This is a genomic window from Nostoc sp. DSM 114161 (genome assembly GCF_052692665.1).
On sequence record NZ_CP195141.1, the window covers coordinates 6,090,585 to 6,148,255 of the forward strand.

At 42.2% G+C, this 57,671-nt stretch carries 44 protein-coding genes (1 of these 44 only partly in view); 18 read left to right on the top strand and 26 right to left on the bottom strand.

The annotated features are described in order from the left end of the window. Positions 1–114 precede the first annotated feature (114 nt). Positions 115–2,472, bottom strand: a complete 2,358-nt coding sequence (locus NSTC745_RS25800; protein WP_445633524.1) for a filamentous hemagglutinin N-terminal domain-containing protein — start codon at positions 2,470–2,472, stop codon at positions 115–117. A 579-nt stretch (positions 2,473–3,051) separates the two neighbouring features. Beyond that, complete coding sequence (locus tag NSTC745_RS25805) at positions 3,052–4,158, bottom strand: calcium-binding protein (RefSeq protein WP_445633525.1); 1,107 nt, start codon at positions 4,156–4,158, stop codon at positions 3,052–3,054. 466 nt (positions 4,159–4,624) lie between these two features. Between NSTC745_RS25805 and NSTC745_RS25810 the strand changes: the two genes are divergently transcribed. The 3 genes from NSTC745_RS25810 (at position 4,625) to NSTC745_RS25820 (ending at position 9,815) form a co-directional block, all read left to right on the top strand. After that, complete coding sequence (locus NSTC745_RS25810) at positions 4,625–5,851, top strand: sigma-70 family RNA polymerase sigma factor (protein WP_445633526.1); 1,227 nt, start codon at positions 4,625–4,627, stop codon at positions 5,849–5,851. A gap of 90 nt (positions 5,852–5,941) precedes the next feature. Continuing rightward, positions 5,942–7,093 (top strand): DUF1822 family protein, encoded by a 1,152-nt coding sequence (locus NSTC745_RS25815; protein WP_445633527.1) that lies wholly within the window; start codon positions 5,942–5,944, stop codon positions 7,091–7,093. After that, positions 7,068–9,815, top strand: coding sequence for a CHAT domain-containing protein (locus tag NSTC745_RS25820; protein WP_445633528.1), 2,748 nt, complete (start codon positions 7,068–7,070; stop codon positions 9,813–9,815). Before NSTC745_RS25815 ends, NSTC745_RS25820 begins: the two co-directional genes overlap by 26 nt. Before the next feature lie 103 nt (positions 9,816–9,918). On the opposite strand, the gene NSTC745_RS25825 is transcribed toward NSTC745_RS25820, so the two are convergent. Genes NSTC745_RS25825 through NSTC745_RS25835 form a run of 3 tightly spaced genes read right to left on the bottom strand, consistent with a single transcriptional unit; the run spans position 9,919 to position 11,323 of the window. Continuing rightward, positions 9,919–10,377, bottom strand: a complete 459-nt coding sequence (locus NSTC745_RS25825; protein ID WP_445633529.1) for a GNAT family N-acetyltransferase — start codon at positions 10,375–10,377, stop codon at positions 9,919–9,921. After that, positions 10,367–11,035: a glutathione S-transferase family protein gene (locus tag NSTC745_RS25830; protein ID WP_445633530.1), complete on the bottom strand. Its 669-nt coding sequence runs from the start codon at positions 11,033–11,035 to the stop codon at positions 10,367–10,369. Before NSTC745_RS25830 ends, NSTC745_RS25825 begins: the two co-directional genes overlap by 11 nt. Before the next feature lie 3 nt (positions 11,036–11,038). Next, positions 11,039–11,323, bottom strand: a complete 285-nt coding sequence (locus NSTC745_RS25835; RefSeq protein WP_445633531.1) for a hypothetical protein — start codon at positions 11,321–11,323, stop codon at positions 11,039–11,041. Positions 11,324–11,499: 176 nt separating this feature from the next. On the opposite strand from NSTC745_RS25835, the gene NSTC745_RS25840 reads away from it, so the two are divergent. After that, positions 11,500–12,393: a LysR family transcriptional regulator gene (locus NSTC745_RS25840; protein ID WP_445633532.1), complete on the top strand. Its 894-nt coding sequence runs from the start codon at positions 11,500–11,502 to the stop codon at positions 12,391–12,393. A 48-nt stretch (positions 12,394–12,441) separates the two neighbouring features. Here NSTC745_RS25840 and hisS read toward each other — a convergent pair whose 3' ends face one another. The 5 genes from hisS to aroA form a co-directional block, all read right to left on the bottom strand. After that, entirely contained in the window at positions 12,442–13,830 is a 1,389-nt protein-coding gene (gene hisS / locus NSTC745_RS25845; RefSeq protein WP_445633533.1) for a histidine--tRNA ligase, read from the bottom strand. 147 nt (positions 13,831–13,977) lie between these two features. Continuing rightward, a complete protein-coding gene (locus tag NSTC745_RS25850) occupies positions 13,978–14,340 on the bottom strand; it encodes an aspartyl protease (RefSeq protein ID WP_445633534.1) in 363 nt (120 codons plus the stop codon). Continuing rightward, positions 14,337–14,657, bottom strand: a complete 321-nt coding sequence (locus NSTC745_RS25855; RefSeq protein WP_445633535.1) for a hypothetical protein — start codon at positions 14,655–14,657, stop codon at positions 14,337–14,339. Before NSTC745_RS25855 ends, NSTC745_RS25850 begins: the two co-directional genes overlap by 4 nt. Positions 14,658–14,802: 145 nt before the next feature. Next, positions 14,803–15,249, bottom strand: a complete 447-nt coding sequence (locus NSTC745_RS25860) for a DUF3598 family protein (protein WP_445633536.1) — start codon at positions 15,247–15,249, stop codon at positions 14,803–14,805. 13 nt (positions 15,250–15,262) lie between these two features. Further along, complete coding sequence (aroA, locus tag NSTC745_RS25865) at positions 15,263–16,543, bottom strand: 3-phosphoshikimate 1-carboxyvinyltransferase (protein ID WP_445633537.1); 1,281 nt, start codon at positions 16,541–16,543, stop codon at positions 15,263–15,265. Between the two features lie 191 nt (positions 16,544–16,734). On the opposite strand from aroA, the gene NSTC745_RS25870 reads away from it, so the two are divergent. After that, complete coding sequence (locus NSTC745_RS25870; protein ID WP_445633538.1) at positions 16,735–16,881, top strand: hypothetical protein; 147 nt, start codon at positions 16,735–16,737, stop codon at positions 16,879–16,881. Positions 16,882–17,003: 122 nt separating this feature from the next. Further along, the gene (locus tag NSTC745_RS25875) at positions 17,004–17,600 is read left to right on the top strand and encodes a Uma2 family endonuclease (protein WP_445633539.1); all 597 of its coding nucleotides are present in this window, start codon (positions 17,004–17,006) and stop codon (positions 17,598–17,600) included. A gap of 75 nt (positions 17,601–17,675) precedes the next feature. Here NSTC745_RS25875 and NSTC745_RS25880 read toward each other — a convergent pair whose 3' ends face one another. From NSTC745_RS25880 to NSTC745_RS25890, 3 genes are all read right to left on the bottom strand, one after another. Next, positions 17,676–19,103 carry an aldehyde dehydrogenase family protein gene (locus NSTC745_RS25880; RefSeq protein ID WP_445633540.1) on the bottom strand — a complete coding sequence of 476 codons (1,428 nt, stop codon included), beginning with the start codon at positions 19,101–19,103 and terminating at the stop codon, positions 17,676–17,678. 190 nt (positions 19,104–19,293) lie between these two features. Beyond that, positions 19,294–20,325 carry a nitrilase-related carbon-nitrogen hydrolase gene (locus tag NSTC745_RS25885; RefSeq protein ID WP_445633541.1) on the bottom strand — a complete coding sequence of 344 codons (1,032 nt, stop codon included), beginning with the start codon at positions 20,323–20,325 and terminating at the stop codon, positions 19,294–19,296. Between the two features lie 104 nt (positions 20,326–20,429). After that, positions 20,430–21,206, bottom strand: coding sequence for a red chlorophyll catabolite reductase (locus tag NSTC745_RS25890; RefSeq protein WP_445633542.1), 777 nt, complete (start codon positions 21,204–21,206; stop codon positions 20,430–20,432). Between the two features lie 103 nt (positions 21,207–21,309). Here NSTC745_RS25890 and NSTC745_RS25895 point away from each other — a divergent pair, with 103 nt between their 5' ends. Then, a complete protein-coding gene (locus tag NSTC745_RS25895) occupies positions 21,310–22,170 on the top strand; it encodes an isocitrate lyase/PEP mutase family protein (RefSeq protein WP_445633543.1) in 861 nt (286 codons plus the stop codon). A 29-nt stretch (positions 22,171–22,199) separates the two neighbouring features. On the opposite strand, the gene pbpC is transcribed toward NSTC745_RS25895, so the two are convergent. Then, a complete protein-coding gene (pbpC, locus tag NSTC745_RS25900) occupies positions 22,200–24,533 on the bottom strand; it encodes a penicillin-binding protein 1C (RefSeq protein WP_445633544.1) in 2,334 nt (777 codons plus the stop codon). 232 nt (positions 24,534–24,765) lie between these two features. Between pbpC and NSTC745_RS25905 the strand changes: the two genes are divergently transcribed. Continuing rightward, positions 24,766–30,483 carry an alpha-2-macroglobulin family protein gene (locus tag NSTC745_RS25905; RefSeq protein ID WP_445633545.1) on the top strand — a complete coding sequence of 1,906 codons (5,718 nt, stop codon included), beginning with the start codon at positions 24,766–24,768 and terminating at the stop codon, positions 30,481–30,483. Positions 30,484–30,502: 19 nt separating this feature from the next. Here the strand turns inward: NSTC745_RS25905 and NSTC745_RS25910 are convergent, their stop codons facing one another. The 3 genes from NSTC745_RS25910 to NSTC745_RS25920 all read right to left on the bottom strand — a co-directional run bounded on the left by NSTC745_RS25910 (position 30,503) and on the right by NSTC745_RS25920 (position 32,071). Continuing rightward, a complete protein-coding gene (locus NSTC745_RS25910) occupies positions 30,503–30,730 on the bottom strand; it encodes a type II toxin-antitoxin system HicA family toxin (protein WP_445633546.1) in 228 nt (75 codons plus the stop codon). Beyond that, a complete protein-coding gene (locus NSTC745_RS25915; protein WP_193914219.1) occupies positions 30,727–30,930 on the bottom strand; it encodes a type II toxin-antitoxin system HicB family antitoxin in 204 nt (67 codons plus the stop codon). The genes NSTC745_RS25910 and NSTC745_RS25915 overlap by 4 nt, the downstream gene beginning before the upstream one ends. Positions 30,931–31,153: 223 nt before the next feature. After that, positions 31,154–32,071 (bottom strand): hypothetical protein, encoded by a 918-nt coding sequence (locus NSTC745_RS25920; RefSeq protein WP_445633547.1) that lies wholly within the window; start codon positions 32,069–32,071, stop codon positions 31,154–31,156. Positions 32,072–32,190: 119 nt separating this feature from the next. On the opposite strand from NSTC745_RS25920, the gene NSTC745_RS25925 reads away from it, so the two are divergent. The 3 genes from NSTC745_RS25925 to NSTC745_RS25935 are packed head-to-tail and all read left to right on the top strand — an operon-like array spanning position 32,191 to position 36,159. Further along, complete coding sequence (locus tag NSTC745_RS25925; protein ID WP_445633548.1) at positions 32,191–33,666, top strand: sensor histidine kinase; 1,476 nt, start codon at positions 32,191–32,193, stop codon at positions 33,664–33,666. Further along, on the top strand, positions 33,644–34,813 hold the full coding sequence (locus NSTC745_RS25930) for a sigma-54-dependent transcriptional regulator (RefSeq protein WP_445633549.1): 1,170 nt from the start codon (positions 33,644–33,646) through the stop codon (positions 34,811–34,813). Before NSTC745_RS25925 ends, NSTC745_RS25930 begins: the two co-directional genes overlap by 23 nt. Positions 34,814–34,815: 2 nt before the next feature. Next, positions 34,816–36,159: an RNA polymerase factor sigma-54 gene (locus tag NSTC745_RS25935; protein WP_445633550.1), complete on the top strand. Its 1,344-nt coding sequence runs from the start codon at positions 34,816–34,818 to the stop codon at positions 36,157–36,159. Here the strand turns inward: NSTC745_RS25935 and NSTC745_RS25940 are convergent. From NSTC745_RS25940 to NSTC745_RS25960, 5 genes are all read right to left on the bottom strand, one after another. Further along, entirely contained in the window at positions 36,137–37,324 is a 1,188-nt protein-coding gene (locus NSTC745_RS25940; RefSeq protein ID WP_445633551.1) for an anion transporter, read from the bottom strand. The genes NSTC745_RS25935 and NSTC745_RS25940 overlap by 23 nt on opposite strands. A 3-nt stretch (positions 37,325–37,327) precedes the next feature. Beyond that, a complete protein-coding gene (locus NSTC745_RS25945; RefSeq protein ID WP_445633552.1) occupies positions 37,328–38,578 on the bottom strand; it encodes an MFS transporter in 1,251 nt (416 codons plus the stop codon). Positions 38,579–39,036: 458 nt separating this feature from the next. After that, positions 39,037–39,528, bottom strand: a complete 492-nt coding sequence (gene infC / locus NSTC745_RS25950; protein ID WP_445638683.1) for a translation initiation factor IF-3 — start codon at positions 39,526–39,528, stop codon at positions 39,037–39,039. A 471-nt stretch (positions 39,529–39,999) separates the two neighbouring features. Further along, positions 40,000–40,638: a histidine phosphatase family protein gene (locus NSTC745_RS25955; protein ID WP_445638684.1), complete on the bottom strand. Its 639-nt coding sequence runs from the start codon at positions 40,636–40,638 to the stop codon at positions 40,000–40,002. 200 nt (positions 40,639–40,838) lie between these two features. Beyond that, the gene (locus NSTC745_RS25960) at positions 40,839–43,298 is read right to left on the bottom strand and encodes an ATP-binding protein (protein ID WP_445633553.1); all 2,460 of its coding nucleotides are present in this window, start codon (positions 43,296–43,298) and stop codon (positions 40,839–40,841) included. 340 nt (positions 43,299–43,638) lie between these two features. Here NSTC745_RS25960 and NSTC745_RS25965 point away from each other — a divergent pair, with 340 nt between their 5' ends. The 5 genes from NSTC745_RS25965 (at position 43,639) to NSTC745_RS25985 (ending at position 49,862) form a co-directional block, all read left to right on the top strand. After that, complete coding sequence (locus tag NSTC745_RS25965) at positions 43,639–45,015, top strand: ABC transporter substrate-binding protein (protein ID WP_445633554.1); 1,377 nt, start codon at positions 43,639–43,641, stop codon at positions 45,013–45,015. 332 nt (positions 45,016–45,347) lie between these two features. Then, complete coding sequence (locus NSTC745_RS25970) at positions 45,348–46,181, top strand: response regulator (RefSeq protein ID WP_445633555.1); 834 nt, start codon at positions 45,348–45,350, stop codon at positions 46,179–46,181. Between the two features lie 186 nt (positions 46,182–46,367). Further along, the gene (locus NSTC745_RS25975) at positions 46,368–47,834 is read left to right on the top strand and encodes an AAA-like domain-containing protein (protein WP_445633556.1); all 1,467 of its coding nucleotides are present in this window, start codon (positions 46,368–46,370) and stop codon (positions 47,832–47,834) included. A 4-nt stretch (positions 47,835–47,838) separates the two neighbouring features. Beyond that, the gene (locus NSTC745_RS25980) at positions 47,839–49,413 is read left to right on the top strand and encodes an AAA-like domain-containing protein (protein ID WP_445633557.1); all 1,575 of its coding nucleotides are present in this window, start codon (positions 47,839–47,841) and stop codon (positions 49,411–49,413) included. A gap of 71 nt (positions 49,414–49,484) precedes the next feature. Further along, positions 49,485–49,862, top strand: a complete 378-nt coding sequence (locus NSTC745_RS25985) for a four helix bundle protein (protein WP_445633558.1) — start codon at positions 49,485–49,487, stop codon at positions 49,860–49,862. Between the two features lie 106 nt (positions 49,863–49,968). Here the strand turns inward: NSTC745_RS25985 and NSTC745_RS25990 are convergent, their stop codons facing one another. After that, positions 49,969–50,976, bottom strand: a complete 1,008-nt coding sequence (locus tag NSTC745_RS25990) for an aldo/keto reductase (RefSeq protein ID WP_445633559.1) — start codon at positions 50,974–50,976, stop codon at positions 49,969–49,971. 27 nt (positions 50,977–51,003) lie between these two features. Next, positions 51,004–52,062 carry an NAD(P)-dependent alcohol dehydrogenase gene (locus NSTC745_RS25995; RefSeq protein WP_445633560.1) on the bottom strand — a complete coding sequence of 353 codons (1,059 nt, stop codon included), beginning with the start codon at positions 52,060–52,062 and terminating at the stop codon, positions 51,004–51,006. 555 nt (positions 52,063–52,617) lie between these two features. Between NSTC745_RS25995 and NSTC745_RS26000 the strand changes: the two genes are divergently transcribed. After that, positions 52,618–53,568, top strand: a complete 951-nt coding sequence (locus NSTC745_RS26000; RefSeq protein WP_445638685.1) for an AraC family transcriptional regulator — start codon at positions 52,618–52,620, stop codon at positions 53,566–53,568. A gap of 128 nt (positions 53,569–53,696) precedes the next feature. Here NSTC745_RS26000 and NSTC745_RS26005 read toward each other — a convergent pair whose 3' ends face one another. Then, on the bottom strand, positions 53,697–53,891 hold the full coding sequence (locus tag NSTC745_RS26005) for a hypothetical protein (RefSeq protein WP_445633561.1): 195 nt from the start codon (positions 53,889–53,891) through the stop codon (positions 53,697–53,699). Between the two features lie 289 nt (positions 53,892–54,180). On the opposite strand from NSTC745_RS26005, the gene NSTC745_RS26010 reads away from it, so the two are divergent. Beyond that, complete coding sequence (locus NSTC745_RS26010) at positions 54,181–54,648, top strand: pentapeptide repeat-containing protein (protein ID WP_445633562.1); 468 nt, start codon at positions 54,181–54,183, stop codon at positions 54,646–54,648. A gap of 383 nt (positions 54,649–55,031) precedes the next feature. On the opposite strand, the gene NSTC745_RS26015 is transcribed toward NSTC745_RS26010, so the two are convergent. Further along, positions 55,032–57,671, bottom strand: the 3' portion of a protein-coding gene (locus tag NSTC745_RS26015) for a PAS domain S-box protein (RefSeq protein WP_445633563.1). It continues 921 nt past the right edge of the window; only the last 2,640 of its 3,561 coding nucleotides appear in the window; its start codon lies beyond the right edge, outside the window — the gene reads right to left on this strand; its stop codon occupies positions 55,032–55,034.

The window sequence follows — 57,671 nt, forward strand, 5'->3', positions numbered from 1 at the left end:
TAGGGAATAGGTTTGAAAAGCTTTTAGTATGTATGATGATAGTCTTTGTTCTAACTGATTCGGCAAGTACAGTACATCTAACTGTCGGAATCATGCTTGAAATTAATATGATATTTATCTACAAACAGGGATTTTGTTATTCTCCCAACCCTGTTCCCCGTTCCCTATTCCCTGGCTTTGAGCCACAAGCATGAGATCGCCGCGATCGCTTTTTATCCATCCTTGAGCTTCTACAATCGGTTGGGGTTCTGGTATTTGCTCGGTAATTTTATTTGTTGTAGTTACTGGCAAATTTACCCAATTTGTAATGACTGCCCGCCCCCGCAATGGTTCATCGGGACTTAAGGGTAATCCACCCCGTCCTGTGGCGATAAAACGACCGGCTGTTTGTCCTCTGGTAGAACAGCTTTGGGTAATTTTTTGAGAAGCATCAACTAAGTTCGCAGGTAACTCTACTAAGCCACGGCTAGGATCTACATCTGGTGTATTAATAGTTACAAATCCTTGAATACCAAATCGCGAACTGGCAGTGATATCGCTTAGTAATGTTGTGCTTTGTTGAGGTAGAATCCCAAAAACACCGTTAGCTGTAATGTCCACTCTGCCACCGTTACCAGTAAAGGCATTGGCACTAATATCACTATCTTCTTGAAGAACAGCAGCAATAAATGGACTGTTGATAATAATGTTACCGCCATCGCCACCAAAGCGATCGTTACCTGCATTAGTGGAAATTCGACTTTTCTGGCGTAGTAATAATAATTCTTGCAACTCTAATCTAATATCCCCACCCTGCCCGGAGAAGCTAGCTGCGCTAATTTGTCCCTCGTTATCGAGAAAGATATTTCGGGCTATAACATCTAACTCACCTGCACCTTGGGCGCTGGGAGATTCACTTCTACTAGTAACGGTGACTGTTGCACCATTTGTGACACTCAGCTGCCCAGTGGTGATTTTCAGATTTCCCCCTTTCCCTGTGGGCACTATAGACTCACCATTACGACTGATTTCTCTAGAATTGGCGCCGACTTCAGCTACTATTCTGCTAACCAACTCACCATTTGTACTTCTACCAATTACTTGCACTCCATTTAAAGCATTGATTTCAATTTCTCCGCCATCACCAGCCCCAAAGGTAGAAGCAGATAACTCGGCTCCATCTTGGATAGTCAAATTTTGAGTATTAATTGTCAATTTGCCTGCATTTCCTCTGCCTCTAGTTTGCACAGATAATCCACTAGAACGTAGCCCTCCCATTGCGGTGAAAGTGCCAATTAATTCTACATCAGAGGCGTTGACAGTAATATTTCCTCCCACCCCATTAATAGAACTAGCTGATATTCGTCCGCCATCGCGGACAATTAATCGCTGAGTATTAATTGTGAGTTCTCCAGGTATATTTCCTGTTGCTCGATTGTCAGTAGCAAAAGAAGTGGGATTTCGACGGTTATCTTGAGGATTATCTGCTGTGGTGCCACTTAATTCCACCAATTCGGAAGCTGTGACTGTCAACTTTCCCCCTGGTGCAGTATTCAAGCTAGTGGTTTCAATTTGAGAGCCACCCTGTAGGGTTATCCGTTTTCCTCTGATTTGAATTTCACCACCACTCAAGCCACTTGCATCTATGGTTGTCGCTTTTAATAGCTGAATATCTTGAAAGTTGCTAATACCTTCATAACCCAAGGAAAAGCCTTTAGCTACGGGATTCAAGCTAACTGTACCAGCTGCAACGCTACCTACTTCAATTCTGCCGCCAGCTGTCTTAAGTGTCCCACCCTCAAAGGTGACATCGCCGCCAACCAAGGCCAAGGTTTGATTAATTGGTACGCGCAAAGCTTCATTAGTATCAATTACAGGGGAGTCTTGATTTCTTATACCCCTACCATTTCCTTGCACTAAAATTTTGCCTGGAGAATCTGCTAATTGCAATCCAATTGGTGCAGTAATAGTTAATAGCGGTACGGTGTTAGATGCATTTGTAGCGAAGCGAGTATTATCAGCAAAAATGACGCTGTTAGCAGTACTAGCAACAAACGATCCTGCAATATCTAATCTGGCGTTTCGCCCAAAAATTATGCCATTGGGATTGAGAAAAAAGAGATTTGCTGGGCCGTCAACTCCTAAAGTACCCAAAATTTGAGAAATGTTATTGCCTGTAACTCTCGTAAAAATATTAGTAATTCCTGCGGGATTGGCAAAATAAACTCGCCCAGATTCCTTGACATTGAATTCTTGGAAACTGTGAAATAAATTAGCATTGCGAATTGTGCCGCCATCAATGCGGTCTGCGGGGAGTCCTTTAATATTGACATTGGGAGTGATGCTTGAAGAGGATTCGCCTAATGTGCGATCGGGGATAATCTGAGCAGATGCATGATTTCCACAATAAAATATGGCAGGGGCAAACACTCCAGCAAAGCTGAAAACACCTACGAACCTTAAAAATTTAATTTTATCTCCTTTAATTTTCATATCAACGCCAACCTCATCAGTTATTGATTTACACGCCCAGCAGTATTGCAACAGCTGAATTGAACTTGATATCTGGTTAATTGGCAGCAGATTTCAGGAGTTAGAAATAGAATAGGTTCTAGGACTAAGTACCAGACTAACTTGGAATCTGCTGTAATTTCCTCACAGATGCTATCTAAATAGAAGTTAAATTTTATAATCTTAAAACAATTGCCATGTTTTCTATGCTAAGAACTGTTAAATAAAAATTTAAATATTGGTCGTTATGTAAAAATCCGATTTCATCAGTAAAAAATTAAGACAACTGTAGTTCAGATAATTGCAAACGCCATTACTTTTACGACCCGAAAACTAGCTTTTGCGATTTGAAAACTAACTTCCCTGCTACTACAGTGCAATAGTGTAGCTTGGGTTGAGGAACGAAACCCAACTCTTCAACAGATGTTGGGTAACGCGAAAGCTCAACCCAACCTACAAAATCTAATACTCGTAAAGAAAGGTGCGTTAGCGTTTCGCGTAACGCACCCTACAAAGACTTAATGGGTTCCAAAATCAAACTGGATTATTAGAAGTCCTCTTTTAAACCAAATTGATGTCAAGACTAGGAATAAATCCGATTCCTAAGTTGGGTTGGAGAGTGGCAAATTGCACCGCTCCGATGCCATCATACGGAGATACGTCAAAAGACAAAGCACCTGTGCTGTTGTTATAACTAAACTGATTGGTAGAAGTAGCACCAAACCCAACTTTAGAAATCTGAATTTTATCTCCTTCAAAGTACTTAAAGTCTGCAACGTAATCAAGTCCATCATACAAAGTGTCGAAGACAAATGTATCGGCTCCAGTTCCTCCTAAAAGGTAATCGTAATCTTTACGACCATTTAAAATATCATTGCCATCTCCTCCATAAAGAGCGTCATTTCCCTCGCCGCCATTGAGCAAATCATTGCCACTATCGCCGAAAAGAATATCGTTATCACCCTGACCGAAGAGATAATCATTGTCACTACCACCGTAGATGGTATCTCTACCGGTGCCTCCCAATAGAGAGTCATTGCCACTGCCGCCATTTAGATAGTCATCTAAAGCTCCTGCATTCAAGGTATCATTACCACCATTACCGTATAGAGTATCAGTGGTGTTGTTGAAGACAAAATTATCGACGCTGTTACTGCCTTTGAAGGAAACTTTTTCGATATTAGTGTAGGAAAAGCTGTAGGCGCCGGTGACGTTGGAGTAGTCGGCTACGAGTAAATCGACCCCGTTACCGCCATCTATATAATCATTAACTCCAGACCCAGGATTGAGGGTATCGTTGCCATCTCCTCCGTAGAGAACGTCGCTACCACTACCACCGTTGAGATAGTCATCCAAAGAGCCTGCATTTAAGGTATCATTGCCACCATTACCGTATAAGGTATCATAAGTGTTGTTTAAGCTAACACTATCGGCGCTGTTGCTGCCTTTGAACAAAACTTGTTCGATATTAGCGATGGAAAAGCTGTAGGGAGTGCTGACATTGGTGTAGTCAGCTACAAGTAAGTCGAATCCTGCACCGCCATCTATATAATCATTAAGTCCAGACCCAGGATTTAGGGTATCGTTTCCTGCTAGTCCATAGATACTATCAGTATAAGGAGTACCAATAATGTTGTCATTCCAGTTAGTTCCAGTAAACTTAGCCATTTGAATTATTCCTTTGAGTAAAAGTTAAAGATTGTGTTGTTTGGTTTTAGCAAGTTATATCTGGCGTAATATTTCATCAGATAAAGACCAATTAGAAGTCTGCTTTTAGACTTGAGCTAAGTGCCTCTCTCTTCCCTGCTGAGCGTATGTACGATGAGTTTTGTTTTTTATGCACGCCAAGCAGAAATTTTTTTATTGGAAATTGGGAGTGTTGATTGTTGACTGATGAGTTAGGAGTTAGGAGTTAGGAGTCAGGAGTTAGGAGTTAGGAGTGAGGAGTCAGGAGTTAGGAGTCAGGAATTATTCCCCTTGTCCCCCTTGTCCCCCTTGTCCCCCTTGTCCCCTTGTCCCCTTGTCCCCTTGTCCCCTTGTCCCCCTTGTCCTCTTCCGAGGGTCGATCGCCTGAACGTAAAAATCACTTATGCTTAGATAGGTAGTTTTAACGCTCAACAGCAGCACGTATTCCATGCAACCGCGTCAGGGCATTGTTGAAATTTTTTCTACGTTTGTGCAATTTGATGTAGAGCAATTTAGTGGTTGGGTAACAGATGCTAAACTGCGCCGCAGTATTAAAAATTGCCTGGAAGAATCTTCAAAACAAGAATCAGATAAGTTTTGGGCAATTTATTGGTATAATACTTGGCGCGATCGACCCAGTTCTCTAGCTGTGGCACATCTTTGTGCTTATCTACAAGAGGTGTGTTACTGGGTTGCGAGAAAATTAGCCCTTAATTTTACGACGCAGTTATCTATAAGTGACTGCTTTCAGGTGGCGATCGCTAATGTGCCAAAAATCTTGAAAAGTTTCAATCCCGAATATAGTTCGCATTTAAAGAACTATGCACAATTAGCTTTTGAGCGGGTTCTCAAGGATGTAATTCGTTTGCGCCATGAAGCAGATATCTGCTCGGACTGGGCACTGTTGCATAAACTCAGTCGCAAACGACTAGTAAATTCATTACAAAATTCCGGCTTTAATGCTCAAAACATCGAGAGTCATGTTTTAGCTTGGGAATGTCTTAAGGAGCTTCATACTGCTGGTAACACAAAAGTTCGCCAGCTTAACCAACCAAATGCTGTAACTTGGCAAGCAATTACTAACCTTTACAATGCCGAACGTTTGAAGCAATTGAGTTCGCCCACTCCCGCAGTCAACGAGCAAACTATTGAAAAATGGCTATTATCTTCTGCCAAAGCTGCCCGCGCCTTCCTTTACCCCAAGATGGTTTCCGCAGACGCTCCTTTCAAGGACTCAGAAGATAGTAATTTGTTAGATATATTATCTAAGGATGAGCAAACAACTGGACTTACAGAACTTCTGGAACAGGAAGAAGCGGCAAATGTACGATCGCAGCAAATTCAATTAAACCAAGTTTTACAGCAAGCGATCGCTGCACTGGATACTCAATCACAAAAATTACTCGCAGGTTACTACATTCAGCAACTCACGCAACAAGAAATTGCCACACAGCTAAATATCAAACAATACAACGTCTCCCGGAAATTGAGCAGTATTAAAAAATCATTACTGCTGACTCTTACCCAGTGGAGTCAAAATACTTTGCATATTTCCCTGAAATCTGACGTAATGGATGCCATAAATACAGGCTTGGAGGAGTGGCTCAAAGTTGAGTGGGGCGGAGGGGCAGAGGGGCAGGGGAGCAGAGGAGCAGGGGGAGCAGAGGAAGAATAACTAATGCCCAATGCCCCATGCCCAATGCCCCATGCCCAATGCCCCATGCCCCATACCCCATGCCTAAAGGTTCTTGATTAATTACCCATTATGTTCTACGCACCTGATTCATTGACCATTGACTCACACCAGTTGTACTTAGAAATTCCCGAATCTTCACAGGTACAAGAGCAGCTGTACTCGACGGCTGGTGGTTGCGATCGCGCTAGAATTAATCAACTTTGTCTACAAGCATTTTTACCTTGGTTTTGCGAAGAAATCGCACCCCAAGCAAAAATTTATCCTAACTCTGCTGCATTACCCAGTTTTTGGGAGGTAGTTAATGGGAGTGCGATCGCTTTTGCTGGTTTGCGTCTTGTATTGATTCCTACTTTAGCGATGGATGATGATGAGTTGCGGGTGCAGCAAGAATGGGTAGATATTCCGGAGTGGGTTGCTGACTACTACGTAGGAATACAGGTAAATCCTGATGATGGTTGGATAAAAGTTGTTGGCTACACCACTCATCAGAATTTGAAAACCAAAGGAGTGTATGATACTGCTGACCGGACTTACAGCCTGGATGGGGAAGATTTAATTGCCGATTTGAATGTGCTGTGGGTTAGTCGGCAAGTGAATTGTGACGAAGTTTTACGCTCAGAGATTACACCTCTTGCATCTATTCCCACAACTCAAGCAGAAAACTTATTAGAACGGTTAGGCAATCCTGAGGTGAAATTTCCTCGTTTAGCTGTGCCATTTTCAGTTTGGGGTGCATTTTTGGCAAATGGCGGCTGGCGACAAAGATTATGCGATCGCCGTCAAGGTTTACCGGAACAACAATCAATTCCCCAATGGTTCCAAACCCAAGTAGCAAATTTAGCTCAACAAATGGGATGGGTGAAAAAGGAATTTATTTTAGCAGCAGCAGGAATGAGGAGTGGAACAGAAGTTATTGGCTTGTCTCGGCAACTAAGTATTGCTGGGAATACATACGAGTTATGTATTTTACCGCAAGGAGCGTCTGAAGATAGGATTTGGCGCTTTGAATTACGCAGTACAATTCCTGGTGGGCAAATTCCCGCTGGTTTGGCACTGCGACTGCTAACCGAAGACTTACAAAATTTTGAAAATAATGAAGATCGGGCGACAAATCCTGTAGATGTATTGTATATAGAAGTAATTTTGGAACCTGGAGAAGGATTGATTTGGGAAACACAACCTTTAGCTGAAGATTATGACCGAGAAATTTTACGGTTTTAAACGCAGCAAAATGTATCGGGGGCGATTCGGTTTTACAGTAGACCTCTTTTTTGTATCACGCAGAGGCGCAGAGAGAAGTCAGAGCGGCGGCTTCCGCCGATCTGAACTTCGGTGGGCGCAGAGAGGAGAACGCAAAGTAAGGACTTTTGCAAGAGGTCTAGTATCTGGCTGGATTTTTATTTTGCTGGTGTTGGTGACAGCATTTGTCTGTGTTATTGGTAGTCCCGTTGCTGCCAAAATGCCGATGCTAGAGTCTGCCAAATCTGAGAATGTCCAAAGGGTTGATTTGCTTGAACAAGGCAAAATGCTCTATGATGCTGGGCGGTTTGCGGAATCTGTGGAGATATTGCAACAAGCAGCGATCGCTTTTCGCAACCAAGGCGATGGACTTGGGCAAGCTGTGGCATTAAGTAATTTGGCGTTGGCATTTCAACAATTGGGTAAGTTGAAACCAGCACAGCAGGTAATTACTGAGAGTATGAAAGTGCTGGAAAGAAGTCCAGAAAATGCAAATAAGGTTTTAGCACCGATTTTAGATGTTCAAGGAAGTATTCAATTAGACTTAGGGCAAACTCAACAGGCATTGCAAACTTGGCAACGTGCCGAAGGAATTTATCAGCAATTAGGCGATCGCAATGGTATTATCCAGACTCGCATCAACCAAGCACAAGCATGGCAAGTTTTGGGGTTTTATCGTCGCAGTTTAACATTATCGACACAATTGCAAGAGGAGTTACGATCGCAACCAGACTCGATTACTAAAGTTGTAGAATTGCGATCGCTTGGAGATGCATTGCAATTAGCTGGAAATTTACAACAATCTCGTCAGGTATTGCAGCAAAGTCTAGAAATTGCTCAAAAATTAAAGTCTCCAGAAAATGTCAGTGCTGCTTTGTTCAGTTTAGGCAATGGAGCGCGAGTACAGCAAGATTTAGCAAGCGCGATCGCTTTTTATCAACAAGCTGCTACTGTAGCACCTAACCCGATTATTAAAATTCAAGCTCAAATTAATCAGTTAAGTTTGCTTGTTAACAAAGCACAAATCACAACTGCACAACAATTATTTCCGCAGATTCAAACTCAACTTGCCAATTTACCACCGTCGAGTGCAACTATTTATGCCCGGATTTATCTAGTTCAAAGCTTGCTGAAATTAAAAGAACCTACTCCCTTAGTAATTGCTGAAATTTCCGCCGCTGCTGTACAACAAGCTAGAGATATCGGAGATGAGCGAGCTTTGAGTTTTGCCTTGGGTACTTTGGGCAGTGTTTACGAACAAACTCAGCAATGGTCAACTGCTCAAGAACTTACCCAACAAGCACTCGATATAGCTCAAGCTATCGATGCACCAGATATTGCTTATCGTTGGCATTGGCAGATAGGACGCTTATTAAAACAGCAAGGAAATATAATAAGTGCCATCGCTGCTTACGATCTCGCAGTTGATGAGTTGCAAACTCTCCGCAGCGACTTGGTAGCTGTAAATCGTGATGTGCAATTCTCGTTTAAAGAAAGTGTCGAACCTGTTTATCGACAGTCAGTAGAATTATTATTGCAGTCCTACAAAACTAATAAAAGCGAACAAAATTTAGACAAAGCTAGGCAGAGAATGGAAGCACTACAACTAGCAGAATTAGATGACTTCTTTAGAGAAGCTTGTCTGCAAGCAAAAACAGTTTTGCTTGATACAGTTGTAGACCAAGAAAATCCCACAACAGCGATTATTTATCCTATTATTCTGCCCCAGCAACTACACGTAATTGTTAAAATTCCCAAACAACCCCTGCACCATTATGCAATTGAGAAATCACAAGCTGAAGTAGAAGATATTCTCAAGCAAATCCGGGAGTATATCCTCGAACCTGACAGAACCGATGAAGTAGATTTGCTGTCTCAACAAGTATATAACTGGTTAATTAAACCAGTTGAGTCTGATTTAAAAAATAGTAAAGTCGATACTTTAGTATTTGTATTGGATGGAGCATTACGGAATGTACCAATAGCTGCTCTCTATGATGGTCAACAATATTTAGTGGAAAAGTACGCAGTTGCTCTCAATTTGGGATTGCAATTGATTGAATCGAAACCTTTAACCCAAACAAAACTTAACGTCCTAGCTGCTGGTTTAGTAGAACCGCCACCAAACTTTCAACAGCAATTTCCCCCACTGCCAGAAATTAAGTCGGAATTCAATTTTATTTCTCAAGCAGGAGTGACTACCACCGAATTATTAGACCGACAATTTAATAGTAAGAATCTAGAAACTAAGGTAAATGCCACGCCGTTTAACATATTACATCTGGCAACTCACGGTCAATTTAGTTCTCGTCCAGAAGATACTTTTATACTTGCTGCTGATGGGCCGATTAATGTTACCCAGTTTGATAGTTTGTTGCGCCGTCGAGATGAAACTCAAACACAAAGCTTAGAAATGTTGGTATTGAGTGCTTGTCAAACTGCTGTTGGTGATAATCGCGCTACGCTAGGGCTGGCAGGTGCATCCGTGAAGGCGGGAGCGCGTAGTACTTTAGCTTCGCTGTGGCATATTAATGATAAATCCACCGCTATTTTAATTGGTGAGTTCTACCGTGAGTTAGCTAAAGCTAAAGTAACGAAAGCAGAAGCTTTGCGTCGCGCTCAGGTGGCTTTGTTGAAAAATTATCCTAATTACAATCGTCCAATTTTTTGGGCACCTTATGTATTAATTGGACAGTGGCGTTGATTTAGCAAGAAAGGCAGAGGGCAGGCGGCAGAAGGTAATTTTGATTCCTGTCCTCTGCTCTTTGCATAGCTGCCTTCTTCACGACAATCTATTAGATTCACGACTAAATTAAACGACATAATCTGACTTTATCTCTAATTTTTGCACCTAATCTTTGATAAAATTTAATTCCGCGATCGTTGGATATTGCTACAGTCCAATCAATTCTGGCACAACCTTTTTCTTGTGCTATCTGGCGCAAGCGTAGTACCAGCGCCTCACCAATTTTGTGATTTCGATGTTCGGCTTTCACATATAAGTCATCAAGCCAAATTCCAGGTTTGGCTAAAAAAGTTGAATAAATAAAATGATAAGTTGCCAACCCAATTGCTTCGCCATCAACCTCAGCTAAAAGCACAAAAGCAAGAGGCTTTTCTCCAAATAAATCAACTTCTAACTTTTTAGGAGTTGCTTCTACAGATTCAGGACAACCATCAAATTCGGCTTTCAAATAAATTAATTCCATGATGGTAGGAATATCTTGTTGGTTCGCATGGCGAATTAAAATATTTTTACCTGCCATTCCCTGAATACTCGTATTGGGGAAGAATTTCTGTTTCATTTTTTGCTGCATTTATCCATTCTTGCATTGCGTTTAGTGCTAAAATTGCCTCTACGTAACCTCTAGAATCTGCGTCTAGCTGCACATCATAAGCTACGAAACGTAAAACAACTGGAGCAAAAAACGCATCAGCAATTGTGAAATTGCCAAATAAAAAATTGCCATCAGCCCCAAATTTTTGACGTGATTCTTTCCAGATACTAGTAATGCGGTCAATATCTTGTTGTACGCCAAGCGCTAAACCTTTACCAGGGTATTTAGTCCGGCAATTCATCGGCATATTTTGACGCAAATTTTGAAAACCTGAGTGCATTTCCGCAGTAATAGAACGAGCATAAGCTCTTGCCGTTTTATCTTCTGGCCACCATTGCAAAGTCGGAAATGTTTCAGCTAGGTATTCACAAATAGCAAGAGAATCCCATACAGTTAGTGTATCGTGTAATAGTGCTGGTACTTTTCCTGATGGCGAGTATTGCCGAGTTTTTGATGCAGAATCTGAACCGTAAAGCGGAATCCGAATTTCATCGAATTCCAAGCCAAATTGCTTCATCGCTAACCAAGGACGCAGCGACCAAGATGAATAATTTTTATTGCCAATTACCAAAGTTAGTTGTGCCATGTTTTAGTATCTGTAAAGCTGTTCAATCCACATAGAAAGTTCAACTTCCGAACCCGAAGCAAAAGATTTGCCAGTTACAGGGTCGTAAGCTTGCCAATAAATATTACCGTAGCGATCGACTTTTTGTGTAACTTGTAATTCGTTAGGATCTGCTAGAAGTTGTTTGATAAATTTTTCCCAAATATTATGCAGAGATTTCCAAAAGTTAAAATTAAATTTTTCCTGGAATGAAGAGTTAGAAGTTATGTCTATTCTTTTTGCTTCTAGACATTTTTTATGATTACTCATAAAATTATTCCTGACAATTGCTCTATAAATAAACACTAGCAACGCCGTAGCGAACAATCAAATCATGGCTTGCATAGCTTCTATAAATATGATTTATAGATACGAGAAATCATTAATACAAGCTTTTTGTCACAATTAAGTCAGGATGCGTATACTCTTGTTCTCATAAATTGACCATGAAACTCTCCCAACTTCGAGCCATAGTTGCAGTAGCAGAACGTGGTAACTTTAGTGAAGCAGCCTCAGAATTGCAGCTTTCTCAGCCTGCAATCAGTCATGCGATCGCCACTTTAGAAGAAGAATTAGGTGTGCCTTTATTTGCCAGAGGTCGTCACGGTGCAGTATTAACACCTGCTGGCGAACGTATACTATATCACGCGCGTCAGGCAATGCAACATCTAGAGATGATGCAACACGAAGCAAATCTACACAAAGGTTTACATGGCGGTCATGTGAGAATTGCGGCTTTTCGCAGTGTGGCTACTCATTTATTACCAAAAGCGATCGCTCAGTTTCACGACCAGTTTCCAGAAGTTGCTGTCACCATTATAGAGTGTGCTGCTTTCACCGATGTAGAACAATGTTTGCGCGACGGACGTGCCGATATTGGTATTACGTGTCTCCCAACTAGTGATGAGTTTGAGACTTGGGAAATTTTTCGCGATGAATATCTAGCTTTGCTACCACCACAAGCCAAAATTCACAGCAAAGCAATTACTTGGGAAGACATCGCAGCCTATCCGCCAGTTATGCTTCCTTGTACTCCCTGCGGACGCATTCTTCACAACCACCTCAAAAATTTAGCAATTCCCATAACTACTGCTACCGATATTCAAGAAGATTCCACAGTTGTGAGTATGGTAAACCAAGGACTTAGGGCTGCTATTATGCCCCTTTTAGCAGCCGTACCTATTCCGCCAAAGGTGCAGGTATACAGTTTACCCGCACCTCTTGAAAGAGTAATTGCAACAGCAATTTTATCCAATGGTTTGCAAGTACCTGCAGTATTTACATTTTTGGAAATGTTGCAAAAATTTGATTTTTATACTTTAGCTAAATCAGCTTATTAATATAGGAGTAAAGACGCGATTTATCGCGTCTAATGCCCTAATTAAATTTTAAGTCAGTCTGCGTTTAACTTCCTCTGCCAAATTTTCCAATAACACTTCTACTTGTTCGCCTGTTTTCAAATTTTTCAGAGAAGATTTATTGGCTGCTGCTTCCTCAGAACCAATAATTACGCAAAATTGAATTCCTTGTTTATCTGCTAACTGAAATTGTTTACCCAGAGGACGCTTATCAAAGTTAGTGATAACATTAATTCCCGCTTGACGCAGTTGTTGAGAAACTTTTAAATAAGTCGGCATTAAATCATCTTGCATATTGACTACCATCACCTGTGCTGGTGTAGCAGCTAAGGTACTCAAAATACCTGCTTTGAGCAATCGACTAATTAAGCGAGTTAAGCCAATAGAAATGCCAACACCAGGCATCTTTTCGCCTAAAAATACTCCGACTAATTCTTCATATCTACCGCCAGAACAAATACTACCTAAAGCTTCATGTCCTAATAAAGTTGTTTCGTAAACTGTACCAGTATAGTAATCAAGCCCACGAGCAATAGATAAATCAATACAGAAACGATTTTCGGCAACGCCAAGATTACGCACGCCTGTAATTACCGTTTCTAATTCGGTAACGCCCAAGCTTAATTGTTCGGTTTCTGGAAGATTGTTTGCTAGGTGTTTGAGCTTATCTAATACTTCATCAACTGAGCCATCTATTTTAATAAACTCAATGATTTTTTCAGCTTGCTCAGCAGAAATTCCCTCTTTTTCTAAATCCTGTTTTACTTTATTTTGTCCAACTTTTTCTAGGGTATCAACAACACTGATGCAAGATTTAATTTGGTTTTCGGCAATTCCTACTGATTTAAAGAAACCTGTAAGAACTTTGCGGTTATTGATGCGGATGATAAAATTGCCGATATTAATTGCTTCAAATATTTCAGCGATAATTGCAGGCATTTGAGCGTCATACAGTAAACTCAGTTCCCGACGAGCAACTACATCAATATCGCATTGGCGAAACTGACGAAAACGCCCATCTTTTGCCCGTTCTCCGCGAAAAACTACATCCATTTGGTAGCGGGCAAAAGGAAAGGTTAATTCATTGAGGTGACGAGCAATGTAAGCTGCTAATGGCACTGTTTGGTCAAACTTTAATGCCCTTGCTTCGGAACCAGTTTCGCCTGATTTATCTTTTTCGGCTTGGCGATTTGGTGGCAAGATGGGATCAATTCCATAAATGATATTGTCGCCTTGGTTTCCTTTAGCTTGTAGGACTTCTAAACGTTCTACTGCTGGGGTTTCAATGGGCGTAAATCCATAGCTTTCAAAAACTCTACGGATGGTATCTAATAAATATAATTCTAGGCGCTTTTCGCTAGGCAGAAATTCTGGGAAACCGCTAGGAGTAGAAAAGTTTATTTTGTCACCTTTTGCCATGCGTATACCTTAGGAAGTTGAGATTTGAGATAGTTAAATAATTGATAGGTAATAAATAATAATCCGAATGATTACTAATTAGCAACGCTATTTAAAATTACTAATTGATATAACCAACAAATGTAAAATACCATATTATAACTTTGATTATCCAAGTGTTAACACTCCTGACATCATATCTACTACTAAACGCTGATTTTTCAACCATTGACGACCAAGTAAAACTTCTGTTAGAAATTCACCAACATGTACAGGAATCTCAAATTCTTGTTCATCTATTCTTACCTTACCAAGATAAATATCAAAATCTGATTCCCCCTGTGCAGTTCGTAGTAAACGTGTCTGCACATAAATCCAATCAAGCCCTTGTAAATCTTGCTCGTTGATAGCTAACCACCCAGAAAAGCCTGTATCTAAGAGGACATTAACTGTTAGGTCTAATCCATTAACAGCAATCAAATCAATTTCAAAAAATAGTTCATCATCATCGCCAAACCAACCCTGAATCATATTGTTCCAGAAATCCCTGTCTCATTAATTCTGAAAAGAAATAACGGTATATTACCAGGGTGTTTCTGATGCGCCATCTGCATAGCTACTTCTTCGTTGCTATCAATGAAATAGTCACCGCTATCTGGCTCAACTACCATATACCAGTTGTAGTAATTTTTGATTAACTCTGGTTGAACTCGGTCAAAAATCTCTTTGCAACGCTGGTGAAATTTATTTCGTTCGGCTTGACGTTGGGCTTTCTGTTCTGGCGACCACTCAAACTCAGGAAAGATTCTTCCCCTATTTAATGGGCGTGTAGGTTTTACGTCAGTCATTGTTGTTTCTCGCTTTTAATTTACAACAGCTAAAGTTTTATGTTAGTAGGGTGTGTTACTGCTGAGGGTACGGCATCATTTGAGATTTTCGGTGTGTTAGGAGTTACGTCCATAACGCACCCTACAAAATTAAAACTCGATCGCTTTATTTTAACCGTTGTTCTTGAATGAGGGTGCGTTGAAATATTTGACCGTTTTTAAACCAATGCCAAGTACGGGCGCGATTGTTATTGTCTGGACTAATGTAAATCATTTCATATAAACTCATTTCTGGGTTTGTTTTATAAGCAAACCACAAAATCACAATAGAATCGTCAGCTTCCCAGGCTTTGCCGTCAATGCGCTCGGTGTCAAACCAAAGTTTATTATCTTTATAGATTCCGGGAAATTCATATTCTTCTTTTTTTCCGTTAGCCCATGTGTAGCGGTTGATTTGGTAGTAAGGATGAGGGCCGTTTTCAGGAAATTGACAAGTTAAGTGAGATTCGTAGCTGTCAATGATTTTTCCGGCTGTATCAACTAATGTATAAGTGCCTACCCAATCTCCTTCATGACGGGCAAGCACGGGCATTCCTTCTTTGATATTAGACATGGTTATTCACCTTTTATTGTTCTAACATTTTGAAAAATCGGGTAAAGTAATCTGGAAAAGTTTTTGCCGTACAACCTGGGTCTTTAATTACAATGCCTGGAACTTTTAAGCCTGTAACAGCAAATGCCATTGCCATGCGATGATCGTGATAGGTTTCAATTGCTGCCGGAGTAATCGCGCCTGGTTCAATCTTTAGTCTATCGGGGAATTCTTCAACCTGAACTCCCAGGCGACGCAATTCGGTAACTACGGCGTGAATGCGGTCGGTTTCTTTGTAGCGAATATGTTCGACATTGCGAATGGTAACAGCTGAGGTGGCAAAGGGAGCGATCGCTCCTAATGTTTGCACCAAATCTGAGATATCATTCATGTCAATATCGATACCCTGTAATTGCTCTGGCCCTCTAACTTCGATGTAATCATCGCCTTCACGAATTTGGCAACCCATCTGTTCTAAGACGTTGAGCCAAAGAATATCACCTTGACAAGATTGTTTGGTCAAATACTTAACCCGCACTCGTCCACCAGTGACGGCGGCGGCGGCAAAAAAGTAAGAAGCATTCGACGCATCTGGTTCTATTGTGTAATGTCGAGGCTGGTAACGCTGACCTGCTTTTATTTGGAATTGATTTTCGCTGATTTGATTTACTTCTACGCCAAAATCCGCCATCAACTTACAAGTCATTTTCACGTAAGATTGCGAAACCAACGTCCCCTCAACCTCGATAATTGTGTCTTGTTGAGCATAAGGCGCAATCATTAATAATGCCGAAAGTTGCTGACTTGTTTGGTTAGCTTTTAAGCGAAAATGCCCCCCAGTAAATTGCCCACCGTAGATGGTGTAGGGCATAAAATCAGGATTTCCCTGGAAGTTAACGGTTATGCCGCTACTTTGCAGCACCTTTAGCAAGTCGCCCATCGGTCGTTCTCGCATCCGGGGAACGCCATCTAGACGATATTCGCCATTGCCTAGTGCTACCAGTGCCGAGATAAACCTTGCTGCCGTACCTGCTAAACCAACAAATAAATCTGCTTGTTTTGCGGGAATTTCGCCTCCCTTCCCTGAGATTTGAATTTGAGCCAGGTCAGGATTTAGGGTAATAGGGATGCCTAATTGCTCTAAACATTTAGCAAAATAATTGCTGTCTTCACTAAATAAGGCATTTTCTAAAATAGAGTCACCTTGCGCTAAGGCTGCGACAAGTAATGCCCGATTAGTAATACTTTTAGAACCAGGAATCTCTACCGTGGCGTCTATTGGGCGATTCAGAGCAGGGATGGCAATGGTATCCACTTTAAACCTCAGTGCAGGCGATCGGCTACAACTTAATTATGTTCGCATATTATTGGGGATTGGGGACTGGGAAATCAGATACAGCAGATTGCTGTTTGGTGAGGTACAGGTTATTGTAAGGGCACAACATTGTTGTGCCCCTACCCGTCTACCTCATTTAGCTGAAAAATGCTGTAAGTTAATTTTTGCAAGTGGATGCAATCGCATTGCGACTCGATGCAACTCAATTGCGGCTCGATGCAACTCAATTGCGACTCGATGCAACTCAATTGCGACTCGATGCAACTCAATTGCGGCTCGATGCAACTCAATTGCGGCTCGATGCAACTCAATTGTGACTCGATGCAACTCAATTGCGAGTCGATGCAACTCAATTGCGAGTCGATGCAACTCAATTGCAGAGCAATATAAGCAGAAAAAATAATAAATGCCACAATAATAGAAGCCACGCAGAAGTATTATGACTACAGCCCAACGATTGACGTTTGAGCAATATTTAGAAATAGATGATGGGACGAAAAAGCGTTATGAACTTGTTGATGGGAGGCTAATAGAATTGCCACCAGAGTCAGAACTAAATACGTCCATTGCAAATTACCTGTTCTTGCTATTAGTTAATGCTGAAATGCCTTTTCGACGGGTACAGCCTCATGTTTGCGAACTTCAGGTACCAGTCCTTGAGGCTGGCGATCCTGCAAATCGCTACCCTGATTTGGTAATTCTTCGGGAGGAACACTTAGAGCTAACCCGGAAGCGGTTGACTATTACTTTTGACGTTCTTCCACCGCACTTGGTAGTCGAAGTGGTGTCCCCAGGTGAGAGTAATCCGGATAGAGACTATGTGCGGAAGCAGAAACAATATGCAGCACGTGGTGTTCCTGAATACTGGCTGATTGACCCACAGGAGTTGGCGATCGCTATTCTACAATTGTCAGAAGGTAGTTATCGTCAAGCTGGCAGATTTACCGGGAGTACGCAGATTAAATCTCCAGAACTGGAACGCTTGGGTATTCACCTACAAATAACAGCCGAACAAATTTTTGATGTCGTTAAGTAGTTTAGTGCGAATAATCGCAACCAATATCACTCCCCATTCCCCATGCCCAATGCCCAATGCCCCATGCCCAATGCCCTATTCCCCATTCCCAAACCACCAAGGGTCATTACTGGCATTGGTTTTAATCAAAAAAGCTTTTTTCCGCGTGAACCGCTTTATTGCTGCTGCACCCATGCGCGAACCTCCGAGTCCGGAGAATTTGAAGGCGTTTTTCTCTCCTTCGTGCATAATGGCGGTGAGTGCGGCATCGTTAATACTGATGGCACCTGCTTCTATATGCTGGGCGACTTCCAAGGCTTCTGCTTCTGACTCAGCAAATACAGCCGCACTCAGTCCATAAATCGAGTCGTTTGCTAGAGATATTGCTTGCTCAACTGTACTAAAAGGCATAATTGGCATAAGGGGGCCAAAAGTTTCTTCGGTCATTAATTTCATGGAATGGTTGACCTGAGTCAGCACTGTGGGACGACACCACCAACCTCCACCTAAGTCTTCAATGACGCCGCCACAGTGAATTACTGCTCCTTTTTCTACTGCGTCTAAAAGATGGTCGCTAATAATTGCTGCTTGTCTTTCGGCAATGATGGGGCCAATTTCTCCACTTTCAAGGGTGGGATAAGCTAATTCAAGGCGAGAAGCTCTGGCTATTAGTAAATGGTAAAACTTTTCAAATATGGATTCGGCAACGTAAATTCGCTCGATTGATAAGCATGACTGTCCGGTGTTGACGACGGAACCCCACAATATAGCTGAGGTCGCTAAGTCTAAGTTGGCTGATTCTAAAACGATCGCTGGATCTTTTCCACCTAATTCCAAAAAAGCTGGAATAAATTGTTTAGCAGCTGCCTGGGCTACTTTTCTTCCTGTGGCAACGCTACCTGTAAAGCATACTAAATCTACATTTTCAATTAAAGTAGCTCCGGTTTCTCCTGCTCCTTCAACAAAAGTTAATACGTCGCGCAATTTCGGCACGGCGTTGAGTGCTGTAACCAGCGGTGCTACGAAGCGGGGAGCAATTTCGCTGGGTTTGACAATTACAGCACAACCCGCCAGTAATGCGGGAATGGTATCAATGGTAGACAGTAATAGCGGAAAGTTCCACGGACTAATGATACCAACTAGAGGATAAGGTACTGATGCTTGTTGCAAAGCAATGAAGGGAATTGCTGTGTTTTTGGAAGTTTCTTGTAGCAATTCCGGTGCTAACCTGCACCAACGGTCGATGCTAGAAAGAAAAGAATCGATTTCTAATACTGAAGTTGATAATCTGCCTGTATCATTTACCAAAGCTTCCGTTAAGCGATCGCGTGTAGATAATATCGCTTCCTTCCACTGTTGTAAAGCTTCGATTCTCCCTTCTATACCTATTTTTTGCCAATGAACCTGCGCCCGACGCATACGCCTACATTGCTGTACCAGCAACCTGGGAGGCGGCGGGATAATTACATAGTCATATTTACCAGTTCGGGGGTTACGGACTTCTATTGGTTTTGTATTAGTCATTAGTCAAGACCCTTCGGTAAGGGAAAAGGGTAAAGGTTAAAGGGAAAAGGGAAGAATTTTGTTTAATTCCTTACTTTTCACCAACAGAAAAGGCAAAAGCTTAGAGGGAAAGGGGAAGAACTTTGTTTAATTCCTTTTCCCTTTGCCCTTTTCCCCTTCCCCTTGGCGAAGCCATTTCCCCGTACCCAATTCAAATTATTCCTAATTGTGCTAACCGTTCAATGGTGGCTTGCTGGGTTTGCAGGAAGTGTTTGCGGTCTACTTCTTTATTCAGCATAGTATTAGCGGGGTAAAAGTGTGACATTTGATAACTTTCGGCGTAGAGTTCAAATCGTTGGCGTGCAAGTAAATTATTTAACCCTGGTCGGCGGCGATCGCGGCGTAATGCTGCTAAATCAATTTCGCCAAATGCTGCCATACTTTCGCCTGCGCCTGTTTCAGCTATGACTATTCCGCGATGATCGATGATTTTTGAACCGCCATCAGCGGAAGCTATGGGGATAGCAATATTAGCGATACCTGCGGTATTAGCTGATACTACATAAGCTGAATTTTCTACGGCGCGAGTAATTTTTGCCGCGTCTTTGGGCGTGAGGTTTTTGTTATACACTTCGGAAGTAGAATGCACAAAAATCTCTGCTCCTCGCATCGCTAGACAACGCGCTACTTCTGGATACAAAATTTCTTCTGATGCTAAAGCTGCTAAATTACCGATGTCAGTTTTGGCTACGGGGAAAACTCCCTCTAAACCATAGCAGTCGAGATATTTATCCCAAACGTCATGGGGAGTAGGAGCAAATAAAGAATTTAGTCGCCGATAGCGTAAAATAATTGAGCCAGAAGGGTCAAGTATAAAGCAGGTTTGAAAGTATAATCCGGGAAAGTTGGGGTCAACTTCGTAGGCGTTACCAGCCAAAAAGATTTTATGCTTTTGGGCAATTTTCCCCAGTGCTTCGTACTCAGCACCAGCCATTTCTATACAAGCTTTTTCTGCCCATCCGGCGAGAGTATCTCCCATTGGAAAACCTGTAAGAAAATATTCCGGCAGCACAATTAAACGACAATCAAAACCAATGAAAGCGATACTAGCTGCAATTTGTTGCGCTAGGCGATCGATCGAGTTTAGCATGAGCGATCGCGCTTCGTGGCGATCGGTTGCTTGATTCACTGCATGACAGGTAACTTGCAGTGCTAAGGCACGGTATGAATCAGAATTGGGCATGGGGAGATGGGGAGCAGGGGAGGCAGGGGGAGCAGGGGAAGAAAAAAACTAATCACTAATGACCAATGACTAATGACCAATGACTAATGACCAATGACTAATGACTAATGACTAATTTTGCGATCGCCACCCCAGAGCGACCTTACTAGTTTATCTGTTAATTGGGTGCCAAAAAGTTGGGCGGCAAATTTATTACCTGGGTCGCGTTCAGCGGAGATTCGGCGTAGTAATAAGTCCCGATTTGCTAAAGTATTCCGTGCATCTTCTGATACAGGTTCGGCTGCGTCTACCCAAGTTAGCCAGCGTTCTAGTGTTTCGAGTGCAACTGTGCGAGTGATTTCGAGGGTATCAGAAGTAAGTGCGCCAGTGTAGCAAAGACTAACGGGGGATTGAAATAAGCGAACGTATACGCTTTTGCTAGTAAATGCCTTGAGGCGCGTTTCGTCTTGTAATTTTAAAAATGTTTGGTTGACTGGTTCGTAATAGCGATCGAGATATGCTAAATCGGTTAAAAGGTCAGTCCGAGCAACGTAATCTATATAAAATAAAATCTCTGCATTTGGAAGCGTGCCAAACTCAAATGCCAAATGGGGAACATCGATATGCGGCGCTAACCAAATGGTGAGGCGCATGGTGCTAAAGTTAGATTTTTCGGGGTTTCCTAACCATGAATGCACTAGCCAATCAATTTCTTTTCCTGAAAATGCACCCAGAGAACCTTTAATATTGCCGTCAAGACTGCTGTATTCCTGTAAATCAGCTACAGAAGGGTCTGGATTTAATTCAAAACGAGATTCTAATTTTTGGCGGAGTTCTTTTGTAATATTCCACAACTGCTCAAATACAGTTTTATTGTCTAGATTGGTTGGTTGCTGAGTCATGGTTGGGGTTGGTTAGTTTTGTATCAAGTATTGACGCACCGCGTAGGGGCGCACAGCTGTGCGCCCCTACTGTATTCTAAAAGGAGGATTTATCTATTACTTTATGTCTGCTTGCCAAAAACTACGGGAATTACTAGCGCGTCCAGAAATTATTGTAATTCCTGGTGTTTATGATTGTTTGGGAGCCAAGTTAGCCGAACAACAAGGTTTTGATGTTGTAGCTACTAGTGGCTTTGGAATTGCGGCTTCTGTTTTGGGTTTGCCAGACTACGGCTTTGTCACGGCTACGGAAATGCTTTATAGTGTGGGGCGGATTGCTCGATCGATTAATATTCCCCTAATTGCTGATTTGGATACGGGTTATGGTAACGCTTTAAATGTGATTCGCACGATTAAAGATGCCGTACAGTTAGGCGTTGCTGGGGTGTTGTTAGAAGATCAGGAATGGCCGAAAAAGTGCGGACACTTTGAAGGGAAGCGAGTGATTCCCCAAGCCGAACACGCGGGAAAAATTCGTGCCGCAGTCGAAGCGCGTGGCGATAGCGGTTTGGTAATTATTGCGCGGACTGATGCGCGTGCGCCGCTGGGTTTAGAAGAAGCGATCGCTCGCGGTCGAGCTTACATTGCGGCGGGAGCAGATATACTATTTGTGGAAGCTCCCCAATCTGTTGATGAGTTAAAGGCGATCGCTGCTGCTTTTCCTGATGTACCATTAGTAGCTAACATTGTTGAAGGTGGTAAAACTCCAGAAATTTCTACAGATGAATTACAAAAATTAGGTTTTAAAATTGCATTTTTCCCTGTTACTGCTTTACTTGCTGTCACACAAGTAATGAATAGCTGTTTGAAGCATCTTAAAGAACAGGGAACCACAGCTAATTTGCCCAACTTGGTTAACTTTAAAGATTTTCAAGAACTTGTCGGCGTGCCTAAATATCTGCAAATGGAGCAAGATTTTAAATAAGAATTCAGAATTCAGAATTCAGAATTTAATTACGGGCTATTTCCCTTAGTCTGAGAATTACTAATAGAAAATCCTCGACGCGTAGGTTTAATACTAGCTAACTCTACCTTAAAATTTACCTTATCTTTCATTTCGCCACTTCTCGCTTCCAAAGTCCAATTACCAAGGCGTAAATTCCAAAATACAGAATTAGCTGAATTTGTATCTAACTTTTCCCCGTTTAACCACCACTCTATAGGCGCAGATTTATTTCCTGCTAATTTGAATTCTAATTTTTGCTGTCCTTGTTCGCCTGGATAGAGTAAAAATACATCGCCATGATGGGGAGATAAAATTCTCAAATTATCAGAAATTAAATGCGATCGCTGTTGTTTTGCCAACCATTCATCATACTCTGGCGGCAAATCAAATTTATTTTCAGCTTCGTAATTATTTTTATCTTCTGGATAGAAATATTCTTGTACCACTGAGGTACAATCTGGTGTTGGTTTTAAACCAGAAATCGCACAAACAGGTAATTGTATTAAACCTTCTGGAGATGGAAAAGCTGCTGGTTCTTGATGTTCGTGCAGATGTAACATAATTCGATTCCACAGAGGCGCTGCACCCGTAACACCTGAAACCTGACGCATCGGTTCGCCATTGAAATTACCTACCCAAGTAGCGACGGTGTAATCTGTAGTAAAGCCAACTGTCCAAGTATCTCGAAAATTAGAAGAAGTGCCAGTTTTAACAGCAGCAGGAAAAGGCAAATTTAACACCGAGTCTACACCAAAAGCTGTTGCACGAGCATGATTATCGCTAAGGATATTAGTAATTAATTGCCAAATTTTTTGGTTAGAAATTGTAGAGAAGCGATTCCTCGCGTCTGTAGGAATTTGGGAATCAGAAAATGTGCTTACTAAAGGAATAGCCTCTCCAAATCTTGCCATAATAACGTAAGCCCTGGCTAATTCCCAGAGAGTGACTTCGCCGCTACCCAAAGTCAAACCTAAACCATAATGTTCTGGAGTTTGATTTAAATGTTCAAACCCTAATTCATGGAGACGTTCTAAAAAAGTTTCCACGCCTACTTTTTCTAACACGCGCACTGCGGGTACATTGAGAGAATTTGCTAAAGCGATTCGTACCCGCACCGGGCCGAGAAAACTTTCGGTATAATCTGTTGGGCTATAAAGTTTTGCGCCGGGAATTGCGTAACGAGCCGGTAGATCTGCCAAAATGGTGTTTGGGCGAATGAGATTTTTTTCTAAAGCGAGTTCGTAAACAAAAGGCTTGAGAGTAGAACCTGGTTGACGTAGCGCCTGTACTCCATCATTGCGTCCGAGTTTGGCTTCATTAAAATAATCCGGCGAACCGACATAAGCCAAAACTTCGCCGGTGTGGTTGTCAATTACCAACGCGGCTGCATCGTGGACGTTGTTAGCAGCCAGAGAAGAAATTACCTGCTGTACCTGTGCTTCGACAAATTGCTGCAAAGGACGATTTATAGTCGTGCGAATAATAGAATTTTCTTTTGTTTGGTTTTTATCAAACTGATTTGCTAACCAAAATAAAAAGTGTGGTGCAGCGATAATTCCTTGCTGGCGAGATTGAAAGACAACTTTTTCGGTGGATGTGCGTGTGGCGTTCGTCGCAGACGTTGGCGCAGCCATCGCCTCACTCACATACCCTTCCTGTACCATACGATTAAGCACATATTTTTGTCGCTGCTTTAACCGTTCCCAATGTTCGTAAGGATTAAAATAAGTGGGATTATTAGGAATAGCAGCTAACAAACTCGCTTGGGCAAGATTCAAATCGCTGGCTGGCATAGAAAAATAAGTCCGTGCCGCAGCTTCTACACCATATATATTCCCTCCCATTGGCAAGCGATTGATATATGCAGAGAGAATTTCATCTTTATTCATCCCTGCAACTAACCGCCAAGATAGCCAAATTTCTTGTAGTTTACCTGACAAAGTACGCGGCACAGGATCTAACATCCGCGCTAACTGCATAGTAATAGTAGAAGCACCAGAAACAATTCGTTTGGCGTGGATAGCTTCTTTAATAGCGCGGACAACTGCTTTCATATCCAAGGCGCCATGTTCGTAAAAGCTAGCATCTTCAGCCGCTAAAATTGCTTGAATAAACTGCGGCGAAACTTGATTTAGCGGTATTACTGAGGTATGCTCTTGGTCGCGTGTCAGTAACGTACCTAATGGTAAATTATTGCGATCGCTAAATTGCATTGCTAATTGATTCTGCGCTATATCTACCGCACGAATTGGCGCAAAATAAGGTAACAAACGCACCACCAAACAGATTACCAGCACAGCCAGAATTATCTTAACGTGCTTAATTCGTAAAATTCCTTTCATCACTACCCAACCAAACTTACCTTAATTCTGACGCAACCCTTAATAACTAACTTCTAATTACTTAGCAAATATAAATTAATATTCCCAAATATTCAACACTTCTTAATAGTTAAGAATTGTACTCATTTCTTGGAACAATCCCACTCAATTAGTTATCAATATAAATAAACTCTCCTCTACCTCCTCTCTGCGCCTCCGCGTCTCTGCGTGATTATTTTAAATTCCTAAAAATATGCTTATCAAATTAATCCAATATCTTCTTATTCTCACACTTTCACTAACCATATCAGCCTGTAACTTTTTCAATATCACCTCAACCAAAGAACAACTCCCAACAGTCTCCCCTCTCACCCCCCCAAAACTCCCAGACTGGATTGAACAAATAAGTCCCACCGGAGATGCCAAACCCCTCAATCAAATCCGCATCCGTTTCAAAGAAGCCTTAATTCCAGTAGAAAATCTTGATAGCCCAGAACAACAAAAACTACTACAAAAATTTGCACTTTGGCCGCCTTTACCCGGAGAATTTCGCTTTTTAACACCGCGTATGGTAGGATTTCAAGCTCAAAAAGCACTACCAAAAGCCACCCGATTACAAGTTACTCTTAAATCAGGTTTAGCCGATTTAAAAAATCATCGCCTAGACAAAGATTTAGCTTGGACATTCAATACCGAATCTATCAAACTAAATAATTTACCCGGCGTCAACCCCATCGAAAAAGCTGACGCACAACCAATCGACTTACAAGAAAAATTACAATTTACTTCCAACGTAGAATTAGATTTAAATTCCGTACAAGAACATTTACAGCTAATTCCTGAAGGAAAAAATCAAGGTGTACGTTTCAAAATCGAATTAAACAAAGAAGAAAAACGGTCTGAAGATGAAGAACCTTTAGAACAATTCGATCCTTCCGCACGCAATTGGATTTATAACCTCACCCCACAACAAAATCTCGAAAAAGCAACCCGTTATCGCCTAGTATTTTCTCCCGGAATACTTCCTGCTTATGGCAACCTCCCAACAGAAAAAGAATTTGCCAGCAAATTAGCAACTTATTCGCCTTTAGCATTTAAGCAAATTAACTTTTACGGACAGCCAGATGCAGGCGGAACTTACGGACGATTTCTAAAAGGCAGTCCCCAGTTAGAATTTAATAATATTTTAGTAGCAGATTCCGCAAAACAAAATATTACGATTAATCCCGCACCAAAAGATATCGCCAGACTTCTCCAAGTCAACGACGAAGATACAATCGTCGGCATCAATCCTTATGCACTAGAACCAGCAAAAACCTATACAATTACTATTAACGGCAACCTCAAAGATAAATTTGGGCAGACTTTAGGTAAACCCGTCACTCTTAAATATGATACAGGAGATTTAGCCGGGGATATCTGGATACCATCAGATTTAAATATTTTCCCATCAGGTAAAGACTTACAATTAAATATTAGTACGGTAAATCTACCAGAATCAAAATATAAAGCAGCTTACCAAGTAGTTAAACCAACAGATTTAGTTTATTTTAACTATAGTAACGATTTCTTACCCAAACCTGATGAATGGCAAAGTTTCAAAGTGTCAAGTAAGAAAAATCAATCAATTGATGTAAACGTTCCTCTGCGAGAAAAAATAAAATCTCCTACAGGAATGTTAGCTTATGGAGTACAAGCCCGCACGAATAAATATCAGGAAAACGGCAAAGAATTGTGGCGCGAACCTACAACTTATGGCATGGTTGAACTGACAAATTTAGGCGTATTTACTCAATGGTTTCCAGAGTCAGGCTTAATTCGCGTCAATCATCTTGATAATGGTTCGCCAGTAAAAGCAGCTAATATTGAAATTTATCAATCAAAATTATTAGCAAAATCGCGTCCAGAACCTGTACCTTGTGCAACAGGTACAACTGATGAAAATGGCACTCTTAGAGTTAGTAGCGAACAATTACAGCAATGTAACACTGAAAATCAAAGTTCTGTTAAATCGCCGCAAGTATTAGTAATCGCCCGTGAAAATCAAGATTGGGCATTTGCGAGAACCGAAGAATATAGCGGCGTTTATGGCTACGGTATTGATGCCGGTTGGCAAGATAACAAGCCAGAATCTCGCGGCGTAATTTTTTCAGATAGACAGTTATATCAACCAGGTGAAAAAGCTTGGTTGACTGGTTTTGCTGACTATTTACAGAATGGTGCAATTCAGCAAGATAAAAATGCTGTTTATCAATTAACTCTTCTAAACCCTGATGGACAAAAGACGAATTTAGGAACGCAAACGACGAATGAATTTGGTACGTTTTCTCTAGAACTACCTATCCAAAAAACTCAACGCTTAGGCTACTATACAATCCAAGGCAAAGGAAAGAATGGGCAAGAAATTTCAGGTGAATTTCGGGTGGCTGAGTTTAAACCACCCAATTTTAAAGTCGAACTCAATTTAGATAAAGAATTTGCTCTCATTGATGAGAAAGTCAATATTAATGCCACCAGTAATTATTTATTTGGCGCACCCGTAGAAGGTGGAGAAGCAAAATACTTTATCACTCGCCAACAAGCTAATTTTATTCCCAAAGGTTGGGATGAATTTAGTTTTGGTAGACAATGGTTTTGGCCGGAAGAATCTCCTACTGTATCTAGCGATGTCTTGCAAACTAATGCCCAACTAGATGCAAATGGTAAAAGTAGCCAAACTGTGACTGTGGCTAAAGATTTACCATATCCGATGACTTACCGAGTTGATGTGCAAGTTGCAGATGTTTCTAATTTGTCTGTAGCCAATTCTCAAACTTTTACAGCTTTACCAAGTAATCGTTTGATTGGATTAAAAAGTAATTTTATTGCTGATGCTGGTAAGGCTTTACCCATTGAAGCGATTGTTACTGACCCTACAGGAAAATTAATTACAGGTCAACGTGTACGGGTAGAATTACAACAGATAAAATACAGCAGTGTCACACAATTAGTTGAAGGTAGCCGGACACCAAAAAACCAAGTTGAATATAAAACAGTCCAACAAGCAGAAATTACATCTGATATTAATCCACAATCGCTAAATTTAATACCCCCCGAATCTGGTTCGTATCGTATTAGAGCTAATTTTAGCGACAATAAAGGCGAATTAAGCGCCACAGATTTACAAATTTGGGCAACAGGAGAAAATCCAGTATTTTGGGGTTCGAGGGAGAAAGATGTTTTAGAAGTGAAGCTAGATAAAAAAGAATTCAAACCAGGCGAAACTGCTACTGCATTAATTCAATCTCCCTATCCAGATGCAGAATTATACTTTGCTGTTATTAAAGATAAACCGCTTTATCAACAAATAACTAAAGTTCAGGGAGGCGCACCACAAATTCAGTTTCAAGTGACGCCAGAAATGTTACCCAATGCAGCTGTCGAAGCTGTATTAGTAAGGCAAGGTAAACCAATTAACCAAGTGGAAGCAGGAAGTTTAGATAATTTGGTGAAAATTGGTTTTACACCTTTTAAAGTTAACTTGGAAGATAAGTATTTAAAACTGCAAGTTAAGCCACTGCAAGCATCATTAGAACCTGGTGCAGAGGAAACAGTCCAACTAGAATTAAAGGATAATCAAGGAAGCCCCACCAAAGGACAGTTTACAGTGATGGTGGTGAATGAAGCGGTGTTACAGCTTTCTGGTTATCGTCCGCCAGATTTAGTAGATACAGTTTATGCAGAACAGCCGATTTCTACTCGTTTTAGCGATAATCGACCAGATGTCATTTTACAACCACAAGATGTAGCGAAACCAAAAGGTTGGGGTTATGGCGGTGGTTTCTCAACTGGCGCAGCAAATACTCGCACTCGCACCGATTTTCAAGCTTTAGCTTACTACAACGGTTCTGTTCTCACCGACGCTAATGGTAACGCACAGATAACCTTTAAATTGCCGGATGACTTAACTACATGGCGGGTGATGGCTGTGGCTACCGATGGAAATCTGCGTTTTGGTAATGGCGATGCGACATTTATCAGCACCAAACCATTGCTAACTAATGCCATCTTGCCACAGTTTGCCCGTCCAGGCGATCGCATTCTCGCTGGTTTATCCGTCACCAACAACACCGGAAATACCGGAAATCTCTCAATTAACGGCGAACTTGGCGGTACAGTTAAATTTGCCGAGAAAAACCCCACGAGTACTGCTTTACAAACTAAAGCTGAATCTGCAACTCAAGCTTATCGCTTTCCAATGGTTGCTGATAGTGTGGGAGTCGGGAAAGTTCGCTTTACCACTCAGCTAAATAATACAGCCGCAGATGCTTTTGAAGTACCTTTAGAAGTTAAGCCAATTGAAATTACAGAACAAGTTGTAGAAACTGGTGTAACTACAAAACAAGTAAAAATTCCTCTCAATGTTGATAAAAATACCTTTCCTGATGCAGGAGGTTTAGATATTCAATTGGCGAGTACTTTGATTCCCGAAATCAAAGCACCAGTAAAACAGGTTTTAGAAGATAATGATTTACCTTTCGCAGAACCAGCAGCAAGTCAATTAATAATTGCTGCAAATCTCCAAACTATTGCACAGAAATACAATCAAACATTTGCAGAATTCAATTCCAGACAACAAGCAAATCAAGGAATCGAACAATTACAAAAATTGCAAATTGCCGATGGTGGTTTCGCTGCTTTTCCCGGACAAGAAAAATCTGACCCTTGGGTTTCTTCTTATGCTGCTGAATCTCTGGTAAAAGCAAATCAGGTGTTTCCCAATTTAGTTGATGCTGGAATGTTGTCTCGCCTCAAAGCTTATTTGCAAAAAGTTTTAGCCAATCCTGGAGAATACGATTTTTGTAAACAGCAACTATGTAAAAGACAACTGCAACTAAAAGCTTTAATTGCCTTGTCAGAACTGGGTGAAAAGCGCAACACTTTTCTGGCTGATATTTACGAACAGCGCAATAATTTTGATTTAGTCACTCAAATTCAACTAGCACGATACTTATCTCAATTCCCAGAATGGCAAAACGAATCTCAACAATTAGTAAATAAACTGCAACAAAATATCTATGAAACTGGGCGCACAGCAGTTGTAAGTTTACCATCTAGTTGGGGATGGATGAGTTCATCTACAGCGACGCAGGCGGAAGCTTTACGTTTATTTATTGCCAAACAAAGTAAACCCGAAGTAATCGATAAACTATTCCAAAGTCTTCTGGCATTGCGGCGGAATGGTACATGGCAAACTGATTATAATAATGCCCAAGCTTTAACAGCTTTGGTAGAATATAGCCAACTGCAACCTACACCACCGAATTTTGTTGCCACAGTACAATTAGCTGGGAAAAAGTTAGGAGAAAATCGTTTTGAAGGCTATAAAAATCCTAGCTTACAGCTAAATACGCCGATGAATCAATTACCTCGTGGGCGTCACGATTTAACACTCCAAAAATCAGGTAATGGGAGTTTATATTATCTGGTTGCTTATAATTATCGCTTGCAAGGAAATCAACCAGGTAGATTTAATGGCTTACGCATAACGCGAGAAATTAGTCAAGTAAATGAAGAGAAAGTATTACAAAAAACAGGTCTTTATGCTTTCGATAAACCCTTGACTTTAGCAGCAGGACAAGTGTTTGATATTGGTTTAGAAATCATCGCCGATCGCCCCGTAGACCATATAGTAATAAAAGACCCACTACCAGCAGGTTTTGAGGCGGTGGATGCAAGTTTTCAAACTGCTACGGCTGCATTACAAGCAAAAGCCGATAGCTGGGAACTTGGGTTTAGGAATATTTATCGCGATCGCATTATCGCCTACGCCGACCACCTCGAACCAGGAGTTTATAGTCTGCATTATTTAGTTCGTTCTGTCACACCTGGAACATTTTCTTGGCCTGGTGCCCAAGTTCACCTGCAATATGCACCAGAAGAGTTTGGGCGCACTGCTGAGTCTACATTAATATTGGAGGATGGAAAGTAATTATTTATGCCATATTTTGCTACAACAAATCTAAAAATCTTTCCAAGTCTATACGAGCCTGTTTTAAAATCTTGGCTAGGGTAGAACGCTTAACTGGTCGATGAGCTGGAACAGTCAATTTTAAAACTTCATCTGGTAAGGTTTTTTCCAATCTAATATGACTACCTCGCTGGCGTACAACTATCCATCCATCCCGTTCTAAAGCAGTGATAATCTGAGTGTAGGGTAAATTGGGAACTTTACTCACAGTACCAATTCCCTCACAATTACTCCTTCTTGAGTAATCAATTCATCTTCCAATGGCTCTAAGTAAAGTTCTATTGCTTCTTGGATATTCTCTAATGCTTCTTCCACAGTTTCTCCTTCACTAATACAACCAGGAAGTGAAGGAACATAAATAGTATATCCACCTTCGTCACTAGGTTCTAATACAACTTTGAGTTTCATAACTTGGCAATGAACTTACTTTTCTATTTTTAATGATTTTTGGCGATGAGTTTGAAATTGTATCTCATGGAATTGATGCTGAACCGACTCGTTCAGTGTTACATCGCAGTGCTGCAACTCTGGCAATTGACTGTGGGGAATTTTAAGCAGCAGAAGGTTTAATTGCGATCGCTCAAGCGTTCTCCTCTATATGACCGACAGTGTAAAATCTTAATTACTCAAGTTATCTAGGTGGTACTGGAGCGATCGCTACATTTTCTCCATTTACACTTAAATGAGTTGCTTCTATTACTTGACCGTAGCTGTTGCGACTGCCAAAACCCTGAACCTGAACTTTATCGTTTCCCTGAATCATATTCACAAGTTGCTCGCCAACATGGGGCGGAAACTTCACTTCTACACCAGAGGAGAGGATCAGGCCATTCAGTTCTCCCCGATGTCCAACCAGCCAATTCTGGGCAGTTCCCTCAGCAGCAAGACTCGTGTAAGTATTAGCTTTGTTGACAGGTGGTGGTGGAGGAGCCATTGGAGATTGGGCAACAATTGTCTGTTGATTCTGTTGATTGGTGATTTGGCTTGCCTGGACTTCCTGACCAAAGCGAGTGGCTACACCAGCCTTACCAGCAATTCTCACATCAGCACCTGGAGCGATCGCGTTTGTCAGTTGGTTAGTTAGATGAGGTGGAAACTTCACCTGAAGTCCATTTTTGAGTAGTAAGCCATCAACTTTACCTTCTGGATTGAGTAAGTATTGTTGTACTGTGCCGGTGTAGGATGCAACAAAGCCGTCTTCGGGTGCAACTGGAGAAACAATTGCCGCAGGCAGTGTCCGTCCGGCGATCGCTGAATTAACTTTGAAGTTAAAATAAGCCCAAACACTTGTTAAGGCGATCGCTACCCCAACTATTCCACTGCTAACAATTAAGCGGAGATTGTGGCGGCGAATCTGGTTTTGAGTATTTTGAATACGCATAAGTTGTAATGCCTCCTGAAGATTTTCTGGAGAAATACCTGCTTCTGTTGCAGCTTGAACCAGTTCCGAAGGTGTATAGTCATGGGATTTTTCTCCTTGGAGTTGGGCTGCTAGGGCAAATAATTCTTTTGCAGTTTGGTTCGTAATGCGATCGCTTGAATGATTCATATTGCAACCTCACTAAAAATTACACATCCTTAAAGTGCAAAAATCGTGCCAAAGATACAAGTTAACTCAGACTAAATCGAGCAAGATAAAAACTAGTTCTGGCATCTTTTATTTTTTTTATGGTTTTGCGACGCTGGACACTGCGGCAACAACTCACCATCTTGACAGTGCTGTTTCTAGGCTTTAGTGGATTAGCATTGTGGTTGGTCATCCAACTGTTTGAAAGTCTCGAAGGGACGGTAATTGCCCGGAATCAGCGCGAGCTTGCTAGTGCTAATACACGATTGATTAAGTTGTTTTGGGAATCGCGGCTGGATCGTACACAAATCCCAAATGCAAGTTTAAATAAGTCTTTGCAAAGTATATCAACAGACGCTTTGGCAAATTTTCCCCGTGTAGAAGGCGGATTCTATCTTCTGGGTGGCGATCGCCTCTTGGGATATGCTTTCCCGACTCATGGCGGGCCAGTGCCAAAAACTGATATCCCACCTGCGGAGCAAGACTCGATTTTGCAATTGACGCGACAAGCAACTAGTCAAGGATTACCCCAAGAATTAGTACTGCGACCAAAGTTAGACATTCTGGTACTGCGAGCCGATCCCCTACCGCTATGGGGTGCTGTGTGGACAATGAAACGGATGCCGCGTACTGAAGATGGACAGCCGAAAATTCTCAGTGGCTTGATAGTGGTGGGAATTCTGATTATCGGTGTATGGACTTTTGCTATTGCCGTGCAACTTCAAACAGGCGTGCAAAGATTACAAGATAGCCTCAAGGCAATGGAAGTAAATCCCAAAGAGCAAATTCCACCTCTCCCCGCAGAGATGGGATTATTGGGAACTGCCATCAATACAATGCAATCTCGCCGTCAAGATTTGGAGCAACGCTTGCAGCGAGTAGGGCGTTTGGCCTCTTTGGGACAGATGGTAGCGGGTGTTGCCCATGAAGTCCGCAATCCCCTGGCTAGTATGCGGTTGAATTTGCAATATACACAACGCCAACTCCAGAAACAGGAGATTACTAATTTGCCGATTGCTAGTTTGCTCGAACAGGTGGAGCGTTTGGAGTCTTTGGTGCAGCGACTTTTGTACTTCGATCGCAACCAACAGGAAATTCCCAGCCTGACTTCACTCGAAGCGATCGCCTGTGAATCAATTGCTTTGTTACGTTTAAAGGCCCAAGAATGTCAAGTCGAATTAGTTTATCATCCTCCTGCTCAACCCCTAGGGCAAACCTCACTACGTCGGCGCGAACTCGGACAAGTATTGGTGAATTTGATTTTGAATGCAATTCAAGCTAGTCCCCAAGGCGAGCAGGTAAGCATCGGAGTTACACAAGATTGTAACTATTTAGTTGCCTGGGTTGAGGATCGAGGACAGGGATTATCTGCGGCTGAAAAAGAGCAAATTTTCGTGCCGTTTTATTCCACCAAGCCGGAAGGAACAGGACTAGGACTGGCAATCAGTCATGAAATTGTTACGCGTAATGCAGGGTATATCGATGTAAATTCTCAACCGGGATGTACTCGCTTCAGTATTTATCTACCTGTTTTTCATGAGGATAGCAAGTGCAATGGCAAAAATTCTGATAGTTGACGACGAAAAAGCCTTAAGACAGGCGATCGCTCAAATTCTTTGCAGCGAAGGTTATGAAGTTGTAGAAGCAGCAGATGGAGAGCAAGGATTAAAGTTGTTGCAAGATGCTGCCAGCCGTCCCGATTTGGTGTTTTTAGACCTCAAGATGCCCAAAACCCAAGGCATGACTGTACTCAAGCATCTAGATCAAAAGCTATTTGAGTTGCCAGTAATTGTGATGACAGCCTACGGAACTAGCCGCACGGCCATCGAGGCGATGCAGTTGGGTGCTTACGATTACCTAACCAAACCCTTTGACTTAGACGAATTGGTTAACCTGACAGCCAAGGCCTTAGCCCATCACCAAGAACCAATGTATCAAGTTAGTGAATCTACATTGCAGGCGGGACAAGAGGAATTATTAGGGCGATCGCAATCAATGCAATCTGTCTTTAAGCTGATTGGTCGTATTGCTCCCACAGATACAACGGTCATGATTACGGGAGAATCCGGTACAGGTAAAGAACTAGTTGCTGCCACACTTCATACTGCCAGTCCTCGCAATAAAGCACCTTTAGTCAAAGTTAACTGTGCCGCACTCCCAGAACATTTATTAGAGGCAGAATTATTTGGACATGAGAAAGGGGCATTTACCGGGGCGAATCACCTGCGGATCGGTCGATTTGAGCAGGCAAATAGCGGCACAATTTTTTTAGACGAAGTAGGAGAACTCAGTCCTGGCATTCAAGGTAAGCTGTTGCGAGTCTTGCAAGACCGTTCCTTTGAAAGATTGGGCAGCAATCAGACACGCACAGTAGATGTCCGAATTATTGCCGCCACCAATCGCCATTTAGAGCAGATGGTACAACGAAATCAATTCCGCGAAGACCTATTTTATCGCTTAAATGTTGTGCGGATTGAATTACCTCCGTTGCGCGATCGCCCTGAAGATTTAGAACAACTTACACAACACTTTCTCAACACCATTGCCGTGCGACGGGGCTTAAAACGATTGGCCTTGGCTGAGTCGGCAATCAATAAATTACGCAATTATGCTTTTCCTGGCAATGTGCGCGAGTTGCAAAACACTTTAGAACGAGCAGCGATTCTCTCTGGCGGACGCACAATCTTACCCGAACATTTAGTTTTTAGCCAAAAGGATGAGTAATCATGAATTTACCGGCTTTGTCTGCTGATTCTGCCTTAGAAACGCATTTAGAAACGCAAGCGGTTCTCTATCCCACCCTAAGGCAGTTGGTGCAACTGCTACCTTGGAATCATCTGCGAGTTCGAGAGTATTTACAAGAACAAGCCCAGCAAAATCCCTTCTTGCGGAAAAACTTAGCAAATCGAGAAGCATTGCTAGAGGATATTTTACCAAGTTGGTACGAGCCAATTACCAGAGAACCCAGTTTGCAAGAACATTTACGAGGGCAAATTTCCGCCCTCAACATTACTTCTAGACAACGAGAAGCATTAATTTACCTCACAACTTGGCTTTTACCCTCTGGCTATCTGGAAGAATCACCACTCCTGTGGGCAGCAGGAAGTTCTTGGAGTGCCTCACAGTTAGAAGCAGTTGTGCCTTTGCTGCAAAACCTCGATCCTCCAGGTGTGGGAGCGAGATCCCTACAAGAATGTCTCCTGATACAACTGCGAGATCGGCCCCATAGTCTAACAACCCTCTTAGTACGAGATTATTTAGAAGATGTAGCTAAGTGTGTAGGTAACTCCAACGAGGTTAAATACAATCAACAACTATTGCGTGAAAAACTGCAACAAAGACTCTTAGAACCACCCACTTTATCAGCACTCGCAGCAGCAATTGGAGAAATTCAAACCCTCGAACCTCGACCGGGAAGGAACTTTAGCTATTCTTCCACGAGTATCGTTACTCCCGATCTCCAAGCCAAACCTGATGCAAACGGGTGGCAAATTTCTTTAGTTTCTCAGGTAAGTCAAGAGTATTGCTTGGATGAAGAAGCACTTGCAACTTTGAACATACAGAAAAACTCATGGCTAGAATCTTTACTGCAACAGGCACAGAATTTACTAACGGCACTCGACCAGTGGCAAGAAAACTTACTTAAAGTCGGACAATTTTTGGTTGAACGCCAACAAGCTTTTCTCGCCAGTCAAGACAACCTAGATTTAGTACCCACACCACAGCAGCTAGTCGCTCAGTCCCTTGGACTTTCAGATGCTACCATCAGCCGCATTGTGCGAGAGCGTTATTTATTAATTGGCGGACAGCAAAACCGTATTTTACCATTGCGATCGCTGTGTCCTCCTGTTGGTGTTGGTGGACGTACACCAACACAGATTCAACAGTTAATTATGCAACTGATTCAAGAAGAAACAACTGCCAAACCCTACAGCGATGAACAACTTTCGCAACTACTCAAGCTGCGATTTGGCGTAGAAATTGCCCGTCGGACTGTCGTCAAGTACCGTAAATTAGCGGGGATTGATTCATCTCATACACGTAAATTTAGTAAATCCAGAAATAGCTGAGTGCCAGAGTCACAACAGTTAACGGTAGCCCAAAACGCAAATGTTCTCCAAAAGTTAGCTGATGTCCTCGCTTGGCAACGGCCTCTGCCACAATCAAATTAGCTACAGAACCCAGTAGCGTCAAATTTCCCGCCAGTGTAGAAGCCGCCGCTAACAATAGCCAAGTTTGTGTATCTGGATGGGGAATTAGGTGATGTAACAATAGTACCGCCGGCACATTGGATACCAGATTTGACAACAACACCGTTACCCCCAAAATATTCAAGGGAGTATCAACAAAATGGGAAAACCATTCCACCGCACCCAATTTCTGCACGCCCTCTGTTAAGATGAACAACCCAGAAAACATGACTAGCAAATCCCAATCTACTTTTTGTAAAATTCGCTCTGGCTTGAGACGACGTGTAACTAGCAATAGTCCAGCCGCAATTAATGTGGCTTCCGCAGTCGGAATGCCAATTAAAAAAGCAACCAACAATCCAGCAGTAATTAGTAAACTTTTAATTAATAGTGGTTTTAAGATGCGATAATTAGGCGGCTCTACTTTCAAATCCGGACGCAAGGAACGCACTTCAGGATACAACCACCACAACCAACCCACCTGGATAATTAAACATATCAAAGCAATCGGTGTCAAAGCTTTAGCAAAGTCCAGATAACTAATGCCAGAGAAAGAACCGATTAAGATGTTCTGAGGATTGCCGCTCAGGGTGGCAACTGAACCGAGATTAGTCGCTCCTGCCAGTGCCAAGAGATAGGGAACAGGATTCAGGTTTAGCAGTTGAGCGATGCCGACTACCAGAGGCGTGAGGATGAGAGCGATGGTATCGTTGAGGAACAGTGCTGAGAGAAAGCCGCTACCAAAAGTCAGGACTATTAATAACCCCAATCGGCTGTGGATATGGCGGACAGTGTAATCAACAGCCAACCGGAAAAAACCCGCCGCCGCCAGATTAGCACTAATAATCATCATCCCAAACAAAAAGATGAGTGTCTTGTAATCAATTGCCCTCCACGCCGCAGACAGATCCAATAATCCCAATGCCATCAACAAAGCTGCACCGACAAGGGCAATTGTGGCACGGTTCATCCGCAGTCCGGGTAAGTAACCAAACCCTAACCCAATGTAAGTTATTAAAATCACTAAGTATTGCAGTACTACCATTGCCTACTCTCCCACCCCAGCTAACTCTCTAGAGCTTACCGAATGGGGTGTAGATTTTGTTTCTGGCATCAAGAACCAAAAGAAAGCTAAAGCAGCAGCGGCGATCGCTGCCATACTTAAAAAACTAACGTTGTACCCTGCTTCTTTAGCGACAAAGCCAGCTAAGGAGTTACTCAGAGATGCCCCAATCCCAACAGCAGCCCCAATTGCCCCTTGCGCTAAATTAAAGTGTCCTGTTCCTTTAGTTAAATCGGCTATTACCAAAAGCTGCATTACGCCAAAAATTCCTGCGCCTATACCATCTAGTAATTGTACAGATACTAAGAAGAATGGATTATCGCTGAGGGTATACAACACACCGCGAATCGGCAATACTAGAAACGCCAATAAAAATATCGGTTTACGCTTGCTGCGACTCGCCCGTTGACCGACTAAAATTCCTAGTGGCACCATTACTAGTTGTGCTGTGATAATGCAGGCAGACATAAATAAAGGCGGACTACCACCTTTGTGGTGAGCCAGCACTTCACCGACTAAAGGCAGCATTGCAGCGTTAGCAAAGTGAAATAGCACCGCACACATAGCAAAAATTAGCAAGCGGCGATCGCTCAACATCTTTGTAATATTAGAAACATGAACTTGGCGATCGCCATCATCACCCCCTCGTGCTAATCGGTAGTCAATGTCTTGTTTACGAATTCGTAATGTACAAGCAATTACTGCTAGTGACATCAGGGCGATGAAATAAAAAATACCTGCTTGACCAACAAACTGACCGATTAATCCTGCCAGTAATGCTGCTACTACATTTCCCGCCGAACTCAGGGTTTGGTTACGCCCGATGCGGCGTTCAATTCCTTGTCGTCCAACTAATCCTAGAGAAATGGCAGCGATAGTGGGGCCAAAGAACGTGCCTGCAATAGCAGTAAAAGATTGGGCTGTTAAAATGATGGGAAATGATGGCATAACAGCTATAAAAATTGAACTAATCGCAATTAAAACTGCCCCTACGACAATCAGCGATCGCTTCTGTTTAACCTGGTCAATTAAGGCTCCAGCAGGCGTTTGAGCTATTACCCCCGCCAATCCAGAAATAGTCATTACCAAACCTACTTGTGCTGGGTTCCAATGCAGACTCGACGTGAGGTAAACAACCAAAAAAGGCCCTACACCACCTTGAATATCTGCTAGAAATACATTCAACCAATCCAGTGCAAATACACTCTGCTTGCGAGATCCCAAACGCGTCACCATATCTCTCCCCTGTTGCGGTACTTTCTAAAGTTGGGCTACGCATTCTTCTGTGCAAAAATTATGCCAATTCAAAAAAACATTTTTAATTCATTAAACTAAACTGATAGCAAGGGAAATATTACTGAGATTTTATGTTAATTTTCAGGCTTTAACTAGATAAACTAGCGTCGTTAAATATCTCGTTTTATAAGTAAACTACAAAGGCGATCGCTTAATTTCAGATTTTACAACTACCGATTGCCTCACACCCGCCATTCCTCGTCAGTCCAAAAATTTATCATTATCAATAGGTTCCACTCGCTCAATAGCAATACGAGTCAAATCGCCACCGACTCGTTGATGTCATTAAAATAAAGTTTGTTCGCCCTCATAAAGCATCACTTCCCCCAAAAAACTATGGTGCGCTTCGGCTTTCGGCTTTAGCGCACCACAGAATTTAAAATATTTGGAAAACTAATTTAGGCTGGAACGAGTTGAGCAATCAATGAGCGTTTATCAAGGGTGTGAACTTTACCTACTTCGCTCAGAGCATTTACAATTCGATCTAGCATTTCTCCAGCTTGTTCGCGATATTGATTTTCGCGACCTCGTAAACGAATAACAAACTTCACTGAATCGCCTTTACTCAACCAACCAACCGCTTGCTCGATGCGTAAGTTGTAATCAGCCACTCCCACGTTGGGACGCAGCCGGACTTCTTTTACCGTTGGTCTAGCACTCTGTGTCTGACGCTTTTTCTTTTGATACTGAAACTTACCATAGTTGAGGATCTTCGCTACTGGAACTTCTTTGCCTTCGGAGACTACAACTAAGTCAAGTTCTACGCTCTGCGCTAGCTCTAGAGCCTCACGCGTATCGATTACACCACGATTGTTATTCTCATGGTCGATCAAGAACACTTGAGGTGACTTGATTTGCGAGTTAATTTGTTGCTTTTGGATTGCGATAATGTTTCCTCTCTATTGTTCAATCTTTTGCTTTGCAAGTTGCAAGCAATTAAATTCTAACACACGCTTCATATAAAGACATCGTAAGCTATTCTGAACCTTTCACATGACTACATTTACAGGACTTACGTAGTAATACGAAAAATCAAGGGTTTGGGGAAGGGTGTGGAGTGCCAATTTCTAGACAAGTCCTAAAAGAATGCGGTCTCTTGGGTTTAATACCATTTCACGAAATTATTGATACAAATCATTTCTCTTGCTCCCCCTGCCTCCCCTGCCTCCCCTGCTTGCCTAAATGTATCAATCTTAAAGTGAAACGGTATAACCTCCTGCCTCCTGCCTCCTAACTCCTGCCTTTGTTGGTAACTTCAGATTAATTACTTTTTCTTGCCCTTAGATTTGTTGCCTAGATTTTGTTGCCGCGAACGCAGATATCATGTCAACGGTTTCTTGACAAACTACTAGTAAGGACTATTATGTTCCCGGACGAGAGCGAATACTATCTGGTATATGATGGCGATCGCCTAATATTTCTAACAAAGGGCCATGAACGTCAAATTTAACCATACTTACCGACGCGACCAAAATATTCACCCGATAGCGATAGCGCCCTAAATCAATTCCCAGTAAACTGCAAAGCAGAATCCGAATCGTGGCTTTATGGGAAACTACTAAAACATTACCTTGGGGATGTTTTTCTTGAATTTCAGCAATTACAGGCATAGAACGGTTAGCAATATCTACCGCAGTTTCTCCACCTACTGGTGCATTCCAAGCGGGTTCTGTCAACCATTTTATATAGTTTTGGGCGTAATTCTCTTGAACAAACGATTTACTCTTAGTTTCCCATTCGCCGTAACTACCTTCTCTAAGTCCGTCACGCAACTGCATATCCATACCGATAGCATCACAAAATGGCTTGGCAGTTGCAATTGTGCGCTTCATGGGGCTAACATAAACTGCTTCCCACTTCAATTTTTGATAAACATCGGCAAAACTCTGTGCCATCTGCATCCCCTCTGTTGTCAACTCGGCATCAGTTACACCACAAAAATTACCACTTTGACTAAAAGTAGTTTCTCCATGTCGCAGTAAATACAAATTGAGTGTCATAGCTTGTATGGCGATTGGGATAAAGGAGTTTGTGCCTAAATAAAATACCATCAATCTCGCAATCGAGTATGTGGCATCAGAACAAAGTAATCAACCAAAAAAGTCAATTCCCTCACAAACTTTTGAAATCGAAGACAAAAGTAGCGGTTTGGGCTAGTACTAAGTATTGAGCTGATATACGCAGTGAAACAGTTCCTCTTTTAGAGTTGTGTTAATTCAATTATTTTATCAATTCGGAAGTTATTTACCCAATCAGTTAATGTATTTGCTAGATAGGCAGATTCTGGAGGAATTTGCTCCAGCAAGCTAAAAATTAATTTCTCATCGGTACATAGTGCCGCTTGGTGTAATTGTGTTATCCATTCACCAGGCATTTGATTTAATAATTCTTTTAAAGATGAAAGTTCAAAATCCGGATTTGTCTCTAATGTTTTTACGTGCAGAATATCGGCTGCATAAACATAACGAACCCCTAAATATTTTGCCATTTTCTCAAAGATTACTTCTTCTCGAAATGGTTTACGCACAAAATCGTTACAACCAGCTGATAGTACCAAAGAGCGTTCTTCATCAAAGGCGCTAGCTGTCAGAGCGATAATTACAGTAGCCTGACCCTTTAAATTAGCTCTGATTTTTTTAGTAGCTTCATACCCATCCATAACTGGCATCCGCATATCCATCCAAATTAGGTGCGGTTCCCAGATTTCCCAAAGTTTCAACCCTTCTTCACCATTTTCAGCTTCACGCACGTCAAAGCCAAGGGGCGCTAAAATTTTCACTAAAAGTTGACGATTCTCCTGTTTATCTTCAACTATGAGAATTCGGTAATTTAGTTGATTCGGTTCTAAACCAATTACCTGTCTGTTTGATTGTTGAGTAGGGATTTCGCTTTCTTGGGCTGGACTAATATGAATTTTAAAATTAAAAATGGTTCCCTGACCCAGGCGACTCTTAACGGTAATATTTCCCCCCATAAGATTAACGAATTTTTGGCTAATGGTTAAACCTAAACCAGTTCCTTGTTGAGATTTGATCCCGGCTGTTGTTTGCACAAAAGGTTTAAACAATCGATCTATTTCATCTGGTGAAATGCCAATACCTGTATCTTCTACTTCAAAATCAAGATAATCGGTGTTTGAAAATTGTTGCTGAAAAATTTGCCGATTTTTATTTACTAATTTTACGCGTAGGGTTACATAGCCTGCTGAGGTAAATTGAATAGCGTTTCCCAGAATATTGATTAATACTTGACGTAATTTACTTTCATCTGTACGTATATATCGGGGAACTTCAGAATTATATTCAAATATTAGCTGTAAACCTTTAGATTCGGCTTTTATACGAAACATCTCTTCTAGAGAATTGAGGAGATTGTATAAGTCAAAGCTGTCTTCATTGAGTGTAATTCTACCAGTCTCAATTTTAGACATGGATAAGACATCATTAATTAATGTTAGCAAATGTTCGCCACTGCGACTGATAATTTCGAGATATTCTAACTGAGAAGGGTTAATGGAGCGATCGCGGGTCATAATCTGAGTAAAGCCAAGGATACTATTGAGGGGAGTACGCAACTCATGACTCATATTTGCCAAAAATTGACTTTTGGCACGATTAGCAGCTTCAGCTTCTTGAGCTTTTACCTCTAATTGGTGACCGTAATTCTCTAACTTTTCGCTAGCCAACTTTAACTGTCGCGTCAGCCAATAAACACCAACTAATAGTCCCCCCACCGACACCATAGCCACTAGGACAATCGTCCCCGCCAAATGACGCGCAGGCGCAAAGGCTTCTGCCTGGTGCATTTCTACCAATAAAGCTAAATCTTGATCGTCGAGCCAACGATACACCCCGATCGCTGGTACTCCCGCATAATTGGTATATAACCCAGAGCCACTAAATCCACTCATGGCAGCATCAATACCTTTGCTCCTAATTCCGTTGGGAAACTCCTTGTTTTTGATTGTTGCTTGCGAAATCAAGGTATTCTTAGTAATTAACGAGCCAACTAAATAAGTTTCACCGCTTTGACTCAATCCAGTACGTTCCCTGACAATTCGATCGATTCGGTCTAAGCTCAGGTGAGCTAAAATCATTCCCCGTCTTACCCCTGCTTTGTCACGTAAATTTGTTGCCAATGTCACCGATGGTTTCCCAGTTACAGGAGAGACATAAAAAATGGGAGCTAATTTGTATCCAGGCTGAAAATCTTCAATATAAGTAATATTACTTAAAATTTCATATTGACCTTCGCGCTTGCGGTCAGTAGATAGAACAATTCGATTGCTGAGATCCAGAATAAAAATCTCTGTGAAATTAGGTTTTAGCTTCGCTACTTCATGAAAATACTCAGATAAAACTGTGGTAACATCCTCATATTCTGGAGCAGATTTTTTAATACTTAAAAGAGTATTTAATTTTACTTGTACGTCAGGAAATTTAGTCGTCAGCCAAAAATCTCTTTGTTGGTCTTCAAACCAACGAGTAATTTCTTCCTCCTTAAGGGTTGCAGCCACATTCAGCCGATTGAATGCTGCTTGCTTGAGAGCCTCTCTGGCATTGATGAAAGCCACTCCTGCCACAGCTCCAACACTCAATAGAGACAAGAGTAAAAAGGAACTGGCAATTTTCTTAGTCAGGTGTTTATTCGAGAACTCCATCAGCTTTTATCGGCGATCGGCCAAAGCAAAAGGTATTGAAGAAAAATCAGGAGAAACTACCAAACATGAAAGATCAACTGTACCAACTCTACTACAGTTCCAGTAAGAACGAAATTACATCATTCTCTTAAAAGAAGCTGAGTAATCGCAAAAAATCCGGTATCAGCGTAAAAATTGAGTGTGTATATTTTCTTATCTTTATCTAAATTAAAGAAGTATGATATTGAAATTCAAAACCAGTCAAATTGCTCAATATTGGAAACATAAGCAGATATTTACCATAATGTCAATACTAAGTAGTCATAGCTATATGCTAACGGTATTGATACTAAGCTTGATAATGGTTGCTTGTAACGATAAAACGCAATCTGATTCCTCCTTGGTTGAACAATCCACTACTGATAGTAAAGCGATTAAGTTATTGTGGGATAAAGGTTTCACTGTAGAAGAAGATGAAGCCTTGAGACGGGTTGTTAGTAATTGGGAAAAACAAAGTGGCTACAAAATTGAGATAACTTTTTATACAAATGATGGAGTTCCACAAAAAACTCAAAGGGCTATTAAGACAGGTAATCCACCTGATATTTTAGTCGGTTACAACGCACAAACAGAGTTAGATCCGCGATTGGCCTGGGAAGGCCAACTAGCTGATGTTTCTGATGTTATCGAACCTGTGAAAAATTTGTATCCAAAGGAGATATTAGAAGCTGTATATTTTTACAACCATAAGAATCAAAGACGTAGTTACTATGCTGTGCCACTTCACGAAGGTACAATTCACATTTTTTACTGGCGGGACTTGCTCAAACAAGCAGGTTTAAGTGAAAGCGATATTCCAAGTGATTGGGATGGTTTTTGGAATTTCTGGAAACAAGTACAGATTAAATTGAGATCGCAGCAAAAACAATATCAGAACATTTACGGTTTAGGCTTTACCTACTCTACAGGTGCTTCTGATACTTACTATATGTTTGAGACAATTTTAGAAGCTTATGATGTAAAACTTCTAGATAATAAAGGGCAACTTTTAGTTGACGATCCTCAAGTGCGTCAAGGCATTATTAAAAGCTTAGAATGGTATGCAAAATTTTACCAAGATCGCTACGTACCATCAGACTCCATCACTTGGTTAAATCCAGATAATAATCGTTATTTACTGAATCGAGGTCTGGTGATGACACCCAATAGTACACTCTCAATTCCTGTTACTCTTCGAGCAGATCTTGATACCTATAAAAAACTAGGCATTTTGGGATTTCCCAATAAACCTAATGGCAAACCCATACGCTATCTATTTATCATGAAAGAAGCTGTTCTGTTTGCCAAGTCCCGAAATCAGAAAGCTGCTAAAGATTTTCTAGCTTATTTAATTCAGCCAAAGGTAATGAATGATTATCTCAAGGCTGGTGGCGGTCGTCATTTTCCCGTACTTAAATCTGTATGGCAAGATCCCTTTTGGTCAAACCCATCAGATCCACACGTTTCATCTCTAACCAAGATACTAACTACACGTCAAACGCGCCCATATTACAGTAGTTTAAACCCTGCTTACACCATAGTTTTAAAGGAAAATGTCTGGGGTAAGGCTCTCCAACGGATACTTGTAGATCGGATTACTCCCAGTCAAGCAGGCGATGAAGCAATTAAGCGCATTAAAGAAATTTTCAATCAATGGGAATTATCAGGGGGAGAAACAGAAAAAGGGACTGGGGACTAGTGTGCCAAAACAACTTTGTATGATGGCAGGCTCTTGAAGCAGTGGGAGCAGGGGAGGCAGGGGAGGCAGGGGAGGAAAAAATATTGTTGAAAATGACTCTTTGTTTGCGTGACTTACACAGCAATTTTGGGTTGGTCGAATACTAGGAACTAAGATTTTTACTCGGAACTCAGCACTTTTAAGCTAGATTTCATTGTAATTGTATTGGCAGGATGTAACGATTTTGTGCGTAAACCTTGTTGTGAAGAAGCAATCTTAAATAAGATGGCAAAATATTTAGGGGTTCGTTATGTGTATCGAGCGAGTCATTGATTTAACACAGCCAAAACAATATGGATAAAAATCAGGTTCAGCCCCCTAAAGCTAATATTTTAGTTGTGGATGATACCCCGGACAATCTAAGACTTTTATCTGCTATGCTCACTCAGATGGGGTATGAAATTCGCCGCGTAATTAATGGGCAAACAGCATTAAAAACAGCACAGGCCGCACCGCCAGATTTAATTTTGCTCGATGTGATGATGCCGGACATGAACGGCTATGAAGTCTGCCAACACCTGAAAGCTGACGATAAAACACGTAATATTCCAGTAATTTTTATCAGTGCTTTGGATGAGGTACTGGACAAAGTTAAAGCCTTTGCTGTTGGTGGGGTGGACTATATCACCAAACCGTTTAGTGAAGAAGAAGTTTTTGCTCGTGTAGAAAATAATTTGATTATTCAGAGGCTGCAAAGGCAACTGATCGAGCAGAACGCACGCTTGCAACAAGAAATTAGCGATCGCCAAGCCGCCCTACGCGATCGCGAAAAAGCCGAGTTAGCCTTACGGTTGAGTCAGTTTTATCTTGATAGATCGAAAGATGCGATATTTTTCATCAATGCCGATGCCCAAATTGTTTATGTGAATGAAGCAACTTGTCATAGTTTGAGATATTCCCGCGAACAACTGCTAAGTATGAATATTCAAGATATTGACCCAAATTTTGGCCTTGCTACTTGGCAATCAAAGTTATCAGAGTTTAGACAAAGAGACTCTTACGAAATAGATACTATACATATCACTCAAGATGGTCAGCGTATCAATGTGAAAGTGACCGTCAATTATATTCAGTTTAAGGGTCAAGATTACTTTTGTAGTAATGCGCGGTATCTCATAAATCGCTAAGGCAGGAAATTTCCATGCATAACAGACTACATAATTGCTGGATTATACAAGCTCAACACCATAGCACTGACTAACTTAGCAGTATAAGAAATTATTAATCTTTTTTTAAAATAAGTATGGAATAATCAGATACAGTTAAAGTCTTATTTGTTAGTTAAATCAATTTTTACAATAAAGTTTTTTAAAATGAACATAGAAGAAGCATTGGTAATCTTAGATACATTAATTGAACCAGGATTAAGCGATATCCAAGAGGTGGTATTCCGCCAAGCTTGGGAAGGAAAAACCTATGCAGAGATAGCAGACAACTCTGGTTACGATGCTAATTATATTAAAGATGTGGGTTCTAGGCTATGGAAGGTATTGTCAAATAATTTACAAGAAGAGGTGACAAAAAGTAATTTTCGTTCAGTAATTAGAAGGCGATCGCAAACTAATATTTTGCAAAAAAATTTACAGAATGCTTTGCCGGTTTTAAATCACCAGCAATTAATTACAACCATAAATGAAGCAAAAAATACTTATGAAGATATAGAAGTTAAAAATAACGATACTTCTTTGAGTCAAAGACTATCTAGTTTGTTGGGCAGTGTATCGCAACAAAAATCTTTAACTCCCAATCCCGACTTAGAAACTCCCAACGGCCCCGTACCCCTGAATTCTGGCTTTTATATTGAGCGTCCGCCCATTGAAGAACGCACATATTCCGAAATCAAGAAACCCGGCAGCCTGATTCGGATTAAAGCTCCCAACCACATGGGCAAAACCTCTCTAATGCAGAGAATTCTGGCTCATGCTAGAAAAAATGCGATGCATACCGTCACCATCAGCTTCCAAAGAGCAGATAGCCAAGTATTCACCAGCTTAGAAAAATTCTTGCGGTGGTTTTGTGCCAATATCAGTCAGCAATTGCAACTAGAGTCAAAACTTAATGATTATTGGGATGAGGATATCGGTAGTAAAGTCAGCTGCACATTATATCTTCAGGGATATTTGCTCTCAAAAATTGACTCTCCGGTAGTGTTGGCATTAGATGAAGTCAATAGGATTTTTGAATATCCAGAAATATGTAGCGACTTTCTGGCTTTACTGCGCTCCTGGTATGAAGATGCATCAGAATTGGAGATCTGGGGAAAACTGCGACTATTAGTAGTTCATGCCACTGAAGCTTATATTCCTTTAGATATTAATCAATCCCCGTTTAATGTGGGATTACCGATTAAATTACCAGAATTTAGTTTAGAGCAAATGCAAGATTTAGCAATCCGGCATGGACTGGAATATGCTAAAGGCGAGGTGGGAGTACAAAAGCTAGCTTCTCTAGTGGCAACCATAGGCGGACATCCATATCTAGCTCGTATTGCTTTCTATAATTTAGCTAATCAAGAGTTAACTTTAGAACGTTTATTGCAGGAAGCTCCTACTATTTCGGGGATTTATAGTAGCTATCTCAGGCATCACCTGGCGAATCTGCAAGAGCATCCAGAATTAGTTACTGCACTCAAATCAGTTCTGGCATCTTCTGAGAGCGTGCAATTAGAAGCGATCGCTGCCTATAAATTAGAAAGCATGGGTTTGGTAAAACTAGAAGGGAATCAGGCTGTACCCAGTTGTGAGTTGTATCGACTGTATTTCCGCGAACAATTAAGTTAAAAGTATGAGCAAGTACGAATATCAAATCGGCGGTAGTCTCAAAGTAGATGCACCTACCTATGTAGAGCGTCAGGCTGACGTTGAACTTTACGATGCTTTGCTTCAAGGTGAGTTTTGTTATGTATTTAGCTCCCGACAGATGGGCAAGTCTAGCTTACGTTTGCGAACTCGGCATAGATTAGAACAAGCTGGCTATAGTTGTGCCTCTATCGATATGACTCGCATCGGTAGCGGTAATATTACCTCTTCCCAATGGTACAAGGGCATAGTTGTTGACTTATTAAGAGGCTTTAATCTCTGGGACAAAGTAAATTTAAAAGCTTGGTGGAATGAGCGAGAAGATTTACCTGCACTACAGCGATTGAGCTTGTTTATTGAAGATATTTTATTAGTCCATCTATCATCTGAAAAAATTTTTATTTTTGTTGATGAAGTTGATAGTATTTTGAGTTTAAATTTTCCAGTTGGAGAATTTTTTACTTTAATTAGGGCTTGTTACAATCAACGGGCAGAAAATCCAGAATATAATCGTTTAACTTGGGCATTATTTGGAGTGACAACGCCTTCAGGCTTGATTTCTGATTCTAATTCTACTCCGTTTAATATAGGAAAATCGATTGATTTGCAAGGTTTTAATTTATCAGAAGTGCAACCGCTAGCTGAAGGATTAGAAGGAAGAGTAGCTAATCCGATGGCAGTTATGAAAGATATTCTGAGTTGGACAAATGGGCAACCATTTCTGACGCAAAAGCTGTGCGAAATAGCAATTAAAGAAAGAAATCGTGGCAGTAAAGATATTCAAGAGCATAGGATTAAGGAAACTGACGAGCGTTTTAAATTAGATAATCATCTACCGATTATTAACCATCATTTGATTGATTTTTATTACCAATTTCCATCGTTAATTTTAGAAAAGCTAGTACGAACGCATATTATCGATAACTGGGAAGAAAATGATGAACCAGAGCATTTAAAAACAATCCGCGATCGCCTGCTGCGAAACGAGCAGCGTGCTGGAGGTTTACTGGTACTATACCAGCAAATTTTACAGGGAATTGAGATAGCTTGCGATGATGGAGAAGAGCAAATAGAACTGCTGTTGTCAGGGTTGGTTATCAAGCAGCAAGGGCAATTAATAGTCAAAAACCGTATTTATAAAGAGGTTTTTAACCAAACTTGGGTAGAAAAACAATTAGCAAAATTGCGCCCTTACTCCCAAGCATTTAACGCTTGGGTAGCCTCCCAAAGCTGTGACACTTCACGACTCTTGCGCGGGACAGCCTTACTTGAAGCTCTAGCCTGGTCGCAAGGCAAAAGCTTGAGGGATTTGGATTATCAGTTTTTAACAGCTAGCCAAGAATGCGATCGGCGAGAAGTTGAGGCGCAGCTGATAGCAGAACGAACTAAAGAAGTTAGAGCTAGACTAGCTCAAGAGCAAAAAGCAGCTAAATTTCAAAGATTATTTTTTATCGGCGCATTCGGGTGGGCATTGATAGTTGTTTTAGGATTGGGAATGGTGACTTTCGAGTATAAAAAGCACTGTTCGCTAACATCAAAGCAATTAATACATCAACCATAAGGGGAAAGGGGAAAGGGGAAAGGGGAAAGGGGAAAGGGAAAAGGGGAAAGGGAAAAGGGGAAAGGAAAAGAATGGAAAGAAAAAGAATCGAAACTTTTGAGGATTTAAAAGTATGGCAAAAAGGTATTGATTTAGTTAAACAAATATATTTAAGGACTAAGGAAGGTGAACTGAGTAAAGACTTTGGTTTAAGAGATCAGTTAAGACGTGCAACGGTATCAATACCTACAAATATTGCAGAAGGATTTGAACGATATTCTCGCAAAGAATACTTAAACTTTCTAAATATTGCTAAAGGGTCTGCCGGTGAAGTTCGCAGTCTTTTAAGAGTAGCGTTAGAAGTGGGCTATTTAGACCAACCAACTTATACACAACTTTCTAATCAGGCTATGGAGTTGAGCCGTATGCTATCTAATCAAATTCAATCCATAAATCAGTCATTAAAATAATAAAACCTTCCCCCTTCCCTTTCCCCTTTTCCCTTTTCCCTTTCCCCTTTCCCCTTCCCCCTTCCCCTTTTCCCGACTTCTGCAAGAAGTCTACTGTAATCGAGGCTCAGCGACCGGTCAATTGCTCCAACTTTTCGGGATAACGAGCTCCTTGCACTGGGATTTTGGAGGCGGCATCATCGATGTCATGCAAATCGTCGGGCGTGAGTTCCACTGAGACTGCCCCGATGTTTTCGTCCAAGCGATGCAGCTTCGTGGTGCCTGGGATGGGCACGATCCACGGCTTCTGAGCGAGCAGCCAGGCGATCGCAATCTGAGCTGGTGTCGCCTGCTTCTGTTGGGCAATGCTGCCGAGCAGATTAATCAGGGCCTGATTCGCCTTGAGAGCCTCCGGCGCGAACCGAGGCAGGGTGCTGCGAAAGTCGGAGCTGTCAAAGGTCGTGCTTTCGTCGATCTTGCCCGTGAGAAAGCCCTTACCCAAAGGGCTGTAGGGGACAAAGCCGATTCCAAGTTCCGATAACGTTGGTATCACTTCCTCTTCAGGCTTTCTCCACCACAGCGAGTATTCGCTCTGGAGAGCAGTCACAGGCTGAACTGCGTGTGCGCGGCGAATCGTTTGCACTCCTGCTTCAGAAAGACCGAAGTGCTTAACCTTACCTGCCTGAATCAGTTCTTTCACCGCTCCTGCTACGTCTTCGATAGGCACGTTCGGGTCAACCCGGTGCTGATAAAGCAGGTCGATCGCCTCCACCTTGAGCCGCTTGAGCGAACCCTCCACGGCTTCCTTGATATGCTCTGGTCGGCTATTTAGTCCTGGCGAACCCTTCATTCCACGGGGATCGGAATTCGGACTCAGGTCGAACCCGAATTTGGTGGCGATGACTACTTGGTTGCGGAAGGGAGCGAGGGCTTCACCCACAAGCTCTTCGTTCAACAACGGGCCGTAGACCTCGGCTGTGTCAAAGAATGTAACGCCGCGATCGACGGCAGCCGCCAGAAGAGCGGTCATCTCCTGGGTGTCTTTGGGCGGGCCATAAGAAAAGCTCATTCCCATGCAGCCAAGGCCGATGGCCGAGACTTCTAAGTTACTGTTTCCAAGTTTGCGCTTTTGCATGATTACTCCTTCGAGATGCGATCGCAGTTATTCAGATTTCAGGGATGCCATATCGATGGTGAAGCGGTACTTCACATCGGACTTGAGTAGGCGATCGTAGGCTTCGTTGACCTTCTGGATGGGAATAACTTCGACATCGGCGGTGATGTTGTGTTCGCCGCAAAAGTCGAGCATCTCCTGGGTTTCGGCGATGCCGCCGATGTTAGAGCCGGAGAGACTGCGGCGGGCCACGATCAGGCTGAATGCTGAGATATCCAGGGGCTTTGGAGGTGCGCCAACAAGGGTGATGTTGCCGTCGCGTCCAAGCAGGTTGAGATAGGCATTAATGTCGTGAGCGGCGGATACGGTGTCGAGGATGAAGTCGAAGCTGCCAGCGTGTTTCTGCATCTCATCAGCATTACGGGAAACGACCACTTCATCAGCACCCAGGCGGAGCGCGTCTTCTTTCTTATCGGGTGAAGTGGTGAAGACAACGGTGTAGGCTCCGAAGGCATGGGCAAACTTCACGCCCATGTGTCCCAGCCCGCCGAGACCAACCACACCAACTTTCTTGCCTTTGGTGACACCCCAGTGGCGTATGGGCGAGTATGTTGTGATCCCAGCACAAAGGAGCGGCGCAACCCCAGCAAGATCGAGGTTAGAAGGAACGCGCAGAACGAAGCGTTCATCAACGACAATGCTATCGGAGTAGCCGCCATAGGTGACGCCTCCAAGGTGCTTGTCCGGGGAGTTGTAGGTGAGTGTCATCGAAGGGCAGAACTGCTCAAAGCCAGCTTGACACTGGGGGCAGGTTCCATCCGAATCGACCATACAGCCGACCCCTACGAGATCGCCGGGCTTATATTTGGTAACTGCCGAGCCGACTTTGGTGACGCGGCCCACGATTTCATGGCCGGGGACAATCGGGTAAACAGTGGACACGAAGTTGCTCCACTCGTTACGCACCGAATGGAGGTCGGAGTGGCAGATACCGCAGAAGAGGATTTCGATCTGTACGTCGTGTTCGGTTGGCTCGCGCCGGGCGATCGTGTCGGAGGCCAGTGGTGATGTTACACTGGCTGCGGAATAAGCTTTCGTTTTGTACATAGTTGGTTCTCCTTACATTACTACCTAGATCTGGTACTGCTGGTCAGTGAGATGTTCCATCCACTCGACGACTTTGCCATCGAGTTGTCGATTCGCTTAATTCCTTCACTTGATGCCATTTAGGTAGGTAGTAGTTTGCTTTCGTGTGGCGGGGTAAAGGGGAAAGGGGAAAGGGGAAAGGGGAAAGGTTTTAAATCCCTTACCCCTTATCCCCAGAGGAGACCCCACCTTCCCCTTTCCCCAGCCCTCACAAGCGCATTTTTGGGTTGGCAGACCGCTAGCCCAATCCTAGAGATTGAGCACTTATGCCTGCTCTATCTGTAGGGATGGATTTTTTAAGAAGCAAGGTTAGCCTTGATGACATTTTGGTTGCTAGTAGGCAAGCCTCTTGCCCAATCAAAACTGAGTTTTCTCTTACATAAAAATCCAGAATCCTTACAAAAAGCCGGAACCATGTTTCATTGCTTTAGCTTTATTCTAGGGATTTTCAAGAGCAAGCAATATAACGATCGTCTAAGATTGTTGTACAATCCTGCAAACTTAGAAAAGTCCGATATGGATTTAATGAACGACCCGCAGGCAAAGCGCGAGGCTTCCAGAGCGCAAGCCAACAGAGACGAACTGACTGAGCGCATCTCACAGGCTATCCGTAAGGATGGGACGATTGAGCCGCTCAAAGGTTTGCACCTCAATCGCTCCTCCTCGCCTTGGGAATGCGTTCATAGTGTCTCTGTCCCTGCCCTTTGTATAATTGCCCAAGGCAGCAAAGAAGTTCTTCTGGGCAGCGATCGCTATCAGTACGACCCGATGCATTATCTCCTTGCTACAATCGAACTGCCGATTGCCAGCCAAATTCTTGAAGCATCCAAGGAGCAACCGTACCTTAGTCTTCGCCTCGATCTCGATCCTACCCTTGTCGGTTCAGTCATGGTCGAGGCGGGCTATCCCTCACCACAAAGTCGTGGCAATGTAAAAGCGATAGACGTGAGTTTATTGGATGCGCCTCTGTTGGATGCCGTAGTACGGCTCGTTAGGCTCGTGGACGCCCCCGCCGAAGCTCAGGTTCTGATGCCTCTGGTCACACGGGAAATCATTTACCGACTTCTAATGGGAGAACAAGGTAGTCGGCTCCGTCATATTGTAGTTCTGGGTGGCAGCACCCACCACATCGCCAGAGCTGTCGCACGACTTCATAAAGATTTTAAGGAGCCGCTTCGTATTGAAACCATTGCCCAAGATCTTGGAATGAGTGTCTCAGGCTTCCACCATCACTTCAAGTCTGTCACTGCAATGAGTCCCTTACAGTTCCAGAAGCAACTGCGGCTCCAAGAAGCTCGCCGTCTGATGCTGGGGGAAAACCTTGACGCTACCAGTGCTGCCTACCGTGTGGGTTACGACGATGCCTCGCACTTCAACCGGGAGTACAAGCGGTTGTTTGGCGCTCCACCGATGCGCGATGTGGAACGGGTGCGAGAAGCTGCTAGAGAGACTGATAGTTCTATATAATCTTCTCAAGAAACCCTAATCTTTAGCACTTACCCACTGAAGCTTGAAACCTCGATCCCCCCTAGCCCCCGATAAATTGGTTACGGTGTACACACAAGTCTCTTGATTTACACCTTTGTTGCACTGGCTTACACCTTTGTTGCACTGGCTTGCACCTTTGTTGCACTGGCTTGCACCTTTGTTGCATCGTCTTGCACTTTTGTTGCATTGCCTTGCACCTTTGTTGCATCGGCTTGCACCTTTGTTGCATCGTCTTGCACCTTTGTTGCATCGTCTTGCACCTTTGTTGCATCGGCTTGCACCTTTGTTGCATCGAAGAGCAAAAATTAACCTTCTGTGCTTACATCAAGTTCGGTTGATTAGTTATAGTTCAATACGGTTCAGTTAAGGCTAACAAGCTGATTATTCATGTACTGAGCTTTATATCGCAGAATTTACCATACCATTTTGGGAAAAGTGTCTGTTAAAAAATCTTTATTATGCGCTCGCGTTTTTAATGTCGGTATTTTAGGGTTAACCGACATTAAAGGGAAAGCGGCTAAAATAGGGCGTTTAGTTGAAGATTAGCCTGTAAAAACTGGATATATGTGTTGATTGATGCGAGATGAAATTATGGAAAGCGAAGAATTTTTCCAGCGATATGATGCTGGAGAGCGGGACTTTAGCGGTGTTGATTTGAGAAGAGTTATGAATTTCCATTACAGAGTACCCATCTTTAGGGATGCCATACTCAAAGATGCGGATCTGAGTGGAATCACTAGATATCGCGTTGATTTCACTGGAGCCGACCTGAGCAATGCCTGTTTGTCAGGAACTGACATCAAATATTGCAACTTGAGGCGGGCTAACTTGAATGGTGCTAATTTGGCTGAAACTGACCTTAGTTTTGCTGACTTGAGAGGTGCTGACTTGAATAGTGCTGATATGGTCGCTGTCAACTTGACTGGTGCTAATATGACTGGTACTTATTGGAAGACGGCTTGGCTGTTGGATGCTATTTTGTGCAACACTATTTGCCCAAATGGCGAAGTTGTCGTTGAACGCTGTTTCATTGGTCGTCAACGCCGAAGCCTCTGTTAAAACAGCTAAGTATAAGTATTGCTATTAAGTCCAGATTCTTAATTTACTTATAAAATTGTTCATAGTTATACTCACTTACTCTCAAGATGCGCGTTACCCCACCCCGGCTTTGCTGACGCAAAACCTCCCCTCCCCTTGCCAAGGGGAGGGGATTGAGGGGTGGGGTAAACAGCTGTGTAACAAAGCTTTGAGCTTAAGTTGACACCAATGAACATTGTTATCCCCTTACGATAATTTAGTATTCAAGCATGTATTCCATACAAATGAAAAGCGCTGTAATTTGCACATTGAGACCGCAGGGGGGCAGGGAGCAAGGGAGAGGGTTTGCAGCTTTTATGAGCATGAAAATGAATGCAATTTAAATGATGATTAGCTTATCAATATTAAAGTGAAATTTTATCACTCTTCGGTTGTGTCAAATCAATAACTTTATCAATACGAAAGTTATTAATCCAATCAGAAAGAGTGTTTGCTAAAAGAACAGATTCTTCAGGAATTTGTTCGAGTAAATTAAAAATTAGTTTCTCATCAGTACACAGTGCCGCTTGGTGTAGCTGTGTCACCCATTCAGCGGGCATCTGAGCCAAAATATCTTTTAATAATAAAAGTTTCAAGTCTGAATTTTCAGCAAGTTCATCTTTTGGAAGGGGTTTTTCTGCATAGACATAGCGCACTCCTAAATATTTAGACATCATATCTAAGATTACTTCTTCTCGAAAGGGCTTACGTACAAAATCGTTACAGCCTGTCGATAAAATTACAAATCGTTCCTCTTCAAAAGCACTAGCAGTTAGAGCAATGATAACAGTAGCTTGACCCTTTAAAGTAGCTCTGATTTGTTTAGTAGCTTCATATCCATCCATTACAGGCATCTGCATATCCATCCAAATCAGTTGCGGTTCCCAAGTTTCCCAAAGTTTTACTCCTTCTTGACCATTTTCAGCCTGACGTACCTCGAAGCCAAGGGATATGAGGATTTTGGCTAAGAGTTGACGATTTTCCCACTTATCTTCAACTACTAAAATTCGATATGTTGGTTGATTTGCCTCTAAACCAATTACTCGTTGTTTTAGCTGTCGAATAGGAGTTTCAGCTTCTTCGGCTAGGCTAATTTGTAGATCGAAAGAAAAAATCGTTCCTTGACCTAAAGTACTGCTAACACTAATATTTCCTCCCATTAAATGCACGAATTGTTGGCTAATACTTAGACCTAAACCCGTTCCTTGCTGAGATTTCCAACCTGCTTCAGTTTGGACAAAGGGTTGAAACAACTTTTCAATTTCAGCAGGTGCAATCCCTGGGCCGGTGTCTTCAACTTCAAAGTGCAGCCAACAGAATGAGGAGTGGGAGTTTTTGATTGCTTGTGTATTTTCTGGCGGTTGTAGTTTACTTTCTTCCTTTATCCGAACTCGCAAATTAACGCCGCCTTCTTGAGTAAATTTCACCGCATTACCAATGAGGTTAATCAAAACTTGACGCAATTTACTTTCATCTGTATGCACGTATTGAGGAACTTCAGTCCTGCGCTCAAAGATCAACTGTAAACCTTTAGATTCTGCTTTGAGTTGAAACATCTCTTCAAGTGAATCAAGTAGAGCGTACAAGTCAAAGCTGTTTTTGTTCAATGTTGTTAAGCCCGCTTCAATTTTGGACATTGACAACACATCATTGATTGAGGTCAACAAATGTTCTCCACTGCGGCTAATTATTTCTAAATTTTCCAACTGGGAAGCATTGATAGAGGAATCGCGGCTCATTAACTGAGTAAAACCAAGAATACTGTTAAGAGGAGTACGCAGTTCGTGACTCATGTTTGCGAGAAATTCGCTTTTGGCACGGTTGGCAGTTTCGGCAGCTTCTTTGGCAATTCTTAGGGCTTCTTCAGCTTTATAACGCGATCGCCCAATGGCTATAAGTTCGCTTACCCGTCGCAGTAAGTTGATTTCCTCTTGACTCCAAGTTTTAGATTTATTAATGGCATCTAATTCGAGCAGTCCGACAACTTTGCCAGAATAAATCATTGGTACAGCTACTACAGATTTAATTAAATCTGCCTCCAGAATCGCTTCTGGAGATATGCCTGCGTTGCGGGATGCTTGTAAACCTTGGATGGGATTACCGTTGAGAATTTGATTATAAAACCAAGGTAACGGCTCAGATGCACTAGCATTAGGCAATAATAAGGTGCTGCTAGGGTTGCGCCACTCATGGGCTATATGAAATTGCTGTTGTTCCTCGTAGTATTCAAAAATACAGCTACACTCAGCCCCCATAAATTCCGCGATCGCTTTTAGTGTAAAGTTAATGGCGGTGTCTGCATTCTGGTCGATAAATTGGCGAGAAATGCTAGCGAGTAGATTGTCCTCCCTAGCACGATGCTCAAGTGCTGCTTCGGCTTGCTTGGAATCGCTAATATCTGCAATTACCGCATCTATACAACCGTCTTCAACATTTCGCCTCAGGGACAATAGCCCCCAAGCAAGGGAGCGATCGCGGCGGCGTATTTGGACTTCAAAGTTACGTAGTTCGCCATGTTTTTCTAATTCTCTTAATAGTTTTTGGCGATCCTCTGGATTTGCATAAAAATCTGTTGTCAATTTCTTGCCGATGAGATCGGCAGGAGAATCATAACCTAAAATTTGGGCTTGCCGTTGGTTGGCTTCGAGAAACATTCCATCTCCTAAGCGGATACGAGCAATCCCCACTTGAAAGTTGTCAAAAATGTTGCGGTATTTTTGTTCGCTGCGACGTAGAGCTTCTTCTGCCTGTTTGCGATCGGTGATGTCAGCGACCACTGCTTCTAAACAACTGTCTTCCAGATTCCAACGTAAGGAAAATAAGCCCCAGCGCACCTCGCCATCGCAGCGATGAAACTTTAGCTCAAAGTTGTTGAGCGAACCTTTTTGACGCAGTTGGGTTAATAGATGCTGGCGATCGCTTGGGTTGGTATAAAAATCTGTGGTAAATTTGCCAATTACGTCTGCCACACAACTGTAGCCTAATAGCTCGGCAAAGCGTTGATT

What these genes read in the sequence shown, in the direction of transcription:
- NSTC745_RS25800 (WP_445633524.1), bottom strand. Translation starts at nt 2,472, where the DNA reads ATGAAAATTAAAGGAGATAAAATTAAATTTTTAAGGTTCGTAGGTGTT.
- NSTC745_RS25805 (WP_445633525.1), bottom strand. Translation starts at nt 4,158, where the DNA reads ATGGCTAAGTTTACTGGAACTAACTGGAATGACAACATTATTGGTACT.
- NSTC745_RS25810 (WP_445633526.1), top strand. Translation starts at nt 4,625, where the DNA reads ATGCAACCGCGTCAGGGCATTGTTGAAATTTTTTCTACGTTTGTGCAA.
- NSTC745_RS25815 (WP_445633527.1), top strand. Translation starts at nt 5,942, where the DNA reads ATGTTCTACGCACCTGATTCATTGACCATTGACTCACACCAGTTGTAC.
- NSTC745_RS25820 (WP_445633528.1), top strand. Translation starts at nt 7,068, where the DNA reads ATGACCGAGAAATTTTACGGTTTTAAACGCAGCAAAATGTATCGGGGG.
- NSTC745_RS25825 (WP_445633529.1), bottom strand. Translation starts at nt 10,377, where the DNA reads ATGGCAGGTAAAAATATTTTAATTCGCCATGCGAACCAACAAGATATT.
- NSTC745_RS25830 (WP_445633530.1), bottom strand. Translation starts at nt 11,035, where the DNA reads ATGGCACAACTAACTTTGGTAATTGGCAATAAAAATTATTCATCTTGG.
- NSTC745_RS25835 (WP_445633531.1), bottom strand. Translation starts at nt 11,323, where the DNA reads ATGAGTAATCATAAAAAATGTCTAGAAGCAAAAAGAATAGACATAACT.
- NSTC745_RS25840 (WP_445633532.1), top strand. Translation starts at nt 11,500, where the DNA reads ATGAAACTCTCCCAACTTCGAGCCATAGTTGCAGTAGCAGAACGTGGT.
- hisS (WP_445633533.1), bottom strand. Translation starts at nt 13,830, where the DNA reads ATGGCAAAAGGTGACAAAATAAACTTTTCTACTCCTAGCGGTTTCCCA.
- NSTC745_RS25850 (WP_445633534.1), bottom strand. Translation starts at nt 14,340, where the DNA reads ATGATTCAGGGTTGGTTTGGCGATGATGATGAACTATTTTTTGAAATT.
- NSTC745_RS25855 (WP_445633535.1), bottom strand. Translation starts at nt 14,657, where the DNA reads ATGACTGACGTAAAACCTACACGCCCATTAAATAGGGGAAGAATCTTT.
- NSTC745_RS25860 (WP_445633536.1), bottom strand. Translation starts at nt 15,249, where the DNA reads ATGTCTAATATCAAAGAAGGAATGCCCGTGCTTGCCCGTCATGAAGGA.
- NSTC745_RS25875 (WP_445633539.1), top strand. Translation starts at nt 17,004, where the DNA reads ATGACTACAGCCCAACGATTGACGTTTGAGCAATATTTAGAAATAGAT.
- NSTC745_RS25880 (WP_445633540.1), bottom strand. Translation starts at nt 19,103, where the DNA reads ATGACTAATACAAAACCAATAGAAGTCCGTAACCCCCGAACTGGTAAA.
- NSTC745_RS25885 (WP_445633541.1), bottom strand. Translation starts at nt 20,325, where the DNA reads ATGCCCAATTCTGATTCATACCGTGCCTTAGCACTGCAAGTTACCTGT.
- NSTC745_RS25890 (WP_445633542.1), bottom strand. Translation starts at nt 21,206, where the DNA reads ATGACTCAGCAACCAACCAATCTAGACAATAAAACTGTATTTGAGCAG.
- NSTC745_RS25895 (WP_445633543.1), top strand. Translation starts at nt 21,310, where the DNA reads ATGTCTGCTTGCCAAAAACTACGGGAATTACTAGCGCGTCCAGAAATT.
- pbpC (WP_445633544.1), bottom strand. Translation starts at nt 24,533, where the DNA reads ATGAAAGGAATTTTACGAATTAAGCACGTTAAGATAATTCTGGCTGTG.
- NSTC745_RS25905 (WP_445633545.1), top strand. Translation starts at nt 24,766, where the DNA reads ATGCTTATCAAATTAATCCAATATCTTCTTATTCTCACACTTTCACTA.
- NSTC745_RS25915 (WP_193914219.1), bottom strand. Translation starts at nt 30,930, where the DNA reads ATGAAACTCAAAGTTGTATTAGAACCTAGTGACGAAGGTGGATATACT.
- NSTC745_RS25920 (WP_445633547.1), bottom strand. Translation starts at nt 32,071, where the DNA reads ATGAATCATTCAAGCGATCGCATTACGAACCAAACTGCAAAAGAATTA.
- NSTC745_RS25925 (WP_445633548.1), top strand. Translation starts at nt 32,191, where the DNA reads ATGGTTTTGCGACGCTGGACACTGCGGCAACAACTCACCATCTTGACA.
- NSTC745_RS25930 (WP_445633549.1), top strand. Translation starts at nt 33,644, where the DNA reads ATGGCAAAAATTCTGATAGTTGACGACGAAAAAGCCTTAAGACAGGCG.
- NSTC745_RS25935 (WP_445633550.1), top strand. Translation starts at nt 34,816, where the DNA reads ATGAATTTACCGGCTTTGTCTGCTGATTCTGCCTTAGAAACGCATTTA.
- NSTC745_RS25940 (WP_445633551.1), bottom strand. Translation starts at nt 37,324, where the DNA reads ATGGTAGTACTGCAATACTTAGTGATTTTAATAACTTACATTGGGTTA.
- NSTC745_RS25945 (WP_445633552.1), bottom strand. Translation starts at nt 38,578, where the DNA reads ATGGTGACGCGTTTGGGATCTCGCAAGCAGAGTGTATTTGCACTGGAT.
- NSTC745_RS25955 (WP_445638684.1), bottom strand. Translation starts at nt 40,638, where the DNA reads ATGACACTCAATTTGTATTTACTGCGACATGGAGAAACTACTTTTAGT.
- NSTC745_RS25960 (WP_445633553.1), bottom strand. Translation starts at nt 43,298, where the DNA reads ATGGAGTTCTCGAATAAACACCTGACTAAGAAAATTGCCAGTTCCTTT.
- NSTC745_RS25965 (WP_445633554.1), top strand. Translation starts at nt 43,639, where the DNA reads ATGGTTGCTTGTAACGATAAAACGCAATCTGATTCCTCCTTGGTTGAA.
- NSTC745_RS25970 (WP_445633555.1), top strand. Translation starts at nt 45,348, where the DNA reads ATGGATAAAAATCAGGTTCAGCCCCCTAAAGCTAATATTTTAGTTGTG.
- NSTC745_RS25975 (WP_445633556.1), top strand. Translation starts at nt 46,368, where the DNA reads ATGAACATAGAAGAAGCATTGGTAATCTTAGATACATTAATTGAACCA.
- NSTC745_RS25980 (WP_445633557.1), top strand. Translation starts at nt 47,839, where the DNA reads ATGAGCAAGTACGAATATCAAATCGGCGGTAGTCTCAAAGTAGATGCA.
- NSTC745_RS25985 (WP_445633558.1), top strand. Translation starts at nt 49,485, where the DNA reads ATGGAAAGAAAAAGAATCGAAACTTTTGAGGATTTAAAAGTATGGCAA.
- NSTC745_RS25990 (WP_445633559.1), bottom strand. Translation starts at nt 50,976, where the DNA reads ATGCAAAAGCGCAAACTTGGAAACAGTAACTTAGAAGTCTCGGCCATC.
- NSTC745_RS25995 (WP_445633560.1), bottom strand. Translation starts at nt 52,062, where the DNA reads ATGTACAAAACGAAAGCTTATTCCGCAGCCAGTGTAACATCACCACTG.
- NSTC745_RS26000 (WP_445638685.1), top strand. Translation starts at nt 52,618, where the DNA reads ATGGATTTAATGAACGACCCGCAGGCAAAGCGCGAGGCTTCCAGAGCG.
- NSTC745_RS26010 (WP_445633562.1), top strand. Translation starts at nt 54,181, where the DNA reads ATGGAAAGCGAAGAATTTTTCCAGCGATATGATGCTGGAGAGCGGGAC.